Here is a 57,671-nt window from a genome sequence, read left to right as displayed (position 1 = left end):
TTCATCACACATCCCGTCATGAAGACTGACAAAGACTCCTCCCGGATTTAGAGCATCATAGATTTTTTTCACCATCTTATCCATGCAGTCCCTGGCAAAATTGAGCGTACAACTTGCCAGGACCAGGTCATACCCACCGCCAATAGGACCGTTCAGGTAATCCCCGCCAATTGTTGTCATCCTGTCAGAAAGGCCGTATTCTGCGATGAATTCCTCAGTGACATTGACCACGGCCGGCTGGTCAAACACGACAGCTTCCATAGAGGGGTGCCGGGCCAAAACCGCAATTCCCATCAGGCCCGGACCCCGCCGAGGTCAAGCATTTTCCGCATCGAAGAAAATTCCGGCAATGACGCGATAGTATCCGCAAGCATCTGGGCGGTTCCGGCACGCTCCCAGTTTGCCATGGATCGCGCATATTGTATCCAGAACTCCTCAGAACTCATGTTCCCGTCATCTTTCTGGAAAACAGGGCCGTTTTTGACCCTTTCGGCGATCGTTTTCGGACTCATGGCCAAACGTTCATACTCAAGCAAAATGAGATCCCCGTAGTAGGTTGGGCGACCGGTGACCAGGTACTGCTCAGCCTCCGGACTGTTCCGGTAGCACCCGTCCTTTTTTATCACAAGTCCGCAGGCAGTCAGTACATTGAGATATTCTGCCGTTGTTCCGGCATCAAACCCGCATGTCTCAGCAAGTTCTTCTGCCCGGACAGGTTTGCCGAGCCGGTCGAAGACAGCAAGCTCAACTCCCGCAACCATCGCATTTGTCTGAACGGATGCAAGGGACATTTCATAGATTCGGGTTAATGGAACCTGAATTTCTGGTAGATTTTTCATAGTAATCACTCTCATGTCTGTCAAAAATGCACTTAAGCAGGATAAGCAAAGAGCCCTGCATCGGAAAGGTTATAATCGGTATTCATAAACCGGCTCAGGTATTCCTGATGTAGTGCTTCAGGATCGAGATCGGGAAACATGTCGGGATAGAACCATTTGGCCATGTAAGCTATGGCAATGACATGCCTGGGGGTGGAAAGCAATTCGTTATGAAGCAGGTACACCTTTTCGTTTTTAACGGCGTCAGTATGTGCAAAGACATCCTGTTCCATGATTTCTTCCCGGATCTCCTGAGCTCCCTCTAAAGCCAGTTCCGGGTCCTGGACGGTATATCCGAATGTTTCAGGATAACGTTTATCCCAGCACATGACTACAATGGCATCAATGTCCTGTTCAAGGACCCATTCATTATCTACTTCTGCATAAGCGAAAGGAAGATTTCCCGCGATGTTTCTTCCACCGGCAGCTTCAAATAACTCGTTACCGCCGGGCATTTCTTTCCCATAGGTTTTTATTTGTTCAGGATTGTCCGAAAAAGCCTTATAAAATACATTCAAACGCTCTTCCGGAGCAAGTTGTGAAGTTTTAGTTACAATAGGGTCATAAATTCCACTGTAAAAATCAATAAATTCCTGAGCTTCATCCTCATTCCCAACAATTTTTCCGATAATCTGAACAGTGTCACAAAAAGAATCGGGATTTAGTGTATCTACGAAAACGACCGGGATATCAGGTTCAAAGGTGTTGATTATTTCATCAGTGGTGTCATACCATTCAAATTTCGGCAGGATGAGAACATCCGGCCGGACTTCTACAGTTTTTTCATAATTGATGTCCATAGGGTTTTTGGGCGGGCATATAGCCGGGATCTCATCCAAACCCGGATAAAAATTTTCATCTGATATGTACCCGTCCCGTGCAACTACCCTATTCCAGGCTCCAACGGCTTTGAGGATCTCATCGACTGAGTAATGGGTGCATGCGATTCTTTCAGCAGGTTTATCGAGGGTTACTTCCCTGCCGAGGGAGTCAATGATTGTGATACGGGAATCTTCATCTGCGGTTTTTGTGTCAGGAGTGTTTGAGTTTGAAAGGACTACAAAAAGTGACAGTACCAGTAAAATTCCTAATCCGATCCCCAATTCCTTCTTGTACTTCATAGTTATTTCCTCTCCATTTTTCGTATTAGCTCACGACAATAAATATTGATAAAACAAAATTGCTTTAGTTAAAAATTACTTGAGAATAATTCAAATTTATTTGTACCAGTAAAACTATCAAGCGTGTATTAAAAGGTTTGTATTCTAACAATTAGAATTTGTACCAATTTTAAGAAAAACAAATTTGCTTTACTTACAGTCACTAACTGTGAACATAGAAGGTTAGATTTCTGATAGTTAGAAATCGAAACGTTTTAATGCTTATTCGAATAATAGTAACAAGTGGTGAGATAGTCATGTAAATTTTCAACTGAAAAAGAAAGAAATCCGGATATGCAACCGCATCATCCGAAATAACACTGAAAAAGTGGCATAAAATGGAGGAAAAACAAGTTCCCAGGGAAATTGAAGAAATGTGTGTCAAAAAATCACATTTTGGAAGGAATCAGAAGTTAAAAGGCATCCGATTTACTGATTTTTCAAAAATTTCAAGCTAACTTAAAAATAAAAAATGAGGAAATAACTTATGAAACTCGTTATATGTGGAAAAGGTGGGAGCGGTAAGAGTACCATTGCGGCTCTCCTTGCAAAGTCCCTTGTAAAAAATGGAAGTTCTGTTCTTGTCATCGATACCGACGAATCGAATTTTGGGCTCCACCGGCAACTGGGAATCGACCTTCCCCCCGATTTCACGGATTATTTCGGGGGCAAGAAGACAGTCCTTGAGAAAATCATGCAGGCCGAACCCGACTGGTAATCGGTTTCCTTTTTTGAGGATGAATGGAGCTTTTCCGATATTCCCCCGGCATATTGCCCGGAAAAGGACGGAGTGAAACTTATTTCCATCGGGAAAATTCACGAAGTGGGAGAAGGATGTGCCTGTCCCATGGGGATGCTTGTAAAACAATTCATAGGCAACCTGAGGCTGAATCCCGATGAAGTAGTAATCACCGATACGGAGGCTGGCATAGAGCACTTCGGGAGAGGGATTGAGGAGAATGCAGATGCAATCCTCATGGTGATAGATCCGTCCTACGAATCCATGAGATTATCCGAAAAAGTTGCGGAATTAAGTGGAAGCATCGGAAAACCGGTATATTTTGTCCTGAACAAAGTGGACGGGGCAAACGAACAATTCATGCGGGAAACTCTCGAGGACCGGAATACAGTCATTGCGGCGATCCCGGCGGATAGCTCCCTCTCACTGGCAGGGCTCAGGGGAGAGGAGATCATGACGGATAAGGCCGAAATTAAGCACCTGTGGCAGACCCTGATGGAGAATTGAAAGGTTTGGTCCCACGATTGTCCCCAGATGGGAGATGTAAACTAAATTAAGTATGTTTCGGATTAAACGGTGCAGACATGCATACAGAAATGAGGCACTAAAAATGACAGAAAAAATCGGAATCCTGGCCATCGGGCACGGAAGCAAACTACCTTACAACAAGGAAGTCGTTACACAGATCGCTGCTTACATTGCAGAGAAGCACATTGACGTGGTTATAAGAGCCGGTTTCATGGAGAACAGTGAGCCTGCCCTGGGCGAGGCTATTGCAGCATTCTCCGGGACAGGAGTGACGAAAGTCGCAGCCGTGCCGGTCTTCTTAACCTCGGGGTTGCACATCGAAGAAGACATCCCGGCTATCCTCAACCTGGACGAGAATGGTTGCGGGTGCCTTAGCATCGACGGGAAAGAAGTTCCCCTCTGCTATGCAAAGCCTCTGGGCGCCGACGAGCTCATTGCCGACCTGGTATACAGGAGAGTAGAAGAAGCACTCTAAAAGCTGAATTATTTCCGCAAATTTTTTACTTCCCATCCCTGCAAACTGTGTTCGACAATTTTATTTCAAATTTTTTTCCGGAAACTTTTCCAATACTGCAGAGAATTGGCTTTTTATTCCTTCTCAGCAAGCATTTATGGAATTTATCATCAAACAGCGGTCTCCATGGTTTGCCCAGAAAGCCACAGGGAAAAACAATAATCCATTTCAAATCAGAAGCTCTAAACAGGGAACAAATTAGTTAGAAATCAAATTATCTGAAACTGAATAATTTTGTTTGATATAATATTGATTCTAACGATAAGAATATAAACAATACGAATTCAAAAAAAACCAGAGTTGCACTGAAGCACCCCGCTGCAAGCAACGAAGGTATGTTCGCACCCCTACCCAATTTTCATACCCGTGGCAAGCTAGCGGGGTATCCAGCTGAAATCAAAAATTCCTGGCGAACAACCTATAAAAAAAGACCATTGGTCGTATCTTCTGAGTTATTACAATAACAAAGCATCTGTGTGAGACCTTATGAAACAAAAGAAAATAAAAGAAGTAGCCGAACTCCAGTTCGACCTCCTGAACCTCTTCCACAAGAATTTCTCAAAAGCTTTCCATGAAGTGGGAGACGGCCCCTATAACCTGAACAAGAACCAGAAAAGAGCTATCATGGTCATCGGAATGAAGGGAGAAATTATCCCCTCTGTCCTGGGAGAATACCTGGACCTCCAGAAAGGAAGCCTGACAAGCATGATCGACGCCCTGGAAGAAGAAGGTGTGATCCGTAGAAGAGGTGACCCTGAAGACCGCAGGAAAACCCTGATATCCCTCACTGAAAACGGCAGAGAATACAGAAACTGGCTCACTGGGGAAATACAGGCGATTGTAGCCGAAGTCCTTGGAAAGCTGGATGAGGACGAAATAATCAGTTACCAGGAAAGCCTTGAAAATATGATAAAATTTTTTAAGAAACTGGATGAAAGGAACTGAGAACCCGATTAGTTGACCGGACAGATTTTAAGTAGGCACGTTTGCGAAACCATTGATTGAAAAAATATCTGGGGGAAGGAAGGAAAACGGAGAAATCAAGACGAAAAAAGAACCATAGGAAGACTTGAATATGCACAATAATCCGGTCGAAAAAGCAGGCCTGTTCAGCTCTGCTGCAGAATCGAAAACAAAAGGTGTTGATACACTTCTCGGTGATCCCAAAAAAGCCATCTTAAAACTGGCAATTCCCATGATTGTTGCCATGTCCGTACAGAACATTTACCAGCTGGTCGATACCTACTGGGTCTCGGGGCTCGGAGCCGACGCCCTGGCAGCAATGGGCTTTGTTTTTCCTTTTTTCTTCATCAGCATGTCCCTTTCGAACGGGCTAGGGATAGGAGGGGGAGCCGCAATTTCCCGCAGAATCGGAGCCAGGGACAAAGAAGGAGCTGACGAGGTTGCGGTGCACACTATAATATTGATACTTATCCTCGTGCTCGTATTTTCCATACCTTTCTACACTTTTGCCCCGCAAATCTTTACCCCGGTCGGGGCGGGAAAAACTACGGGACTTGCCGTGGCCTATGCAAGAGTTATCTTTCTGGGGAGCATCGTGGTCTTTTTCACCAACGTGGCCAACTCCATCATCCGAAGCGAAGGAGACTCAAAAAGGGCGATGCAGGCTATGGTACTCGGAGCGGGCCTGAATATCATCCTGGACCCGATTTTCATTTATACCCTGAAACTGGGGATTGCCGGGGCAGCCTGGGCCACATTGGTTTCACTGGCGATTCTTCACTCCTGATGTTTAACTGGTTCTTTTTCAAGAAAAACACCTACATATCCTTCAACTTTCGGGGCTTCGGCTTCAAAAGAGACATCGTAAAAGACATTCTCAGTATCGGAATTCCGTCTTCGATCCAGCACATTACACTGTCCATTACCCTGCTTGCAATGAACCTAATCATCATTGCGGTCAGCGACACCGACAGTGTTGCGGTATTTTCCACGGGCTGGAAGGTTATAACAGTCGCCTGCGCGCCCCTTATGGGGGTAGCAACAGCCGTTGTCTCCGTAAGCGGGGCTTCCTTCGGGGCCCGAGCTTTTGAAAAAGCGGAAACTGCCCTTACATACTCGATAAAGCTGGGACTCCTTATAGAAGCAGGGATTGCCCTCCTGATTTTTGCATTGGCCCCTCAAATAGCAGCCGTTTTTACCCGGGCCGAAACCGCAACTCATATTGCAGGAGACCTTGAAGTATTTTTAAGAATTGTCTCCATTTACCTGCCAACGGTCGGGTTTGGAATGCTGTCCTCATGTATTTTCCAGGGAGCCGGAAAAGGGATGGACGCCCTTACTGCAACGATCCTGAGGACCATAATAACTCCCCTCTTTGCAACTATATTTGCTTTTACCCTCAACATGGGAATAAAAGGAATCTGGTGGGGACTTGTTGCAGGCAACGGCATTTCATGCGTGATCATCTTTTCATGGGTGAAGATATTCCTGAGAGATATAGTAATAACAGAAAAAACGGCAATTATAACGGTAGAGAGCATAGCTTGAAAAAACGCCATCTTGTAATCATTTTTTTCAATTTTTCTGCCGGAACCGGTATTTTCTGTTATCCCCTGATTTGTTACCTATCGTATTCATAAATGATTCCAGAAATGATTTCACAGGTCAGAATAATAAACTATAAATAGAACCCGGGGACAGTTAGTCAGATTTCTGACTATTCAAAATCTAATTATATTGTGGCATATACCAGACCTTTCGAATTCTTACAAAATAAAGAAAGGGCGTGAAACCCCGTGATACAGAAAAAAACAAAAAAAGCCAGTGAACCTGTATTACATGCTTTCATTCTAAATGACGGCACTGTTAATCCCGGCTGCAAAAATCAAAATTTTAAAAGATTTCGGCCTCATTCCTGCATCCGAAACTCTGGGAGATCAACAAATAAATCTTCAGGGAAGGAATAAATCAGGGAACGTACATATCAATGAAATCAATCTCCTGAAACAACCCGAATCCCATCTTACCAAAAATGAACAGAAAAAACAGTCTACCCAAAAACGGAACAAAAAACAGCAAGAAATTTAAAAAATTAAAGAGTTCTATTCTTTTACCTTTTTATCTCTGCAATTCACCTTATTTTGAAGTTTTCCTTCCCTGAAGCTTATTGAAGGCAAGTTCGGAAAGTCATAAATTCAACTTCAGCAGGCTCTAAGGAAGAGTTTTGAAGCTAAAGATAAGGCAGGAGGTATATCAGATAAACGGATACCTCGGCGAGGTGAGGTAAGGATAAATAAAACTTATTAGAGAGGGAACTTAAGGCAGAAAGAAGAATTTGAAGATCACGGGAAGATTTGAAAATGTACAGTGCACCAGCCGAAAAAACGGATTCCGGAAATTTTCCGGAGGAAATGAATGCGGAAGGAGTTGAAATCCTTTCCGGAGACCCGAAAAAAGCCATTATCAAACTCTCAGTCCCGATGATTGTTGCAATGTCCGTCCAGACTGTTTACCAGCTTGTAGACACCTACTGGGTTTCCGGGCTTGGGGCAGATGCGCTTGCTGCGATGGGCTTTGTATTTCCTTTCTTTTTCATAAGCATGGCTCTTTCCAATGGGCTTGGAATAGGAGGAGGGTCTGCAATTTCCAGGCGGATAGGTGCCCGGGACAAAGCAGGGGCAGACAATGTAGCCGTACATACGATTGTAATGATGATGCTGCTTGTGCTGATATTTACCATCCCCTTCTATGTTTTTGCCCCTCAGATCTTCTCTCTGGTAGGAGCAGGACAGACAACATACCTTGCAGTAGCTTACGCGAGGGTGATATTCCTCGGGAGCTTAGTAGTTTTCTTTACGAACGTAGCTAACGCCATCCTCAGGGCCGAAGGGGATTCAAAGCGGGCAATGCAGGCAATGGTCCTCGGTGCAGCCCTGAATATTGTCCTTGACCCTATTTTCATATACACTTTTAACATGGGAATTGCGGGCGCAGCCTGGGCAACCCTGCTTTCATTAGCCGTTTCTTCACTGATGATGCTGAACTGGCTCTTTTTAAGAAAGGATACTTTTGTCTCCTTCAATTTTAAAGACTTCAGCTTTGAAAAGGACATTGTAAATGACATCTTCAGGGTAACAATCCCTGCCTCGACTCAGCAGCTTTCCATGTCATTGTCCATGCTTATCCTCAACCTCATTATCGTGAATGTAAGCAATACCGACGGGGTTGCTGTCTATTCCACCGGCTGGCGGGTTGCAACCATTGCAATTGCTCCTCTGATAGGAATTGCAACAGCTATGGTTTCGGTTTCCGGAGCTGCCTTCGGAGCAAAGGAATTTGAAAAAGCCAAAACAGCCCATACCTATGCAATAAAACTGGGACTCCTCATCGAAAGCGGGGTTGCCGTATTTACTTTTATTTTTGCACCTCAGATTGCAGCCGTTTTCACGCAGACAGAAGACGCCGCCCATATCGCACCGGACCTCGTCCACTTCCTGCGTGTGATCTGTATCTTCTACCCTTCAGTCTCCTTAGGAATGCTCTCAACATCTTTCTTCCAGGGCGCGGGAAAAGGCATGAATGCCCTTACTGCAAATCTCCTGAGAACCATAGTATTTACCCCGCTCTTTGCGGCTCTTTTCGCCTTCACTCTGAACATGGGCCAGGTAGGGGCCTGGTGGGGAATTGTTATAGGAAACGGAATGGGGGCCGGAGTAACCTTTGTCTGGGCAAGGCTCTACCTCAGCACAATCCTGAAAACAGAGCCCCTGAACAAGCCTGTTGAACAGGGGTTTTGAAAATATTTTTTGATGACGGCTCGGAAAAACAGTTTGTTTCTCTAATACAAACATTTATATATGAATAATAGGTAATAAGTTACCGTCTGCCGGCAAACATAAAGAATAAATTCAAATCTAAAAGGTGAGCCAGAATGAAGGAAACAGTTCCACAGAAGCCACTGGAACCAGTTTTACACGGGTTCCTGCTCCGTGACCGTACATTTATCCCAGCCTCAAAGATAAAAATCCTGAAGCTCTTCGGGTTGCTTTCAACAAATAAAACATAAACCCGAAAACTTCCCTGAAATGCAGGAAGAGCTTACCTCCTAAGCCGGAAAAAAGTAAAAAACAATTCGGAAAGCGGATAAGTTTACAGATAAAGCTAAAATTTCCTCCACCGAAAAACGGCGAACTTACCCAACCAATTGACAGAAAAAGCCCATAAAGCCAAAAATTGCTCGAACTCAACCCTTGAAAATAAAAAATTGACTGAAAACTTCCAATAAAATGATAAAAAACGACCTGGTAATATCTCTAAAAACGAATTGAACCTAAAAACAGAGTCTAAAAACGGGTAGAATCTAAAAAACGAATGGAATCTAATAAAACGAGTAGGATCTAAAAAACAGAGTCTAAAAACGGGTAGAATCTAAAAAACGGATGGAATCTAAAAAAACGAGCGGGATCTAAAAAACGGATTCTAAAAAAACGGATTCTAAAAAAACGGATTCTAAAAAAACGGATTCTAAAAAAACGGATTCTAAAAAAACGGATTCTAAAAAAGAGAATATCAGGAACACTCAGATACAAGTCTTCCCAAAAGATCTTCAAATCTGCCTTCAAGAATATATTTCAACGCGACACCCAACACAAATGAAGCCAGAATAATTTGAAGAAAAATGCGAGACACCAACAGCTCCATCCCTGGAGTAATAACCAACATCTAAAAACGGTATGCGTAAAATAAAACCCTTCCCAAAAAACGTTCAATAATCGGGAAAGGAAAAGGAGATAACTGGAAATAAAACTCCAGTTCTTTTCCTAAAAACAGAATTTTCCTAAAAACGGAACCACCAAATTATTTTCTTTTACTTTTTTAGCGAGCTCTTGGATTCACTATTAAACTGGAGTTTGTTTCTTTATTTCGCAATATCCAGAAAGCATTCCGGATTCAATAATTTGCACAAAGCCAAAAATGATGAATAAATAAAAATAAGAGGTAAATTGGAACCTCTTTGTTCTTTTAAAAATGGAAATAATTTTATAATCTGGTCTGGATTGAGCCTTTACCGAATCCCAGGTTCCATCATTACTTGCACACTTGTAGTCATGCCATCGTTGGGATAGCCTCCTTACTTAATCCAGCGGACAAAAACCTTCTGGTAGCTGCCGTATCCAGCTGGGGTATCTGTGTGAATGACCCCTCCTCGAGATCTTCCCTCACCTTCTCAAGTAGTTCCTCACGGAACAACTTATTCTGACTCTTATTTATGTTCTGGCAAAAATAATAAGTGAAAGCACCATGCCAGTCCCCGGTTATTTTGGCATCCGCACTGGTCTGGTCAGACCGACATGCAGACCACAGGGTGTGCTCAACACCTATTCCCTTCACTTTCAGAGATTCGGCCATCCCTCTGGGCATGTAATCTTTTACCTGCTTGAAAGCCTCCAGAGAAGGCGGCGGCATGAATCTGGGCTTTCGATCCAGCAATAAATCAATAGCTCTCAAGCCGTCTCCACTGTGGCAAGTATCAAAAACGCACTCAAGCTCCACTGGCGAGGGCAATGAACTGAAAAGCTCATTTAGCTCATCATCAGTTATAATGTGAGCAGGGTCCCATACATTCCCTTTCTGAGCAAGGTCGGTGGGGCAGAAGGCTTCATCTGCGTAATCTCGCTCATCTTTGTTCTGGTCCGGAACCTGAGTACCATGGCTGGAAATGCTGAAAAACAGGTAGTTATATTTTCCGTTCTTTGCACCATCAACCATCTCTTTCAGGTTTGCCATGATATTGGCCTTGGTGGCCTGGGCGTCTGTGAGACTGACGATATCTCCATGTGTGAAGCCCATATGCTGTTTCAGGACGGAAACCATGTCATCAGCATCATTTACGCATCCGTTTAAAGCTGCTTGAGGATAGTTCTGAAATTTATTAATTCCAACACACAAAGCTCTCTGACCTGCCATAGGCTACCTCCTTTTAAAGCCAATCAAATAAATCGACAACAAATTTTGTATAAAAAATTTAAAAAGAACGTCTGATTTATTATAACTCACTCATTGTAGTGAGTAGCAAATTTATAATTATAATAACGATTGTATAAAATAGTAGTAAGAATAGTTCAGGAATAATAATCAGTCAATTTTAGTATCTTAGCATAACTCAGCCAAAAATATAGTAGTTTACTAGGTTACATCAGGTTAGGAGGGCAGACCTTGAAACTCAAGATTGAAACTTCAAAGCGCATAGAGCTGATAGACATTACCCCGGAAGTCCAGGAAGAAGCCAGGATAAGCGGAGTAGAGGAAGGCATATGCATCATCAGCACCAGGCACACAACTGCAGGTATTATAATTAATGAGAATGAGAGCGGGTTGAAGGAAGACATTCTGAACCTGCTGGGAAGACTCGTTCCTTCGGGAGCCGGATACAGGCACGACCGCATAGATAACAACGCCGATGCCCATCTCAAATCCGTACTGCTTGGGACAAGCGAAACCCTGCCAGTTGTACAGGGAAAGCTGGAGCTCGGCACCTGGCAGAGTATCTTTTTTGCCGAGATGGACGGCCCGAGGCACAGGACAGTAAATCTGACGATTCTTAAGATCGAATAAAGGCCTAGAAACAAAAAACAAATTGGAACAGCAAAATAAGAAAAGTAAAGGCAAATAAGAAAAGTAAAGGCAAATAAGAAAAGTAAAGGCAAATAAGAAAAGTAAAGGCAAATAAGAAAGTAAAGAAAAAAAGTCCCTTAAGAGTTGCCTGAAGAGACTTATTTAGAGGGATTTTTGGCCTTACTGAAATCATCAAGGCGGGACTGCTTTTTTCTGCATTTCTCACCTGGGATTTCCACAGGGTATTCACCTGTAAGGCAGCCAATGCACATGTCGTTCTTATCGCACTCAAGAGCTCTCATGAGCCCGTCAATGCTGAGATAACCTAGAGAGTCGGCGTTTATTAGCCCTTCAACCTCTTTTATAGTCTTGTATGAGGCGATAAGTTCCTGCCGGGTTGCCATATCGATCCCTAGATAGCAGGGGGCAATAATTGCCGGACTTCCGACCCTTGCATGGACTTCCGAAGCTCCTGCCTTCCTGACCATATCTATGATACGCCTGGAGGTCGTGCCGCGGACAATGCTATCATCTACAAGGACTACACGCTTACCTTTGACGTTCTCCTGAATTGCGTTCATCTTGAGCCTAACAGCAGTTTCGCGCAGGTCCTGTCCCGGAAGAATAAATGTGCGTCCTATGTAGCGGTTTTTCATAAGACCTTCCAGGTACATGATTTCGGACTCTCTTGCATAGCCGATTGCGGACGTAATTCCCGAGTCAGGAACAGGAGAAACGATATCTGCTTCAACATCATGCTCGCGGGCAAGTTCCCTTCCGATTCTTTCCCGAACCTTGTAGACGAGTTTGCCGTCTATGACGGAATCGGGTCTTGCAAAGTAAATAAACTCAAAAACGCAGTGTGCCGGATGGGGCTCGTTTGTGAGCTGGTGGCTTTCAAAGCCTGAACCCGTGAAAACCATAACTTCGCCTGGCCTGACATCCCGGATAAGGGTGCCGTTCAGGGTGTCGATGGCAACACTTTCTGAAAATACTCCGTATCCGCCGTCAACTTCCCCAAAACAGAGGGGTTTCAAGCCGAAAGGATCTCTGACAGCGTATACAACACCGTTAATGAAAATAACAAGAGAATAAGAGCCAACAAGCTTGCGCATTACATTCCTGATAGACTCGATAGGGTCATGCCGTATCAGTTCTTTCACAAGCAGGTGACCGATAACCTCGGTATCGGAATTACTTATAAAAATTCGGCCTTCGTTTTCCAGCTCGTCTTTAAGTACTCTGGCATTTACCAGATTCCCGTTATGGGAAATGGCAACTGTTCCACCCTTGAAGTTCAGGATAAAAGGCTGACAGTTTTCAATCTTTGACTCGCCAGTTGTGGAGTAACGGACGTGTCCGACTCCTGCGCTCCCTATAAGGCGCCCCAGAGAATCCTTGGTGTACACGTCCGGCACAAGTCCCATGCCCTTGATGGAGAGCGGAGATGTCCCATCATGCACCATTATACCCGTAGATTCCTGTCCCCTGTGCTGGAGAGCGTACAGGGCGTAGTAAAGCTTAAATGCGACAGCATTTGATTGAGGCCTGTCGTCAGGGAGGATTATGCCTGCAACCCCGCATTCTTCTTTCAATCTTGACCTCCGGTGCAGGTGAAAAATAGAGAAAATTGAGCAGGCAATTTTAATACTTGCACTTTGCCTGCCACTTGTAAGTTCTCATGCGGGATGTCTTTCCAAAGCCACATGAAGTACATTGTTTTGTATGCACGTTGAACGAAACGCTGCCGCATCTTCTGCATTTGGCGTGAGTGCGTTTCTGCCTTTTTCCCATTGATGAAGTACCTTTACTCATTACTAAATCTCCTGATAAAAATCAACTTGTTAGCATGTGATATTCGATAATTCGAAGCGATTTCGTTTCTGAATAGATTCTCAGCCATGCAGGTCCTGCATCTAACCGAGGTTTAACGTAATAGACGAAGTGCTTGATATAGATTACGGAGATACGTATACCACGTTGTCACCGCGGATAACGACACTGGTGAATTTACTTATGACTTCTCCTTCTCTTAATTCTTCAGCATTGTCAAGCACGAGGTTCATGTGAATATCGTATCCTTTCAGCTCGCCCCTGAACTCACGTGCTCCTTTCAATCTAACGATTACAGGTGTGTCCAGTGCGTTGTTCAAAATATCCAGAGGTCGGTTTGCCATCCTTACAATCCCCTTAAAACATTATAAATCAAATCATTATCTATATCAATATAAATAATTAATCCAGACTTAAACTAATCGCCGCACTTAAGTAGTAGATTATTTGCATCAAAGTCGCAAATACAATATATAAATGTATCGAATCAATTTACTCTTTTCAGTTTTTAACATATAAACGAACTCGAAAATGAGAAAAAGGATCTTTTCAAGAGAAATGGAGGGGAAAAGTACAATATTACTAAAGCCCTTCAATCAACGTTCTCATAAATGATTTTATAAATTTTCAGAAATTTAAACCTGCAAAAGCCAGTTTTTCATCAAAGCTACGGAAACTTTATGTGAACCAGTTTTTCAAAAGCCAGCATCCAGGAAAGCTCTGCAACATTTGCGGACCACCCATAGACTAAAATAGGAATTCCATTTCCAGAAGGCAGAAGAGCAAGCTCCGGAAAAATTAGCATATGCCAGTATTTTGAACATATTAAAAAATGAGGAAAAAAGAGGAGTACAGAGGAATACAATGACAGAAAACCCCTTAACAAAAATCCCTATTGTGATGACCATTGCAGGCTCAGATTCAGGAGGAGGAGCTGGAATTGCTGCCGACCTGAAAACCTTTGCCTCCTTCGGAGTGCACGGAACCTGTGCCATAACTTCCGTAACTGCCCAGAATACAACAGGGGTGCTTGAGACATTTGACCTTGCCCCCGGAGCTATTGCAAGCCAGATCGAGGCGGTCTGTTCGGATATGAAGATTAAATGGGCGAAGACCGGGATGCTTGCTTCGGCCGAAATTGTAAAGCAAGTTGCAAAGCAGGTAAAAAAGCACGGGCTTTCCCTTGTGCTCGACCCTGTCATGGCTGCCGAAGCCGGAGGAGACCTCCTGCAAAAAGAAGCCTTTTCGGTCCTTATCGAAGAGCTGCTGCCCCTCTGCAAGGTTACGACTCCAAACGCTTTTGAGGCAGGGGCTCTTGCAGGAATTCCCGTCAAAAACCCTGAAGATGCAAAACTTGCGGCAAGAAAAATCGCAGACCTCGGAGTTGAAGCCGTAATTGTAACGGGAGGGCACCTTGATGCAACCGACCTTATCTACGAATCCGTATCCGATACCTTTACCCGTATTCCCGGAACCTTTGTTAGCGGAGGAACCCACGGCTCAGGCTGCACCTACTCGGCAGCGATGACCGCCTGCCTTGCCTGCGATGACCGCCTGGAAATCTCTGCCATGAAAGCAAAGAACTTTGTGGTGCAGGCAATCCAGAGGAGTATGCCTGTAGGCAGGGGAGTCGGGCCTGTGAATCCTCTCGGAAAGGCCCTTGAGGACAAAGAGCGCTATCTTGCCCTGGAAGATGTAAAAGAAGCGGTTTTAATCCTTGCCGACAGCCATGAGTTTGCAAAACTCATCCCTGAGGTTGGCTGCAACATAGGAATGGCAATTCCGGGAGCCAGAAATTATGAGGACGTTGCGGCTGTGGAAGGCAGGATAGTGAGGTGCAGGGGGAGGGCAAACCCTGTGGGATGTATCGACTTTGGGGCCAGCAAGCATGTGGCAGGGGTCATCCTGGCAGCCCTTCGCGAGCAGCCCGGGATCAGAGCTGCCATGAATGTAAAATATTCGGAAGAAATCCTTGCAACCTGCAGGAGTCTGGGACTTGGAATCTCCTTATTTGACAGGGAAAAAGAGACTGAAGGGGTCAGCACCATAGACCGGGGCAGTTCCGAGGCAATAAAAGAATACGGAGGAGTGCCTGGAGTAATCTATGATGAAGGCGGAGTGGGAAAAGAACCCATGATCAGACTCCTCGGTACAGGGGCTTCAGAGCTTGCAAAACTTGCAGTAGAACTTGCCAGAAAAATTGAGTAATAGTTATTGAATAACATCAGGAGAAAAGCCGGCACAGATTTCCTTTTTTCACTTTTCTGGCACATTCTCCTTTTTTGATTATTTCAACCTCCGACTGCATTCCTTATTTGACATTTCGTAAAGTATAATAATGTCCTCTGTAAACCATAATTGCAAAGCAGACAATACTTAAATACATCAAAGTTTGATTTTGTACAGAAATGATGTGAAAGGAGATTTCCATGGAACAGACAAAGATTATCCTTGACGAAAACGAGATGCCAAAGAAATGGTACAATGTCCTTGCCGACCTCCCGTCTCCGATTGACCCGCCTCTGGATCCAAGAACCTGGCAGCCCATAAGCCCGGATGCCCTTGAGCCCATTTTCCCAAAGGCTCTGATAATGCAGGAAATGAGCAGCAACCGGTATATCGATATTCCCGGGGAAGTGCTTGATGTTTACAGGCTCTGGAGGCCAAGCCCACTGTTCAGAGCCCACCAGCTTGAAAAAGTCCTCAAGACCCCTGCAAAGATCTACTACAAATACGAAGGAGTTAGCCCTGCAGGCAGCCACAAAACAAATACTTCGATTGCCCAGGCTTACTATAACATGAAAGACGGGACCGAAAGGCTCACAACCGAGACCGGCGCCGGACAATGGGGAAGTGCACTTTCTCTTGCCTGCAATTATTTCGACCTCGAATGCAAAGTTTATATGGTCCGTTCCAGTTTTTACCAGAAACCTTATCGAAAATCCCTTATGACTCTCTGGGGAGGAAATGTCGTGCCTTCCCCAAGCCCTGACACGGAATTCGGACGAAAGATCCTGCAGGAGCAGCCCGAAACCCCCGGAAGCCTCGGGATTGCTATCAGCGAGGCTGTAGAAGATGCAGTAGCCCATGAGAACACAAAATATTCCCTTGGAAGTGTGCTTAACCATGTTGTGCTGCACCAGACCGTAATAGGTGCAGAGTGCAAACAGCAGCTTGCGCAGGTAGAAGAGTACCCTGATGTGGTTATCGGGTGCTGCGGTGGCGGAAGTAACCTGGGAGGAATCGCGCTTGAGTTCATAAAAGACAGGCTTGAAGGAACAAACAACGCAAGAGTGGTTGCAGTCGAACCTTCAGCCTGCCCGTCCCTGACAAAAGGAGAGTACAGGTACGACTTCGGAGACACTGCCGAGATGACCCCCCTCCTGAAGATGTACACCCTAGGCCACAAGCATGTACCGCCTGCCATCCATGCCGGAGGACTCCGCTACCACGGGGACTCTCCGATCATAAGCAAACTCTGCGCAGAAGGACTTATGGAAGCTGTTTCATACGACCAGCAGGAAGTTTTTGATGCAGCCGTACAGTTTGCCAGGACCGAAGGAATCGTGCCTGCACCTGAATCTGCCCATGCCATCCGCTGTGCGATTGATGAAGCGCTTGCCGCCAAACAAACCGGAGAAAAAAAGACCATCCTCTTCAACCTGAGCGGGCACGGGCACTTTGACATGTCCTCCTATGACAAATATTTCAGCGGGGGACTTGTCTGAAGGAACCTGCCTGGAATAACCGATAATGAAAAACTTAATATGGAAAAAAACAAAAAAATAAATTTTGAAATATATGTATTTTAAAATACATATTCCATAATGAAAGAAAGATGTCCGGGCTAAATCTTAAGGTGTATAAATCTTAAAATGGATAAATTTCAAAGTGTATGAAACAGGATCATGATGCCTTTCGGGCATCCTCTGTTTCTTAGAAAACCATTTCCCAGAAAATTTGTTTTTAATAATGTTTTTGTATGGATGTTTCCCTGTGCCGTAAAAAGATATTAGGGCACCTATTTATGCAGGTACTATTTATGCAGGTACTGTTTATGCAGGTAATTTATCGATGCAGGAACTATTCCTATTAATATTTGATGTTGTTAATGTTCTGACTCAGCTACCGTTATTCATACACCCCGGATACAAAATATATATCCTGAATGTATTTTTTAAAGGAACCTGTTATTCTACTGGTTTTCTGTTAAGGACATAAAGGATCATCTTCGGGCTGAGTTTGCTTTCTTTAGCCATTTTTTCGGCAACATATTCACTTGGAATCCCTTCCGCTTTCATGTTCCTTATTTTTGCAATTACTGAGGGAGAGACGGTGTAATATTCATTTAGGTCCTTTCTGTGCCCCCATACATCTCCCTCAAGCAGCTGGATTTTTTGCATTTCCAGAAACATCTCCATTGACTTTGAAATAGTCTTTTGATATGATTTAGGAAGCTGGACTATTTCGAGCTTAGGACATGTTTCAACAAGCAGGAAAATGTCTTTATTTGACGGCCTGAACGCAAGGTGGATTACCTTTTCGTTCGGGTTTAAGGAGAGAATTTCATCTCTTGAACTGACAACTCGTATTTTCATACCATTCCCCAGACCCTAATTTAGTTAAATAATCAATAAAACCCATTACACGACAATATTTAAATAATTTTCTATGTTATGATTAAAAAATCTATCATTGTAAAAAATACATATTTGAAAAAAAGGCATATAGAAAAGCAAAAATAAAAGTTAATACACAAAAATACAGGACTTTACAATCGAAAACAAAATTAATTTCTTTCTATTGTATGGTGAATATAAAAAAGTGTTTAGAAATAGTTAACCATTTTTCGACAAGGTAAATCAAGGCTAAAATTCTCTTACCCTCGCGTTCGTCGTTTAAATTGATTCAAAAATGAAGATAATAGTTAGCAGAAAATGATTTCAAAGAGAAAGTGAGGAAATGATTTTCAAGGGGAAAAACTAGAAAACTGGAGAAACTATAGAATAATTCGAAAAAAAGTTTATTAGAGAAAAGTTTATTAAAGGTCAGAGTTCGTTCCCAGGAACTCTTTATGAAAAATAAATCCGGAAATATATGGAAAACTTTTTAAGACAGAGTCTTAAAAAGTTACCTTCCACCTCCAGTTAAGTTGTCCTTCACGGGTGCAGAATTAATACCTATTTACCCCGAAAATTATAGCTGAAAAGACAGACGAATCCACGCTTCAGGACAGTTCCAGACTCTTCTTGCTGAGGATGTAGAGAATCATGTCCGAATTCAATTTGCTTTCCCTTGAAAGTTTATCGGCAATCATCTCATTGGAGAACCTGTCGGCTTTTAATTCCTGAATTTTCTCCAGAACATTCTGAGAAACGTTGTAATATTCGTTTATGTCCTTCCGGTGTCCCCATACATCTCCTTCAAGGAGATTAATCTTCTGCATTTCCAGAAACATCTCTATTGACTTGGAAACAGTCCTTCTGTAAGATTTAGGAAGCTGTATGGCTTCAATTTTAGGACATGTTTCGGCAAGCATGAATACATCCCTGTTAGACGGCCTGAAAGCGAGATGGATAACCCTCTCATTCGGATTTAGGGTAGGAATTTCCTCCCGTGAACTAACTACTCTGATTTTCATATTATCCCCACTCTTATCTAAGAATCAAACTCTTATTTATTTATAAATCAAAATTTGGTTACGCACTTACATTTTATATACATATCGAATAGCAGAAATATTATTTAGAGGGTCTGTACCCAAAACGAGTCCTTATAGCGTCAGCATGTGCCTGCAGACCTTCTTCCTCAGCTAATGCGATTATAGTTTCTTTTAGACTTTCAAGCCCACTCTTGCTGATTTTCTGGATACTGGAGTATTTAAGGAAGTGGTTGATATTCAGCCCTGAATAAATCCTGGCATATCCTGCCGTGGGCAGCACGTGATTGGTACCGGAAGCGTAGTCTCCAACCGGGACAGGAGCATAGTTCCCTACAAAAATCGATCCGGCATTTTTAATCTTGTTAAGTACGAAATCGGAGTCTTCCACCATAATTTCCAGGTGCTCTGGAGCAAATTTATTGCTGAAGTCAATGCTCTGTTCAAGAGTGTCGGAAATCAGGACTGCAGCATTCTCAAGCGAAGTTTTTACAATTTCACTTCTTGCAGTGTTTTCAGTCTGAAGAAGCACTTCCCGCCTTACAGCTTCTCCAAGAGTTTCTGAAGTTGTCACAAGCACCGACACCGCGTTCGGGTCGTGTTCGGCCTGGGCTATGATATCCGAGGCAGCCATTACAGCATCGGCAGAATCATCCGCTATGATCAGAACCTCACTCGGACCTGCAGGGAAATCAATCTCGGCAACATCTCTCACCTGCATCTTGGCAGATGTCACAAAAACGTTCCCAGGACCCACTATTTTGTCCACCTTAGGAACGGTTTCGGTTCCGTAAGCCATTGCCCCGACTGCCTGCACGCCTCCGAGCTTGAAGACCTTATCTGCCCCTGCAACCTTTGCTGCAGCAAGCGTAAGAGGGTGTACGGACCCGTCAGCCCTCGGAGGAGTGCATACGATAACCTGTCCAACCCCTGCAACCCTTGCAGGAATTACAGTCATCAGCACCGTTGAAGGATAGGATGCCCGGCCCCCCGGAGCATAGGCCCCCACACTTTCAAGAGCTGTTGCCTTCTGCCCCAGAACAACCCCGGGCTGAACTTCCATAAACCAGGTAGCTTCAGGCAGCTGGGCTGCATGGAAGGCTCTTATATTTGCAGCTGCGACCTTGAGGTGTTCAAGCAGTTCCGGACCGATCCCTGCCAGAGCTTCTTCAAACTCTGCCTCACTCACCTCAAAATCGGCAAGCTCAACTTTATCAAACTTCTTTGTATACTCCCTGACTGCTGCGTCTCCCCTCACTTGCACATCCGAAAGTACGGAAGAAACGATTTCTCCGACATCTGCAAGCCCGGACCCCCGGGAAATTAATTTCTGCATTTCAGCTTCCGAAACATCAGACAACTTTTTGAATAACATTGTGACCATCTCTGAGATTACCTGATAAAACCTGATCCGATTGATCCGATAAGTTTGGTATAAGCCCTGTATAAACGATATAATCTGATATAATCTGCTCTCATTAAATCCCTGATCTCATTTAAGATTTTACCCCGTCCTGGGCCTGAAAGAACTGAAAAGTAAGAATAATCAAGAGGATTGGAGAACGAACTACAATTTTTTGGAAAGGACCGCCAGACAAGCTGGTGGAGGCTCTTATACTTATCTGTGAATTGGAACCGATTTTTTGGCAAAGGATTAGTATCTCTCAGCCCAAGGAATATTTCTCATGTGTGTGCTTTCTCATAACTACGGCACAGTTTTGTAGATCGTCTTTTCCTGACGGGCAGACCGGTCCAGTCTTTTGAAGTACAGGGAGAGAAAACTGAAAGCTTACCTCTCCGAATTCCGGAAGAGACAAAACGATTAATTAAGGACGTAAAGAATTGAAAATAAAAGAGGAAATATCAATGATCATAAGGAAAATAAGGAAAAGTCAATGATCAGAAAGAAAATCGGGAAAATATCAAAAATCGCTGATCGTTTTCTGCCTGTCCTGGGAACTTTTTTCAAAGGTCTCAGAATCAGAGATCTCAGGAACTGCTTCTCTTCTCCCAATCTGCCTGAAGATCCTCTCAGCAATCTTCGGGCCAACAAGGGCAGCTACTTTTTCAGGAGAGGCCCCTGCGAGGTCTGCTGTGGATTTGAAACCTGCCCCATAAAGTTTCCTTGCCCTTACACGGCCGATGCCCCTGATATCGAGCAGGTCCATCAGTTCCGGGCCTGCTCCGTAATGAATGCGCTTTTCAAGTTCTGCAGCTTCTTTTGCTCCTTTGAGGTCAAGGAGGCGGGCAAGCTGGGCGGTCACGTGCATGATCCACTCGGCAATGTCTGCAGTTGTACGGATGTCTCCTTCCCCTGTACCGAATTTTAAACATATCTCGTTTTCAGGTTTCTCACGGATCCAGTCCATCAGCAAAAGAGCCGTCTTTACCTCGCTCAGGAACCACTCATATTCAACAATATTGAAGGGGTTCGGAACCTTTGAGAACTCTTCTGTGTGTGCCATTACGAAATCATTGATATCCTGATAGTCATGGCTCCGCATATACATCAGGCGCATATCGGGTGTACTGCAGACCAGGTGAAGAAGAGTTAACCCGGTCAGGGTCCCGGCTTCTCTTAAGCCCTTTGCAATGAGGGCTGCTGAAAGAGGGTCAATGTAGAGCCTGGAAACAAGTTTTCCGAACATTGTGGGAATTAATGCATCGGAATCCTGCTCAAGCATCTCTTCCTGCCGTAAAAAGTTCAGGCACTCGTCCACAACCATGGAGAGCCCGAAGTTTGAGTACTGGTACGCAAAAAAAGTAGCTTCCAGAAAATCCATAAGCTCTTCCTTTGTCCGGGCAAACCCGTTCGAAATCGTGGAGAGCACGTGTGTCCTCAGGGCATTTTCCGTTCCGAGTTTGGACCAGATATCTTCGGCTCCGGCTTCGATATATTTCTCAAAAAGGAATACAAGTTCCTCATAGGACTTTGCCAGCAGTACAGCTTCTCCGTAGGGGTCAAGCCTCGGCCTTCCGGCTCTTCCTGCCATCTGCTTGTATTCGAGCACCGGGATGGGCTGCATACCTGAATCCGAAGAATAGCGCCGGTAACTCCGTATAATTACACGCCTGGCAGGTAGGTTCAGCCCTGCTGCAAGGGTCGGGGTACTTGAGATCAGTTTTATGTACCCTTCCCGGAAGCCGGTTTCTACGAGTTCTCTCAAAGGAGAAGTAAGGCCCGCATGGTGAAAAGCTGTCCCTGCACGGACACAGGATGCAAGAACCGAGGCAGTATCGGTTTCACTGTTTTCCAGGATCCCGTCAGCAATCCCCGAAAGCTTTTCTTTGTCTTCTGCAGAAAGAGTCTTTTTAACTGCAGAAGTCGCCTTCTTTGCAAAACCCATGCAGTTTTTCCGACTGCTTTCGAAAACAAGACACTGACCGCCTTCCCCCAGGGTATCGAGTACAAGGTTTATGGCTTCGTCTTTTGTTGGCTGTTCAACAGGCTTTTCTTTATCCTTGCAGAAAAATGTCCCGTTAAAAAATACCCCTTCCATAAGGTCAGTGGGCCTCCATTCGCTTAGCACAAGTTCGGCGTCAAGCCAGGCTGCAAGTTCATCGGCATTCCCCACAGTTGCCGAAAGAGCAAGGATCTGGCAGGAAGGGTTCATTTTTCGGAGCTTTGCCAGGGTGACCTCAAGGGTGGGGCCCCGGTCCGCAGAATCGATAAGATGGACTTCATCGGCCACAACAACCGAGATCTCCGGCATCCAGGCAGTATCGTTCCTGAGCAGGGAATCGGTTTTTTCCGACGTGGCTACGATTATGTCGTTTATGCCGAGCCCTTCGTCCCGCCTGTCATAGTCTCCTGTCGAGATCCCGACCTTTACCCCCAGTTCGGAAAACTCCTGAAAACGCCTGTACTTTTCGGAAGCCAGGGCTCGTAGGGGCACGATATAAAGGGCTTTTCCCCCCGCAAGCACGGATTTCAGCATTGCAAGCTCTGCAAGCAAAGTCTTCCCTGAAGCCGTTGGGACTGCAGCAAGCAGGTTTTTCCCCTCAAGCAGCCCCTTTTCAACAGCTTCCGCCTGAGGAGGATAAAGTTCAGGAATCCCGGAGTTTTCATAAAAGCGCTTTACTTCATCGGGCAGGTCGAGACTTTCTATCTTCATTAAAAACCAGAAACTCCCACATATGATAAAAAACTATTTTGAAACCGCAATTCAGTTGCCAGAAAACTGCTTTCCTGTAAAAATTCGGGGTCCCCGTTTTAGGGAAACCCCTGAGTTATTCAGAAACTAGAATTTTTCAGAAATTGGAACAACTGTCTTTCGCAGAGTCAGTCTTTAGCGGAATAATAGTAGTTTCCGTTTTCCTTCTGCTCCCGGTCAAGCCTTGAGCCGAGGTTGTTTACACGGGGACGCCTCGTTTCTTCATCCCTGCGGAAAGTGATGCCGAGGTTTTTCAGGAACCTATTCATGCCTTTTTCCATGCTGAAAGGCCCGTTGGCTTCACCGTAGACAGAAGACTCGCCTTCAAAAACAAGGAGGCGTTGGCTGAGCATATCGATCATATAGATATCGTGGTCAACAACCATAGCTGTCTTCTGGTTGTTTTCGGCAAAGCGGTTGATGACTTTGGTGACCATAGAACGCTGCTCCACATCAAGGTGAGCACTCGGCTCGTCCAGGATATAGAGGTCGGCTTCCTGGGACAGGCAGGCGGCAATTGCCACCCTCTGCAGTTCTCCACCACTCAGATCGGTAAGCAGGCTTTCATAGATTCTTTCAAGCTGGAGGGGAGCTGCAATCTCAACCTCATAGTAGCTGGTCCCGAAACGCTTTGTAATTCCCCTCAGAAAGTCCTGGACACTTACAGGAGTATCGGCTTTAATATACTGGGGCTTGTAGGAAATTTTAACATCAATTCCCGGATCCCCTTCATCTGGCTTGATTTCCCCTGCCAGGACTTTTACAAATGTTGATTTTCCTATCCCGTTAGGCCCGACTATCCCGAGCACTTCCCCTTCCCGCAGGCTTCCGCCGGTTGCCTTGAGAGAGAAGCCGTCCCCATACTGCTTTGAGAAGCTGTTAAAGGAGATCATAGACTGGAACTGGGCGTCCTCTCTCGGGGGATGGACCTCGAACCTGATGGATTCGGGCCGGATCCGGATATTTTCTTCAGGGAGGTAGCCTTTAAGGTACTGATTGATTCCGACTCGCACACTTTTCGGGAGAGTGACCACACCGAATCCTGCGGGTTCACCGTAAGCTATGTGAACGACGTCCGTAAGCATGTCCAGGATCGCAAGGTCGTGCTCGACTACAAGAACTGCCCTGTCCTTTGAGATTTCCTGAATCAGACGGGCAACGTTAATCCTCTGGTATATGTCGAGGTAAGGGCTTATTTCGTCAAAGAAATAAAACTGGGCATCTCTTGCCGCACAGGCTGCAATTGCAACTCTCTGAAGTTCCCCACCACTCAATTCCGAAATTTTTCGCTCGATTACGCCTTTCAGGTCAAGACGGTCGATGAGTTCGTCCAGAACCCCCTTTTCATCGGTTTTTTCAAGCAGCTCGGAGGTCTTGCCTTTGAAAGCTTTGGGGATAAGGTCAACGTACTGGGGTTTTTGGGAAACCTTTACCTTTCCGTCCACTACATCTTTGAAATAGTCATGAAGCGCAGTCCCCGCATAGTGTTCTAATACCGTATCCCAGTCTCCTTTTCCCTGCCCGAAGTTAGGGATCAGAGTTCCGGAAAGAATCTGGACAGAGGTACTCTTCCCTATCCCGTTCGGGCCCAAAATACCGGATACCTTCCCTATCCTCGGCACTGGAAGCCCGAAAAGAGCAAAACCGTTTGGCCCGTACCTGTGCGTGGGCTCTTGCAGAGCTTCAGGAAGCCCTATGATCATGATGGCATCGAAAGGACATTTGTTAATGCATATCCCGCAACCAACACATAGTTCTTCGGAGATGACCGGCTTGCCATCTTCCTCAAAAATAATGGTTTCGTCTCCTGTCCTGACTCTAGGACAATATTTTTCGCACTCCTTACTGCATCTTCTGGGCTGGCACCTGTCTTTGTTAAGTATAGCTATTCTCATAATAGTCCCCGAAAATTACGTTTTTTGATTGATTAAAACATAAAATGAATTCAGTGAGATGGGTTCATTTGTATAATTTAGATTCATTATGAATTTATAATGTTGTATAGTTATCTGATCCCTGTCATGGGAGTTTCTTTTCATTCAACAAAAATAATTATGGTCGAATTCATGCCGCATATACACCATTCAGACATATAAGGCATTTATCGGTTATGAAATGCCTGCTCTGGTATATGAACCGTTGGAATGTTGCAGGCAGGAAGTATCTCAGTGGGAAAGGGCATTATAAAAAATGAAGATAAAAACCGATAGCAAAAGAACCAGGGTAAAAAGGCCTTCTTTTTGGAAAAAGCCTTTTTTGAAGCCCAGGAAAAGAATTATTTTAATTCAGAAGCAGAGTCCAGGTTACAAGGAAAAAGTCTATAACTATGAACTCTACAAAAAACCAGTCTTTAGGCTTAAATTCTTTGGTATCAATTTTTAGAGGAATATAGATCAGCTTCTGGACATAATAAGTAATTCCGATAACGATCATAAGTATGGCATACCAGATCCGGTCTTCACCTGCCCCATACTGGCTGAACATTATAAATCCGAAAATTACTCCAAGTACTGCAGCAACAATTGTTTTTATAATTCCATCCCTGTGAGCTTTCTGCTTTTCTTCGGGGGTTTTTTGATTGGGGAGACTCTTGTTTTCGGGAGCCTCAACACTTGCTGTGGCAACTTTGACGGGGGCCTCTTTAGCAGTTGCGGGTTCCTTTCTGGACTTTGACTTTGGGGATTGTTTACTCAACCTGTATTCTCTCCTGAGCGGCAATTCTCTTTCCTGGGAATGTGGTGTTGATTAAAAAATTAAAAAAATTGAAAATGGGATTATGGATTTCAAGGGTCATAATGAATTTCAAGGATCATATTTGACTCGGCGATACCGATTAAGCAGATATGGTGGTCGAAGTATAGGTAAATTTGACTCGGTAAATTTGACTCGATGATGCTGGTTAAATCTTATCATATTTAAATATTTAGAGTTAAATTATTAGGACTGAATCTCAGAGATTTAAATAAATTCATTGCTTAAAACATTACCGATCTGATCTATGGATATCGAATCGATCCCTATTGAATTTAAATGTTTTGAAAATTTGGAAGGTCTGTGCCCCCCGGGATGGTAAACAAGCGTGACTTCAGGGTTGAGTTTTCGGACCATATCTTCAAGCCCGCAGGCATCAAGGTGATCGCTTATCTTGATCACAGGATACGGGTAATCCGCACGGCAGCTCAGTACATACTTTTTTACATTCCACGGGAGCTTGCCAAGGTCCCAGGGAGCCACCACGAAAACCTCATCTTCCCCTCCGGAATCAAGCTCTGCAAGTTCTCCAGCATCCTCAAGCATGCTCCGCGTAAGTGCCCTGGTCCGGGCTTCCATACGGATGGCGCCTTCGTATCCGAAATCCCTCATTAATTCAACGGCACGCTGGGCTTTTCCGAACTCGTATGCTCCGAAGGCAACAGGGCCACCCTCAAAAAGGGCGCATTTCATGCTTTCGAGGTCATCCGCAAAATGGCAGGAAGGGTCTTCAGGATCCCCATAGTTAGCTTCAGTGATAAGGACATCGCAGGGAGGGAGCTTGCTGGCATCCTTGACATCCCCTGTAACCAGAATCCTGGTCCCCACGTCGTTTTCCCAGTAAAAGGCAGCAGCTCCGGCAGTATGTTCCGTGGGGAAAGTCCTTACTCTGACCCCCTCGATTTCAATCTCATCCCCGAGCCTGCACATGCTGCCCGCGTAATTTTTATCATGTCTTATTTCAAGAGCAACTGCAGTTTTGTCCGTACAGACCGCTCTCGGAGATAGCATCGCCGATTTCCCGTGATGATCGGAATGGGCATGAGTGATCAGGTATGCATCTGGCTGTGGTTGCTTTCCCAGACTCCGAGTAGTGTCAATCGAAAAGGAGCGTAACTCTCCCGCATTGTTCCGAAAACGGATCGAAAGATGGGGTTTGAAATTTCCTCGTGAGTTGCGCTGCCTGAGCGCCAGCACACCAAGATCAATTAGTTTTTTAGAAATCACGCCAATCTCTGAGGAGATTAAACTTAACATATTTAAGTTTAGGGAAACCTAGTAAAATTCACAGCACTATCTCCGGAAAGAAGGCATGGTTTCAACCTTCCTGAAGGGGGAGCAGAAAGAAATTTACTGTAGAGACTGCATTAATGCAGAGACTGCCCGGATGGTGCAATCGGGATGTTTGGCCGTGAGCAGCTCTAATATTGTTTTGATTACGCTCTGAAAGAATCCGATTACGGTTTTGTTCCTGTCCCGGCAGAGTTGCGTCTCTGCAGTTCGCGGTCTGTTTCGGCAGAGTTGCGTCTCTGCAGTTCGCGGTCTGTTTCGGCAGAGTTGCGTCTCTGCAGTTCGCGGTCTGTTTCGGCAGAGTTGCGTCTCTGCAGTTCGCGGTCTGTTTCGCTGCGCTCAAGCAGACTACTTTATAGATTAGAGACAGGCGCTTCATTCAGCTGAATTAAATTAAGATTTCTTCCCCATACAATGTTACTCTCTATATTGAGTCGTTCTTGTCCCGCTCGACGCAGGAGAGCGGTCTTTCCCAAAAAGACAAAAACGAAGAAATAAGAGATAGAAGAATGAAAACAACAGGTTAGTAAGTAATAGCTGCTGAAGGCGTTTACAAGTTTGAAAGAAGCACAAAAGGCTAATAACGGTATAAATTTCAGTATCATTTCTCATTCATTTCTCATTCATTTCTGCTTTTTCCTTTTGTACAGGGCCTCCAGAAAGGCTGGCGGAGGTCTCCTATGAAAAATCGAATTAAAAGAGTTTTCCGGGGAAGCGGCTTCAGTCCTCATCAGATACACGACACATTTCACTATTATACCCGAACACGACACATTTCACTATTATACCCGATAAACACCCTTAATGACATTCTGTGCGTAGATATAAGTCAGTTTGTATATAACCCGGATGTGATCTTGACATCCGGATGTGATCTTGACATGAGCGCAATAACACCTGATCAGCAAAACGTTTTACTGGACAAAATCCTTGTAGAGCGGAGGTCGCACAGGCAGTTTAAGCCGGAGTTCCCGCCGGAAGAAGATATAAAGGGAATCATCCACGCCGGGCTCCATGCACCTTTTGCTGCTGCAGCCATGGGTGAAACAGAGAATTATTTCCGGGAATCTTTTGTTTTGAAAAAGGGTTCTAAAAGCCTGAGAGCAGCAGCTTCCCTTATCTTTGAAGAAGTCATGGCAACAGCTTCAAATCTCGAACGTGCTATGGAGAGGGACCCGGAGCTCCGCACATATGCAAGAGGGTTTGCAAACCGGCTGGCAATGATCAAAAAAATGGGACAGGTCCCCGGAGTCGGTACGGCTCCTTACTTCATAGTGGTTGCCGAGAGGAAAGGCTTCCCTCCGATATAACAACAGGCACTTGCTCACTGTCTGGAGAACATGTGGCTGAAAGCAACTTCGCTTGGTCTCGGATTCCAGTTAGTCTCCATTACGGTTCAAATGGCAGATAACCCGGCATTCTGCGCACTCCTTGGGTTTTCTCCGGGGTAATGGGCTCTTATGGGATGTGCAATAGGCTATCCAGCCAAATTACTTCCTCCTTCTCCCCGTCCACCGGTCGAGAAGGTCATAAGCTGGCTGGGATGAAAAAAGTGGAAATTCTGAATAAACGACAAAAACAAAAACTTCAGAACCGTAATCCTGCCAGGTAAGGAATGATTCATTCCTGGTGTTAAAAATTCCAAAAACATCTACTCTCTTCCCTCAAGTGGAGGATTTTGAGCTGAAGACCAGATAATAAATGTGGAATCGGTAAACTATACGATCTAATCTCCAGCAAACTCTTAAGGACATCCTCTGAAAAGAATCAGGCAGAAGCTTCCTTATTCATGATATAAGCAACCATTTCAGGGTTCAGCTTGCTCTCCCTTGCAATCTTTCTCTCAATCTCCTCAGTTGTTTTGCCTTCTATCTTCATGGCCTTAATCTTTTCAATTACGGAGGATGGAATACTGTAATATTCGTTGATGTCTTTCCTGTGACCCCAGACGTCTCCTTCGAGAAGCTGTACTCTCTGCATTTGCAGGAACATTTCTATGGACTTTGAAACTGTGCGCATGTAAGATTTTGGCAACTGAATTACCTCAATCTTCGGGCAGGTTTCAACCAGTCCAAAGATGTCCTTGTTCGAAGGCCTGAAAGCCAGGTGTACGATACGCTCATTCGGATTAAGTGTAAAGATTTCTTCTCTTGAACTTACCACTCTTATTCTCATGTTTTTCCCCCACTATCTGTTTATGTTTAATTTGTTTTAGGTTTTGAGTTGTTTTATTTTTACTATATTAGAGAGTACATACACTTATTATAAATAGTTATCTCACTGAGATAATATTATTTCAATAGTATAGCGGTTAGTATATTTCTATTGGGCATTAGAAAAAAGTATTAAAACGCCTTAAAATAGATTGAAGACGTTATTTACAGGCAGAATTATTATTTTCAAATCGTTTTTAGCCTCTTTTCATACTAAAAATATTTTTGTGTACTACTTGAATAATTCTGATCTTTAATTCCTGAATATTATATATACAGCCTGAAATCCAGCTGAGATTTCGCTCAAAGAAAGAAAAAGAAAGCTGCAATAACAATTACAAAATATCTAGAGATCTGGGAGTATCAAAGAATAATCTGTTAGAAATTTCATATTGAGGTTAAAAGAGAAATAGGAGGAGAAAAACAGAAGAGTATTCAAAAATATTTCAGAATGAAAATAACCCCGGCTGCCAGTTAAGAACTGTGCCGTAAGGCTTCTAAAAAGAAATAGGTAAAAAGTTGTGCGCCTTCGGGTTCACTGAACCCGGGCGACTATTTCCAGAATATACAGGGATCAGAGAAGTTTATCAAGTTCAGCTACCAGTACACTGCCCTGGGTAACACCCATAAAGCGCTTTACTTCAGTCCCATCCTTCTGAATGATCAGGGTCGGGACAGCGTGTATGCCGTACTTTGAGGCAAGCTCCTGGTTTTCGTCCACATCGACAACCTTGAACTCAACCTTATCCCCATACTTTTTTTCGAGCTCTTCAAGAATAGGTTTTTGCATCCTGCAAGGTCCACACCATGTTGCTGAAAAGTCCAATAACATCGGTTTCATAAAATCACCTGCAATACTTGAAACGTCTGAGACTTTTGCTGTTTTAGTTTATAACTACTCCGGTCAGCGTGCAGAGGAATCGTGTATGTATGTCCGTACGGCACGGCTGCTGGCACCCCAATCCTGAATGATAGATGACCTGAAGATGGAATTACCGGTACAGGGTCGGGACTCAATTTATTGCATATATTCTTCGATGATAAGAAACAATTTACTTACTATCCGATTATTCTTCCTGCTTCATACATTTCCTGCTGAGAATAAGTCCACAGGCTTTATCCTGTCATAGTGAGGTGAATTATTCCCATATCGAAGTGCAATACTCTTTATATTGATCGCAGCATTTATATCTCTATCGTGTCTGTTCTCACAGGAGCAAATCCGATCTCTTTTCGTTATAACGAAAAAAAGTTGAGATGACCTTAAGCATTGCACATCTTAAGAGGCAGCTCAAAAATACCGATCCATAAGAGTATCTTACTACAAGAGAGTTTTATATTTCAATTTCCAGATGATCATATTTGATTCTGATTAACATTCTCCCATATTGGATCTTCCCTACGAGGGAAAAAACTGAATAAAAAGTAAGAATCCTGATTTTTTCTGATCCTTGTTGAGTATTTTTAATTCTATAATATAAATATAATATTTATATGCATTATATAATTGGTGGAACACCAGCAACTCAATTTATTTTAAATTGAATAAGTGGAATAAACTGCCTGAATCAAACATTATTTGTCTTTATTGGAATCAGGAATTATTTGTAACAGATGCAACAGAAAATCAAAATTAGTGAGGTAATGAAATGATTGGAATAGTAGCTGCCTTCGAAAAGGTGAAAATTCCGGAAATGGGAAGAAGTTTTGGAACCGGCTGGCTCCCTCCGTTACCATCCTTAAAAGATTACACAGAAGAAAGCGCTCAGATTCCCGAGATGGCAGAAAAACTCGGAATTCCGACTTCCAGAAAGGAAACAAAAACTCTGGAATTGCCTGTTTCCATAGACCTCAGGAACTGGTGTTCGCCGATCGAAGATCAAATGGATCTGGGTTCCTGTACCGCCCACGCAGGTGTAGGAGTGATTGAGTATTTTGAGCGACGAGCCTTTGGGAAATATATTGACGGGTCAAGACTTTTTGTCTACAAGACGACCAGAAACCTGATGGGGGTCAAGGGAGACACCGGAGCCTGGCTCCGGAATACTATGGGAGCACTGGCTCTTTGCGGTGTCCCGCCTGAAAAGTATTTTCCTTACACCAACAGGAAAACTCCGGGACCGGACGGAGAACCCACATTTGACGACGAACCTTCAAGCTTTGTATATTCGCTTGCCGACAACTTCGAAGCCCTTAACTACTTCTGCCATGACCCGCAAGGCATGAATTTACCACCTGAAGATGTCATCCTCAGTGTGAAGAAGTACCTTGCGGCAGGAATCCCTTCAATGTTCGGCTTTTACGGGTTTCCCTCTTTTAAGGATACAGATGTAAAAGGCGGAATTCCTTTCCCTGGTCCCGATGAGAGGTCAATATGGGGCCACGCGGTCGTTGCAGTCGGCTATGATGAAAACATGAAAATCAGAAATACCCTCAGCAACAAAGAAACCACAGGTGCCTTTTTAATCCGAAATTCCTGGGGTACAGCCTGGGGTGATGAGGGGTATGGATGGCTCCCCTATGAATATGCCCTGAACAAATTTGCACTGGACTTCTGGTCTCTGATCTCAATGAAATGGGTTGAAACAGGGAATTTCGGACTTGAACTCGAGAGTTCCAGGAGTAGAGTTCGCGAAACTCTCAGCCGAGACATGCCTCTGCCCCATGCATAAAACAGGGATGATAAAAAAACGAAATTATCCGGAACAGAGATATCTGTCCAATATATCCTTTTATTCAGGGACCTCCTCTTTTTATCCGGGAGATCTCCGGCGGTCTCCTGATAAAACAATATAATATGCTGCTAAAACAGACTTTCCTGCAACTATTTTTCTAGAAATAGAGGCATGAAGCCTTTATTGGAGGAGTTTGCGGTGATATTGAGTGACCAGGATAAGGGCCGTACCTTGGAGGTAGAGGCTCAAAGCTTCATAACTGTACGCTTAAATGAGAATCCCACCACCGGCTACCGATGGGAAGTTGAAACTGCCGGAGGACTGGAAATGGTAGGTGACAGCTTCGAGAAAAAAGGAGATGCGATCGGTGCAGCAGGCGTGAGAGTGTTCCAGTTTCGCGCACCTGGCACGGGATCTTACAAGCTTGGCATTAGAAACTGGCGTGATTGGGAAGGAGAGAGTTCGATCATAGACCGTTTTTACGCTACTATTTTAGTGAGGTAGATTATACGCCCGGAAATTTGAAGAATTCAAAAGAAAGAGAATCATGAAAAAGAAGTTAAGACAGGCTTTTTACTGACCCTTTTCTTCCGTATCCTCTTTCCGACTTTTAATAATATTGCCGAAATACATGCACCCTTCCATTGAGATCGTTGGCATCTCCGGAGACTCGTCAACAATCTGTACCGGAGCACCCCGAATAAGCACACATGGAACTCTTTCTCCTGCTTCTCCCATAAGGAGTTCAGCCGCAGAAACCAGGTTATCGGCTGCCGCTTTATAAGTCAGGCGGAGGGGCTTTCCGTAAATATCAAAAGTGCCTCTTGCATCCTCGACAGGTACAAAACCCGAAATCCCGAGCGCAAGCCCTGTGCAGCCCAGGCGCAGGGGCTGAGTCCTGCTGTCCCCTATAATCACACCCAGCCTGCAGGAGTAACGCTGCTCCAACCTTTTCCGGATGGTTTCGGAACTTTTTCTCGGGTCTTCCGGAAGCAGGACTACGTGACCTTCAGGCGCGTTTGAAGCATCAATTCCAGCATTGGGGGAGAGAATGCCCTTTGTAATCGTAAGGGCGGCTCCTGGGACACCCCCGAAAAGTTCGTCACATTCCTGAAGCACAAGCTCCATTTCCCTCGGGTCTATCCCGTATTTTTCCCCGAGAGATAAAGCCTTTTCACCGGGCTTAATGCTAGCAAGATCGACTATTCGGTTTTCCGCCGTAGCAACAGCGGATTCGGCCAGCACAAAAACATCCCCATCAACCGGCGTAATGCCTGCTTCTTGCAGCGAAGTTTCAAGGGTCTGCACGATGTCGTCTCCTGCTCTGATGATAGGAGTCTCAATCCCGAACATCTGGATGGAAGTGATTTTTGGATTCATTTTGATGCCTTTAAAATACTGTAATTAACTCGATTTTCGGAAATATAAAATCAATATTGACAGAATCAGACCGTAAAATACCGGAAGGTATTGATAAATGTATCCAAAGGCTCCGGAAAACTCCCATAAATAGAAAAAAGCTTAAGGATGAGAAAGAATACACCAGGGAAAATTAACCCGAAAAACTGAAAATAAGGTGCTGAAAGATCAAAGTCAAATCTGAGAACAACTTTGTCCTGAAGGATGACACTCAGACAGAAGCAATAAGCGAATGCTTCAGTTCACGGTAGCACTTCTCAAAAAGAGCCTGGTCAATTTCGAGTTCTGTAATTTCTAAATCATAAAAGGCTGCAAATTCCCTTACCCGGGACTCGAAATTCTGCTGGTAGTTTAAACCGGTATTAATCTTTGCTACTCGGGAATATCTGGCAGCCCGAAATACCAGCTTTGACTCATCAAGATTTTCCATATCCCGGGCAAAACCGTTAGCTACGACCATTTTTTCCCAGTTGGCAGCCCACATGGGAGTAAGCATAAAAACCCTTTCACCCCTGAACTCCTTTATTAGTTCCATGAAAGCTCGTTTGCCCCCCAGGGCAGCACATATGCAGTCGTCGACAATTTTCCCTTCAGGGTCTCTTAGCAATGTGAGAGGACATTTAAGGTACCTGAAGTCCTCCTCGAGGTCTTTGAACAAATTTCCGCAAAGCCCATAAAATAAAAGAATCCCGTCTGAAAGAAACGACATCTGAAGAATCGCATCATATACTTTCATTTTCAGCTGCTTGCGCATTTTGCCCATGCCAGCAATATCTAGAATATTGAGCACAAGTATGAGACCTTCTCCGTCGACATATTTCTCGTCCTTTAAGAATCTGAAGGCTTCAACGTTTTTTAGGGACAATTCCCTGCAGGGACAGCAAATTTCACCAAACTTCCGTATGATCTCCCCTGAACTCTCATTTTTCAGAATTAGAACGTCACTCAGCTCTTCGTCATGCTCCACGAGATGAATAATTTCATCCTCAAAGATCTTACATGAGATAATACTCATTATCTTCATTATGGCCTCCTCTTCAGTTTCCCTGGATCTGGGAAAAAACTCAAAATCCGTCAACAAACCCGGACTCCTTCACCAGCAGATCCGGGTCCTGGGAAGATATAGAAATGACTCTACCTCCAGCTTTCACAAAAATCCGGAATGGATACGGTAAATTACAGTCAGTGTCGATTATAATGTATTTCCTGTGAATACTTAAAAGTAGATCATAAGAAAGAAAAGAGAAAAATATTTATAAAAAATGAAGGTAACGGCACAAAATACGCAGAACAGAACTCTTCAGGACAGAATCCTTTAACAGTGGAAGAAAAAGAGAAGAAAACCCTGATTAAAGGGATTATTCAGTATTTTTTTATATTTCAGAGATTCCTGCCATTGAAAGTAATTTCGGAGTGTTTTTGTGAGATCCGATTGGCATAATATGAACCCCGCGTGAGAGTTTTGTCAGCTCCTTTACAGTTTCGGATGCTATCAAAAGCCCTTCTTCAAGGGGCGAAGATGCCTCTTTCATCCGAAGCATGATTTCGTCAGGCACATGAATTCCTGAGATATTTTTATTCATATACTCAGCCATTCCCAGGGATTTGAGAGGAATCAAACCTGCAATTATAGGCACTTCAAGATGGTTTACTGCTTCCGTAAATTCCTCGAACACACCCACATCATATACAGCCTGCGTCTGAATAAAATCGGCTCCGCCTCTAACCTTCTTTTCAAGCTTTATTAGCTGAAGTATCTTTTCAGGGTCTATGCTCGAGACTGCACCTGCACAAAAAGAAGTGCCTCCATCCAGCTGATTTCCTGCCAGATCAACGCCGGAGTCGAGCTTTCGGACAAGTTCGATGAGCTGTACGGAGTCAAGGTCATAAACAGGTTTTGAGCCTGGATGGTCTCCGCAGGAAGGAAAATCTCCGGTCATCAAGCAGATATTCCTGATTCCGAGAGCATATGCTCCCAGCAGGTCGGACTGGAGCCCTATTCGGTTTCGATCCCGGCATGTAAGCTGCATAATAGGTTCGTGCCCCTCATCAAGCAGAAGTTTGCTAAAAGCCAGTGAACTCATGTGCATAATTGAGCACTGGTTATCGGTGACGTTCAGGGCATCTGCAAGGCCTTTGAGATGGCGGGCGTCTTCCAGGGGAACTGAATACCTAGTCCCCTTGGGAGGAGAGACTTCAGCAGTAACCAGAAATTTCCTGGAGTTCAGTTTTTCACGAAAATTAAAAAGCATTATACAAGAATATTAGAAATGAAATTATTTAAAACCATGCTCCTGAGGGGCATGGGTAACGTAAAGGAGGTCAAGCCTGTTGATCTTTTTCAGGCGTTCATAGATAAGGGTCCAGACACAATTTTTTTCACTGTTAACCTCGCACATCCCGTCCACCGCTCCTCCGCAGGGCCCGTTGAGAAGGCCTTTTGGGCACTGGGCTTTCGGGCAGAGCCCACCGTATTCGCTTATAGTACAGTCCCCGCACATAACGCACTGGTCTAAAAGGAGCTGACCTCCACTGGAACCCCCAAGTGAGAGGGTGTTGTTCGAACCGTAGACAGGCAAATCCACAACAGTGGCAACAGCAGAAACTCCACTGCCACACCCCATGACCAGAACGCAACGAGCTTCTTTTATTTTCTCGTTTTTCTCAACTAGGGATTCATAAGACCGGATACTGCAGGCTGCAGTTGGAAGAGCCCAGCCTATCACGTGCTTTCCGCTCTCTTCAAGCCGTCTGCACATCTCGAGGACCTCGGGTTCTCCTCCAGTTTTCAGTTTTGCAGCGCACACGTTGCATCCGATGACAAATATATCGTCTTCGTCTTTTAACATTTTCAGGATTTCTTCAAAGGGTTTTGCTGAAGTTATGATCATAATTACCTCAAATATCGGTATTCCAGATTAGTCCGATTTGCAATACATTCACGGATCATTTCTGCAATCAGTGGGAGGGAACGAGCCTGACCGTCCAGTTTCCGGGCAAGACGTTCAAATTGCAGCAGGGTGCCTATCACAAGCACATCGGTTGATTCCGTTTCATGGGAAACCGCGTCTCTTGCAAGGGCCGCGTCGCCTCCCCTTGCAAGCATCTCCTGTTTTATTATCAGAGCTTCCGTGGTTGTAAGGTTCCTGATCTTTAGCGTAAGATGGATGCTTTTTCCCTGCATTACCTGCGAACCGACCCTTGTAGCTCCAAGCTTCCTCATTGCAAGGCCTGCGTCCTGAGGAGTTTTCACCTCAAGTACCGAAACCTCATACCTGCCCTCCTTTACAACGCTTGTCCGGCTCCTCAGAGCTCCTGCAAGCTTAACAACATCGGAAGTTTCGGGGACATCATGGGTACGGATAATATGAGCACCTTTGTGAACTGCAATTGCTGCTGCAGCCAGGCTGCCATAGAGCCTTTCGTTTGCAGTTTTTCCAAGAACTTCGCCTATGAAGGACTTCCTTGAAAGGGCTGCAAGCAGAGGTTTTTCAAAAATCTTCAGACGCTCGAAATCATCCAGGGTTTCAAAATCATACATGGGCAGCTTTTCATCAGTCCACCTGCCAATTGCAGGGTCGAGGATGAGGCGGCCAGGTTCTATACCGCCAGTTCCGGCAGCCTCTATAATGGAGCCAAGAGCTTCAATAATGGCATCCATGCCCAGAGGATCTCCGGGAATTTTGTCAGAAGCCATAACCACTGCCGGACAGCCGTGGTCTGCCACCACTTCTATCATCCCGGGGTCCGCCGTAAAGCCGGAAACATCGTTTATGATATCTGCCCCTCTCTTGAGGGCCTCTTCTGCAATTTCGGAAAACATAGTATCAACGGAAATTATCGCATCCACATTGCCTTCCAGCGCATCAAGCACGGGCAGTAATCGATCGAGTTCTTCTTCTTTGCTTATGGGTTTGGAAAAACGCCATGTTGACCGGGCCCCCAGATCCAGGAAAGTTGCTCCGCCTTCCACCATTTTCCGGGAAACATCAAGTGCGGATTCCGGGTTTGTAACCGAACCTTCGTAAAAAGATTCAGGGCTCAGGTTAATAATGCCCATTACATGTGCAGGATATTGATCTCCCACTTTCAGACCACAGATATCAGTATCAACTACCATTTTTGACAACCAGGTATATATAGCTTTTAACTCAGTTGGCGCAATTGCGCTTGATAAATATGAGTGAATAAACAATTCACTGAAGCAACACAGTGTACGGAAGCAATAACATACGTAAACAAACAATACTTGTGTAAACAGTTGTGGTGTTATAATAAACAACAATTAAATTTGAAGCGGGACATTTGGATACCTTTTTTTCGTTATGAAATGCCCACAAGACATTTCGTTGAACTACCACAGCAGGCAAGGAAAAACAATTTTTCCGGCTGCAAAGTTGAATACCTGAGGACTGAAAGGGACTGGGATAAATTTTCGGTTCAAACGTCATTCAGGATTCCGATAGTGTAAAATCGGATATTATGCCTGGTAATACAGGACCAAAGACCTATTTTAAATCAGGTTAATTAATCAGGTAGGTCTGATTAGAGTTTGCAAAAAACTCATTTGAGCATCCGAATATTTAATGAGAGCCCGGATATTTATCTAAGATTTTATAAACTATTTTTATTCTATCTTGAAGATGGACAAGCTCATACTGAAATAGGCTTCAATAATACATAAAAATATTGATGTGTAAAGCGATTTTATCACAATCCGGAAAACTATGCTGAAGATCATACCGAGTATATATAAAAACTCATATAAAATCACTTTAATTGACATCTTCTGAAAAACAGAGTAAAACCATCAGGCATAATTATCTCAGAAAACAAATTTACTTGTCTTGGTACGAAAAGCTTGAAAAAAATATTTATTTAACTGGGAAGGCGACCTAAACCCGGAGCGACACAGGCAGAAATAACTGAAGAATTCACTCCTGTGTCCCTGAATAGCTCAAACATGGACCATTTAATAAGTGACCATAAAAGGCTTAAAAAGTGACCATAAAAGGCTTAAAAATATTAACAAAAAAATGAAAAAAAGCCTTAAAATAGAGATTAAAGGCTTTTCTCCGCACACAGAAGCACATGCTTCATGAGCATGGCAATTGTCATGGGACCTACACCACCAGGGACGGGGGTCACAAGGGAAGCTTTTTTGATTACGTTTTCAAAATCAACGTCCCCGTATACGCCGTCTTCTTCCTTGGTGATTCCCGCATCAAAGATTACAGCCCCTTCTTTAACCATATCGGCTTTAATAAGATGCTTAACCCCTGTTGCAACAACTATGATATCGGCACCGAGGGTGTACTTCTTCAGGTCATCGGTGAAGATATGACAGACTGAAACGGTTGCGTTTCTGTTCAGGAGCATTGCAGCCATGGGCTTTCCCACAACATTGCTGTGCCCGACAATTACCGCATTTTTCCCCTGGACGGAAACACCGTACTCTTCAAGTGCCCTGATTACCCCGTGAGGAGTGCAGGGGACAAGGTCTTCGTCCCCGATCATGAGTTTTCCCATGTTATAGGGGTGAAAGCCGTCTGCATCCTTTGCAGGAGATATGGCTTCCATAGCTTCCTGCGTTTCCTGAGGAGAGAAGTGTTTCGGAAGCGGGAGCTGGAGCAGGATTGCGTGCACATCTTTGTTTTTGTTAAGAGAATCAATCAGGGTAAGTAGTTCTTCCTTGGTAGCGTCTCCCGGAAGGAGGTAGTCTTCTGCTTTGATGCCCACACGTTCGCAGGCCCTGTGCTTCAGGCGAACGTACATCTTTGAGGCAGGGTCGTCCCCTACAAGGATAGTAGCAAGTCCGGGGATGATTCCCCGGTTGCTTTCAAGGTCCTCTGCCCCTGACCTCACTTCTTCTTCAACCTGTTGAGCAAGTACTTTTCCGTCTATGACTCGTGACTCATAGCTTTCATCTGACAATGATAAACCTCCCCGATTAGCTGTAAACAGGGAACCTTGAACAGAGGTCCCTTACCTTAGCGTTGACTTCCGACAGCAGGGCATCGTTCCCTGCATTCTTGATTGCAGTCTCGATGTAATCGGCAACCAGTTCCATTTCTTTTTCTTTCATGCCCCTTGTGGTACAGGCAGGAGTCCCGAGCCTTACTCCACTGGTTATGAAGGGACTGCGGGTCTCGAAAGGAACCGTGTTTTTGTTGGCGATAATCCCGGCTTTGCTCATTGCGGCTTCCGCATCCTTGCCTGTAATGTTCATATTATTGAGGTTCACAAGCATAAGGTGGTTGTCGGTGCCGCCGGAAACAATATCAAAACCCTTCTCCCTCAGACAGGCGCAGAGAACTTTTGCATTCTTTATGGTCTGAGTCTGGTCCTGCCTGAACTTTTCACTCATGGCTTCCTTGAAGGCTACAGCCTTTGCAGCTATAACATGCATGAGGGGACCGCCCTGAATGCCCGGGAAAACTGCCTTGTTTACTCCAATTGCAAGCTCTTCGGTCTTTGAGATAATCATTCCGCCCCTGGGACCCCTGAGGGTCTTGTGGGTCGTGGTGGTTACAAAATCCGCATAAGGCACAGGGCTTGGGTGTACACCTGCAACCACAAGGCCTGCAATGTGGGCAATGTCTGCAAGGAGGTAAGCTCCTACTTCATCGGCAATTTCCCTGAACTTCTTGAAATCGATCTCACGGGGATAAGCTGAAGCTCCGCAGACGATCATTTTCGGTTTGCATTCCTTTGCCAGTTTCAGAAGCTCGTCATAGTCCAGGGCCTCGGTTTCTTTGCTGACCCCATAGGGCACGATATTATAGAGTTTTCCGGAAAAACTTACAGGGCTGCCGTGAGAAAGGTGTCCGCCGTGAGAGAGGTCCATGGACATGATTGTGTCCCCGGGCTGCAGTACGGAGAAGTAGACAGCCATGTTGGCGCCTGAACCTGAGTGGGGCTGGACATTTACGTATTTTGCCCCGAAGATTTCCTTTGCCCTGGCAATCGCGAGGTTTTCGGCAACATCAACGAAATCACAGCCGCCGTAATAGCGTTTGCCGGAATATCCTTCGGCATACTTATTGGTCATAATCGAGCCCTGAGCTTCCATTACAGCCCTGCTCGCATAGTTTTCGGACGCTATCAGGTTAAGTTTGTGTTCCTGACGATCGGCTTCCTTTTCGATAGCCTCGAACAATTCCGGATCGATTTTTTCAATGTAAGACACTGCTGTCACCTAATCCAACATTTAAAATTTATATGAAATCAAGGGTTTCTGTTAACATGAATTGACTAATTGATTGACTAATTGATTGATGAATTGATTAAATGTAAGTATGCTTGCGATTCTGGTATTTACTTATATTAATGTGTTGTACCTCGTAAGAACTTCCTTAAAGCCGGAAAGCAGGAAGGGCGAAAGTTTTCAACACCTTGAAGCTTCTCATGAACGAGAGTCATCAAAGACGCAGAAAATTCCCGAATATGGAAATCTTTTGCTGCCCAGAACACTGGTGAGTAATATGATTCATGTACTTATAACCGTCAGGGTATTGATGAGGCGACTAATGAATGAAAGCTATTCCGGTTTTGGACCATTCCCCACTTTTTGAACAGGTTCTTGAAACCTATTCCGCCGGGAATTACCTGATTTTAATATACCTCTTCTGATCTGGATTCCTGTCTTACTGATTCAAGACTTTATTGATCAAAACGTTATCAACTCGGCTCTGCATGATAAAATTAATGCAAATCCGGAGTTTCTACAGAGGTCCTGCTCATTTAAAGACTATTTTAAGATTTATTTCAAGGGTAATTTTGGGGGATATTTAAAGGTAATTTCAGGGGCTATTTAGGAGTGATTTCAAGGACCATTACTTAAGGGCTATTACGTTTCTGCCTTCAACTTTAAGCTTGCCCTCGACAAAGAGCCTGACAGCTTCGGGATAGATAATATGTTCCTGTTCGAGAATCCTGGCAGTGAGAGTTTCTTCGGTATCTCCCGGGAGCACAGGCACGCACTTCTGGATGATAATAGGCCCGGAATCGAGTCCTTCATCTACAAAATGTACTGTGCAGCCCGCAACCTTTACGCCGTACTCAAAAGCCTGTTTCTGGGCATGAAGTCCTTTGAAAGCCGGAAGAAGAGAAGGGTGTATATTCAGGATCCTGTGCCTGTATGCCTCAATGAGCTCGCTTCCCAGAAGCCTGAAATAGCCCGCAAGCAGGAGGAGGTCCGTATCATGCTGTTTAAGTATCTTCAGAATTTCCCTGTCGTATCCGGCTCTATCACGCCCTTCAGGGTCAAGAAAAACAGCACTTATTCCATGTTTCTCCGCACGTTCGAGCGCATAAGCATCGGCTTTGTTGGAGATAACCACATTGACTGCCGCATTTTTTATGTAGCCCTTTTCAATGCTGTCTATAATCGCCTGGAGATTTGAGCCCCGTCCTGAGACCAGAACTGCAATCTTTACCGTCATCGAGCTTTTAGATTGAAACAGTGATATATTAGGGTTTTGGAACTACATTACATTTGGAAAAACTAAAAAAATATGGAAAAGAAAATTAAAAAAAATCACGACCCTGAACCTTATAGAAAACCGAGTTTACAGAGCTATTTGTGGCAAGAAAGGAAATCAAAAGCGAACTTAACTTATGCACCACTATGTGTTTCCTTGCGCTCATCTATGAACTCGATGAGTTCCTGCGAATCACCGATCTTGTCAAGTTCTTTCTTTTCGATCAGCACCGTATTTTCAACGGACTTCAGCTTGGAACGTCCGTTAATGATGAACACGGACTGAGTTTCCGTAATGCAGGAAATGCTGCTCATCAGATGAGCCCTTTTGATTACGGTTGTGTTGAACTCGCTGACACCTGTAAGGATGACTGAAGACTCGTCCCGGGAGATAGCTTTGAATGGGGCCTGGGCTGTTGGAAGTACGTCGTATCCTAGCATTGAAATCATATTGAGAATAAGGTCTTCAGGCAAAAGCACGTTATGTTTTACCTGGGGCTCTTCCTTTTCAGGCTCTGCTTTCTTCCTGGATTTTCTGCTTCCGCAGGACTTCAGAATATCTATGGGCCTCGCCAGTTCGACTCCGAAAATATCCTCGAGCTGGAGCACGACATCTATGGATGCGTCCATGCCTTCTTCTTCATATTTGCTGATAGTCCTCCTCGAAACCCCTACCATGGAAGCCAGGGTCCCGAGGGACATGGCCTGTCCTGTCCTCGCCTTCTTCAGGAGATCTCCTTCTATTGAGACATAAAGCCCGCCGGGAGCTGCTGAAACCAGAGGCTTGACATTTTCAACAAAGTAGTCATAGAGAGTCTGGACGTTCAGAGCAAGGATATCATAGCGCATGTAGATGACACTATCTTCAAGCATCTGATCCCTTGTCTTGGCTCCAACAACGATAGCGGAACCTCCGAGATACTCAGCAAGATATTTCATCTCCCTGGCGGTTTCTTCGTTCAGACCGTCAATATTAAATAAAACCTTGCAAAGTAGTAGTGTTTCATCTTTGCGCGCGGCAACGTCAAAGCTCCTGGGACGTATATTACATCGGTCAGAAAGTGCAAAACCCGCACGCGACAATACATCAATAATTTGATGTATGAGAACTTCTTTTGTCATTCCGATATCAATCTCTGTTTGAACATCTATATATATATTTCTCCGACATCGGCAATGTTTGCAGGAGGAAAACATGTTGGAGAACCCCGAAAATCACGGCATCCCCTCACTGGAATTTCAGAAATATCAAGGGAAAAACTGGATACGGAAAAATGATCATCGGAATTGACGATACGGACTCAAACGAAGGCATGTGTACCACATATCTGGGAGCCCTGCTGCTCGAAGAACTGCAGGAGTACGGGACTATAGAAACCCTGCCCCTCCTTGTGCGCCTGAACCCTACCATCCCCTACAAGACAAGAGGAAACGCAGCCGTAGCCCTGAAACTTAAAACGGACTGCCCTGAAAAGGTAATTGCCCATGTGGTATCCAGAATAGAGGAACTTGCACGCATGGAGTGCAAAAAAACCAATCCCGGAGCCGCATTTATCCTGGAAAAAGATTACGAGAGCCTCAAGCCTGCCCTCCTGAGTTTTCTGGAAAAAGCTGTAAAGGACGTAATAGAAATAGAAACGGCAAAACACCTCATCTCGGAACTCGGGATCAGCTCAAAAAGCTTCAAAAACGGAAGGGGACTGATAGGCGCACTTGCAGCCTGCGGGGCTATGCTGAACCTTGAGAAATGGGAATGCACTTTTGAACACCTGGTATACAGGCAGAAGGAAAAATGGGGAAGTCCCAGAGACGTTAATAAGGATAGTTTTTTTGAAGCTGACAGGCAGACCTACCCCGGAACATGGGATACGGTAGACCTTGCAAACAGGCTCGTAGTCTGCGTGCCCCACTCAGCAGACCCGGTATTATTCGGGATAAGGGGAGAAAGCCCCGAACTAGTTAACAGAGCTGCATCCCTTATCAGGTCCGAACCTGTTGAGCGCTTTGCCGTGTACCGAACAAACCAGGGAACGGACATGCATCTCCTGCCGGCAGCAAGCGTCTCTGAAATTCGGGATATGCATTCCTACAGGCTTGAAGTAACGGTCTCGACAGCCCCGAAAACCATTGAAGGAGGACACGTTATCTTTGCTGTCCGGGATGGCAAAGGAGACGAAATCGACTGTGCAGCCTTTGAACCGACTAAGAACTTCAGGGCGCTTGTCCGAAAGCTGGTACCCGGTGACCGGGTTATCCTTTCAGGAAGTGTAACTTCCGGAACCCTGAATATTGAAAAAATGCAGGTTAAAGCGCTTGTCCCTCTTTACAGGGAAGAGAACCCTAAGTGTCCGGAATGCGGAAAACACATGAAGTCCGCAGGGAAGGGACAGGGATTCCGCTGCAAAAAATGCGGGACACAGGCACCCTCTAAAATCCGGTACGAAGCCGAAAGGAACCTGGAGCCAGGACTCTACGAAGTCCCACCCTGTGCCAGAAGGCACCTTGCAAAGCCGCTTGTAAGGGAAAAGGGCCAGGACATAAGGGTTCATCCTTCAAGGTGACAGGGAAAAACTATGACTGCTCAGTGTAATTCCGGTGCAGGTGGAGCTTTTCTTTTATGTTCGTTTATCTCAATGCGCCTGGTAACGGAATTTAGCTGCTCAACGGAAATCCCGGTAGCGTTCATAATGTTTTCCGGTTCCGTCCCTTTTTCAATCAGCCTGAGCACCTCGTCAACCTTCAAGTAAGAAATTCCAAGTTCGGCTTCGTCAGTCTGCCCCTCCCACAGACCTGCGGACGGTTTTTTGGTAATGAGGGGGTCCGGTATTCCGAGCCTGCGGGAAAGTTCCCAGACCTCGGTCTTGTAAAGCCCTCCTATTGGCTCAAGGTCAACGCCTCCGTCCCCATACTTCGTGTAATAGCCAAGGAGGATCTCGGTTTTGTTTCCAGTCCCTATGACCATGCGGTTAAGCATGTTTGCGTGAAAATACAGGAAGGACATCCTGGCTCTTGCCTTCAGGTTGCCCCGGGTAAGCCTGTCCGCAGATTCGCTCTCCGGAACGGCGGCCATGAAAGCCGAGACAACGCCTGCGATGTCAATTGTCCGGTACTTGATCCCTAGCCAGTCGGCAAGATTTTTCGCATCTTCGCTGTCCGCAGCAGGGGTCAGGCTGCTTTCGGGCATGTGGAGGCCAAGAACCCTTTCCTTCCCCAGAGCTTTCACGGTAAGAGTTGCGGTAAGGGCTGAGTCAATTCCCCCGCTGATGCCAACAACTGCCCCTCCCACTCCTGCTTTCCCAGTCTCGTTCCGAATAAATTCAATAATCCTGTTCTGTGCTATTTCAAGGTCCATGCTTTCAAATTCCTGGAGTTTTGTGAATAATATGAAATCCGGTAATCTCGAAGTTCAAAACCTAATTTAAACTTTAGCTTATCGGAAAAACTGAATAATCCGGTCATATAAATATCCGATCGTGTAAAGACAAATCATATGATAAAATCGGTCATACGAATAATCCAATCCTATGAAGACCAGATCATATGAAGACCAGATCATATGCGTCCTAAAGGCCAATTCAGGTAGTATTAAACAGTTTTATACGCAGGAGCTGTAAATATATTAACCTACAGGGGAGAATGGGACTAAGGGTAAACTTATTTAATAAATAGGAAATATAGGAGACTTATCTTCCGGACATAACAATATAAATACCTGAGTATTAAAAGTACTCAGCAACGGTCCATTAACCAAGTATCTCATTGCCAGAGTATCCCGGCTCCTGGATGCAAAAGATGCCTTAAGCTGGCGAAAATACATACTCCGGGTGTGCAAAAAATATGTGGATATCGCCATGCTGAGGACTTTCTGATACAGATTCAATACCCTGAATGGCCAAAAGAGAAGCGCATGCGGGACAAATTTTCCCGGATGAAAGGCATTAAAATAAAAAGAGCATATAATAGGAACTATATTCCAGAATTACACTATCCGGAAAATTCGGAAAAAATCCGGTATCCTTTCATTTTACTTCGTTACCAGATAAAATTACAATCAAAAAGACAACTATTTTCGGGATGATCCATGGAAGAAATACAGTTAAAGGTTGAAAAGGCATACCCTATCGACCTTGGAAGAGGAATTATCCGGCTTGACCCTACAGCGCTACTGAAACTTCAACTCTCTCCCGGCGACATTGTAGAAATCAGGGGGAAGAAAAAGACCACGGCAAAGGTATGGAGAGCAGACCGGCAGGATTGGGAACAGGGAATAGTGCGCATTGATAATTTCATCCGGCAGAACGCCGGAGTTTCCATCGGGGAGAAGGTGACCATTAAAAAGGTCGAAGCCCCGGAAGCAAAAAAGCTCATTCTGGCGCTTCCGGAAAGCATGACTCAGGGAGGGCCCGAACTGCAGTTTGGGGAACATGCGAATGAGATCATAAAGCGGCATATCCTGAAAAGGCCTGTGTTCAAGGGAGACATAATTCCGATTATTAATTCGATGTCTCAGCCCATGACCGAGTCCCTGACAACAAGCCAGGTAATTCCCCTGGTTGCTGTTGAGACAGACCCGGCAAATACCATTGTCCTGATAACGGAAGCCACAATTATTGAGCTCCGGAAAAAGCCGGTACAGGGCTACGAAAAAGCAACCAGAGGCGTCACCACTTATGAAGACATAGGAGGGCTTGGCCAGGAGATCATGCGTGTCCGGGAAATGATAGAGATGCCGATGAAACACCCGGAGCTCTTTGCCCACCTCAATATAGAGCCTCCGAAGGGAGTTATCCTCTATGGCCCACCCGGAACCGGAAAGACTTTGATCGCAAAAGCCGTGGCAAATGAATCGGGAGCAAGTTTCCATTACATTGCAGGACCCGAAATCGTTGGGAAGTTCTACGGGGAAAGCGAGGAAAGGCTGAGGAAGATCTTCGAAGAAGCAACTCAGGACGCCCCTTCGGTTATTTTCATTGATGAGATCGACTCCATTGCCCCAAAAAGGGAAAACGTGACAGGAGAAGTGGAAAGGCGTGTTGTTGCCCAGCTCCTTACCCTCCTTGACGGGATGGAAGAAAGAGGACAGGTTGTGGTTATAGGTGCTACCAACCGTGTGGATGCAATCGACCCCGCACTCAGGAGACCGGGGCGTTTTGACAGGGAAATCCATATAGGAGTGCCGGATACCAAGGACAGGTACGAGATCCTGCAGATCCACACCCGGGGCATGCCAATCGAGAAAGACGATGAAATCACGCAAGCGGAGCCCGAGATTGAAGGTGAGATAGCAACCGAGACAGGGGCGGAAACCGAAGTTGAAATTGACGAAGCTGCCATAGAAAGGGAAAAGAAAGAAAAGACAAACCTCTACCTCATGTATCTGGCTGAGAGGACGCAGGGTTTTGTGGGGGCAGACCTTCTGGCTCTCGTGCAGGAAGCGGCAATGCGCTGCCTCAGGGAAAACCTGCCTGACCTTGACCTCGAAAGAGAAACAATTCCTTCCGACCGGCTGGAAAAAATTGTTGTCACCAAGAAGAACTTCGAAGATGCCCTGATGGAAGCCGAACCTTCGGCCCTGAGAGAGATCTTTGTTGAGATGCCTTCGGTTGGCTGGGACGGCGTGGGAGGCCTGGATGAAGCAAAGTATGCGATCATCGAAGCTGTCGAATGGCCTATTAAAAATCCGGAAAAATTTGTCAAGATGGGTATAAAAGCTCCGAAGGGAATACTGCTTTACGGCCCGCCCGGGACGGGAAAGACCCTGATAGCCCAGGCTGTTGCCAGAGAGTCAAATGCCAACTTCATAAGCGTCAAAGGACCGGAGATGTTTTCGAAGTGGCTCGGAGAGTCGGAAAAAGCAATAAGGGAAATCTTCAAGAAAGCAAGGCAGGTCTCTCCCTGTGTTGTCTTCTTTGATGAGATCGACTCCATTGCCGCCATGCAGGGCATGGAATCCACGGACAGCCGGACTTCCGAAAGGGTGCTAAACCAGCTGCTGACCGAAATGGACGGGCTTGAAACCCTCAAAGACGTGGTAATTATTGCCGCAACTAACCGTCCTAACCTGCTTGACCCTGCAATCATGCGCCCCGGACGCTTTGACAGGCTGGTTTACGTTGGGGCGCCCGACCGTAAAGGCAGGATTAAGATCTTTAAGATTCACACAAAGAATACCCCGCTTGCGGAGGACGTGGACCTTGAAAACCTTGCCAATATAACGGAAGGATACGTGGGTGCTGACATAGAAGCAGTATGCAGAGAGGCTGTAATGTTTGCCCTCAGAGAGAACTTCGATGTTGAAGCAATTGAGATGAGGCACTTCAGAGAAGCCCTCAAGAAAGTAAAACCCACAATCAACGAAAACATTGCACAGTTCTATGAGAAGATAGAGGAACAGTTTAAGGGAGGCCAGAGGCCCGCAGAGACAGCCGGATATGTGGGATACAGGTAAATGGTGCAGGTTAAGAGCTTAAATGAGTATGGCTCAATGAGTATGACTCAAATGGGTAACTTTTAAAAGGAAAGAGTTTATAAAGATATAACTTTAAATTGAATAAAATATCAGAAGTAAAAGTATTTAACCTCAAACGCCAGCATTACCCAAATTCCGCATAACACCGAGCACGGAGACCAGATAAGTATGTCTAAAATATTTGCAAGAAACCTCCTCTTCAACAAACAGGTGATGGCTACTGACGGGACGGAGATCGGAACTCTGAGCAATATTGTAGTTGAAATCAAAGGAGGCCGCATTATTGACCTTATGGTCAGCCCCAATCCCACCTTTGATGTTTCAAGATACAAAAAAGAAGATAACTATATCCTGATTCCTTTTGACTCCGTAAGCGCCGTCAAAGATTATATTATAATAGACAAAATGAAAGCAAGGGCATAAATTGAAAAACAGGGAAGGGAAAGAATGAGTTTACTTTCCTTTCATCTTATTTTCATTTTCGTTTCGTATTTCTTTCAGCCCAGAGGGACTCTTCTGTTAATTCCCTAGTTTCGACAGGAAAGTCTTTATTTAACAGACTCTGGGGATCGGGTCCCCGGCGGGGATGTCTACATAACGCATGCCGCCGAAACGGTTTCTCAGGATTACTTCTCCTTTGTTTTCTAGGGTGACTTCTCCGATGAGGGCTGCGTCTTTGCCGTAAGGGTGCTGTCTGAGGAGGGAGAGGACTTTTTCTTCAAAGCCGGCTTTGACTCCTATGATGGCTTTTCCTTCGTTTGCGACTTCGAGGGGGTCAAGGCCAAGCATTTCACAGGCTGCAGTGACAGCGGGCTTGAAGGGGATCAGGTCTTCTTCGAGGAGGATTCCTGCTCCGGCTTTTGCTGCCATTTCGTTGAGGGCGTTTGCAAGTCCGCCGCGGGTCGGGTCTTTCATAGCCGTTATGAGAGGGGTTCCTTCCGGGGTCCGGAGTTTCAGGACAGGTTCTATGAGTTTCCAGAGGGGGGCAGAGTCCGAGGCAAGGTCGGTATCGAAGTCAAAGCCTTCCCTGTGGGCCATAAGAGAGATCCCGTGGTCTCCGATCGTGCCTGTAACAAGTAATTTGTCTCCCGGTTTCAGGCCTGAGTCTCTGATAGGGCTGTCAGTTATGCCGAGGCCTGCCGTGTTCAGGATTATTGAGTCTAGAGCGGTTTTTTCCACGGTCTTGGTGTCGCCTGTAATTATGGGGACCCCTACTTCGGTAGCGGTTTCGTCCATTGTTTTGATTATCTCTTCAAAGTCAAGGATCGGAAAGCCTTCGGGAACTATGACTGCACAGGTAAGGGCAAGGGGTTTTGCTCCCATTACGGTGAGGTCGTTGATGGTGCCTGAAACTGCCAGGCGACCTATATTGGTGTCCGGAAAGAAAGCAGGGGTTATCACATGGCTGTCCGTTGTCAGCACAAGTTCGGAGACAGGGTTAAAGTTTTCAAGCCTGATCGTGGACCCGTCATCAAGGCTTTCAAGCCCTATTGAGCCTGCGCTTTTGTTTCTGAAGTTTTTAAGAATGATTTCTCCTATAAGCGCCTGCATTACCTCTCCGCCTGCGCCGTGTTCCAGAGAAATAGTGTTGGCTTTCATATCCGTTCTCCCTTTCTTTGTGTCCCCGTTTTAATCGCTTTTATTTACCTTACTTTTCCCGGGCTTCCTGTGTTCTTCCTATCCCGAGTTCGATAAAGCCAATCCAGGTTTCAATGCTCTCCCAGTCATGTCTTGAAGTAAGGATGACCGGTATGTCCGGGTTTAAGGAATGGATGTCGTCTCTCATTTTCTCGGCGTCAACGTCAACCGCATGGGCAATGTCAACCTTGTTTATGATGGCAAGTTCCGAAGTTTTGAAAATCATAGGGTGCTTGAGGATGATGTCGTCTCCTTCGGTGACGCTTACCACAACAACCCTGAGGTGCTCTCCAAGTTTGAAGTCCACAGGGCAGATCAGGTTGCCCACGTTTTCAATAATAAGGAGATCGGTATTGTCAAGGTCGACTTCCTCGAGGGCTTTTTCAACCAGCTTTGCGTCAAGGTGGCATTCCTTCCCCGTGTTTACGGGGATTGTCGGAACCCCGAGTTTCCTGAAACGGGAGGCGTCCATATCTGCTATAACGTCACCTGCGATTACTGCTGTTCTGTACTTCTCTTTGAAGTACTTGACCACCTCTTCGATCAGAGTGGTCTTTCCTGACCCTATGGCTCCCATGACATTGACTGAGAATACTCCGTGTTTGTCAAGGTTCTTCCTGTTTTTTTCGGCAACTTTGTCATTTGCCTTGAAGACATCGTGTCCCATGTGGATTACATGCATTAACATAAACATCACTCGGGGTTGTTTGGTTATCTTGATGGAAATCTTGATGGAAATCTTGATGGAAATCTTGATGGAAATCTTGATGGAAAATCCGCTATTGTACTCAATCCGATCCTGCAGAGCAAAGTATAAGCAGATTTACAGATAGACCTTATTTGATAGAGACCTGCTACAGATATACCTTATAATTTATAGGTCTGCTACCTTTTACCACATTTATATATTTGCCTCCCCAAAAGTTCACTTTTCTACTTCTGTCTCAATCTCAATGCTTTTTACGATCAGTTCTCTGCCGCCTATGATACGTGCATTTTTTCCGCATACCGGGCATTCGAACGCTGCAATGTATTCCAGAAGTTCACTTAGTAGTTCGTCGTTCTTTCCGATCTGTGTTTCATCGACAGTGCCTGTATATCCACATTCACACTCCAGGGAGGGTGGGATTTTCTCTACGATGAACTCCGCATTTTCGGCAATGCTCCCTTCGGCAATGGCTTTGAAACAGAAACTAATCTGCTCCGGATTCGTATGGGCAAGCCGCCCCATTTCCAGGATTATATGCCTTACTTCCAGGGCTCCGTGAGCTTTTGCAGTTTCCATTACCTGCTCAAATATCTCACAGGCGATGGAATACTCATGCAAGCTTGCTTCCTCCTTCCCGCGAGTACCTGAACCAGTTGTAGCACATACCTTCCTGGCTGACCATGCAGGGGCCAGCCGGGTTTCTTGGAGTACAGTCTTTCCCGAAGTTGGGACACTGGGAGGGTTTTGCTTTCCCTGTAAGGATCGCTGCACAGATACAGCGCTTCTTATCCTTTTTCTCCGCTTTTGCCCTTATCTCGGCAAGAGAAGCCGAATAAAGATCTTCATGCTTCTTTGAGGCATCTTTTTCTTCATACTCTTGCCTTAGCACGAGCCCTGAATTTTTGATGTTTCCAATGCCCCTCCAATCCGATTCCGATGTCTTGAACACTTCATTCATCATTTTTAGGGCTATCGGGTTTCCTTCGGGTTTTACGACCCTCAGATATCCGTTATCGACCCTTGAAACTCCCTGCTCTATCTGGGTCAGGAGCAGGTTTATCCCGAGGAGTATATCCCTTGCCTCAAACCCGCTTACTGCAACAGGAAAGCCTGTTTTTGCAAGCGGTTCGAAGGGTTTTGTCCCTATGATTGTTGCTACATGTCCCGGGGCGATGAAAGCATCAACAACAGTATCACTTGCAAGAAGCTCAACTGCGGGGGGAGTCTGCTTCTGGGAGACAAGGAGGCTGAAGTTTTCGGGGGGACTTCTCAGAAGGGCTGCTGCATTGGCAGGGACTGTGGTCTCAAAACCGATCCCGAAAAAGACTACTTCGAGCTCAGGTTTTTTGTTTGCGAGGGCTACGGAATCATCAATGCTGTAGACCATCCTTACGTCTGCTCCCTCTGCCTTTGCGTCCAGCAGGCTCTCTGACGATCCTGGAACCCTCATCATATCCCCGAAAGTAACTACAGTTGCTCCGCTTTTCGCAAGAGCAATCGCAATGTCAACGTCTCTTTCGGAGGTGACGCAGACAGGGCATCCGGGACCGCTTATTACTTCGATGTTCTCCGGAAGTGCGCTTCTGAGCCCGTATTTTGCCATAGTCCTTTCATGCGTACCGCATACATGCATTATACGGAGCGAGATTCCTGAGGCCTGAATTCTTTCAAGGAGCTTTTTTTCAATTTCGGGTATTGAAGGCTTTAAAGAAGAGTCCTCGTTTTTCATTTCACTCAGCGTCCGTTTCGTCGGAGACCCCCGGTTCAAAGACATTCGTATCTTCAAGGCCCGATAGCTGCCTGAGGAGGTGCATGGTTTCTTCACTCTCCTCTTTTGAGATTTCAGATATTGCATATCCAACATGTACAAGGACATATTTCCCAAGAAGATCCTCACTGGCACCTCCGAGCAGGTCCATATTTACATCTCTACAGATCCCGCCCATATCAACAGTGGCAGTGTTTTCGTTGACAATGACCTTGATTTTACCAGGAATAGCTATACACATATTACCTCTAAGTTTTTCCCTGTTTTTCTTTTCAAAATCTGATGTTCATGAAATTTAATTTCCAGTGAGCTAAACCCTTTAAAAGGACTGGGCTTTAATGCAGTTACTTACAATTTAAACTGGCTTCAGTCGATTATTCTTATGTGATATATTCAAATACTCAAATTATCTAATGGTACTCGAATTATATTTGGATTTTATTTAAATTAATATCCGTATTCTGTTTGGATAACTCTTATCTGGATTAAATTTGATCTCTGGATTAAATTTGATCTCTGGATTAAATTTGATCTCTGGATTAAATTTGATCTCTGGATTAAATTTGATTGTTCTTTTGAGAATAAATTATTACAATGTTTGTTTTGGGGGTTAGCGAATGGGAAATTGCTCATTACAAAATAGCCCGTTTCCCATATACTCCTTTTTCATTTTGCTCAGACTTCTCGGGGATACAAGTGGGCAATAATAGGCAAGAGTTAGTAAAACAACAGAATACGCCTGGAACTGAAACTCCAGGCTTAAAAATACTTATGATGGCAAATATTATTTCGTACCATTGTATAGTTATCATTTATATTTTTTTGTTTTCCCGGGGATTTATTGATTTTGTATTTATTTTATTTATTGTATCTAAAAAATATCTCCTTTTCAGCCTTATTTTTTCACATTTTAGCTTTAACTTTTCGGGTAGAAAATCCCTTTGAAATGGAAGCGATTCCATCATTTTTTAAGGCTAACCGATAATGTTAATTCGTTTTTCACTTCTTTATTGGGTATATCAATGTTTATTTTTAATTTCATTTAATTATTATATTTTTTATTATATTAAATAAATTCCATTGACAGTATTAATATATTAATTTTTTTGTGTAAAAAACCTTAAATACTATTCCCTCATTGAAAACATTGTTGGTATATTTATATTCACATATATATAATTAATACGCATTTATTCAGATTTTCATTCGTATTAAGATTTGGGCAAAAAACAAGATGTGGTAGAGATGAGTACTGGAATGAAAAACCTTACCCGTACACTGGATAGTTTCGATTTTTTAAAGCTGGACCGGCGTACTTTCATGAAGGCTGTAGGTGCTCTTGGAGCAACTGCTTTTCTTGGCACCTATAAAACAGAGATTGTAAGTGCACTTGAGTTTGCAGAAACCAAGATTATCTGGCTTCACGGTGCTGAATGCACTGGCTGTTCTGAATCCATTTTAAACGGAGGCAATCCTGATATTATTCAGGCAATCAACAAGCTCAATGTCAACATTGCTTATCATGAAACTCTTCTTGCCCAACAGGGGCTTTTTGTGGACGGCGAGCCTGTAAATACCTCTGAACTTAACTCCGAACTTCTCGTTGACGAACTCATCGAAGAAGGCAACTATATCCTTGTCGTCGAAGGCGGAATTGCAAACGGGCCTAATGGTTCGGGGCGTTACTGCGTTATCGGGAACAGGACCTTCAAAGAACTCTTTGAAAAAGCTGCAAAAAATGCCAATGCTATACTTGCAGTCGGAACCTGTGCTACCTATGGAGGAATCACCTGTGCTGACAGCGCCATCGCCGATGTTACGGATTACAGGGGAGTGGCTTTCACAAAGGAAGACAGCTCTAAAGGCATGCTCACAGAGCTCGGGATCCATAAACCCGTAATTAATATCCCAGGCTGTCCTGCACACCCTGACTGGATTCTCCTTACCGTAGGTGCTGTAATCCTTGGCAAGATCAAGGTTCCCGATGACCTTGATACAGTCCTTGACCAGTACGGAAGACCCATTGTCTTTTTCCCAACAGACCACACAGTGCATGAAAACTGCCCGCGCCGTGGCTACTATGACCGCGGAGAGTTCGATGAGCAGATCGGCGGTGAAAAGTGCCTCTGGAAATTAGGCTGCAAAGCTCCTTATTCTCATGCAGATTGTGCCATCCGCCGCTGGAATGGTTCCGTAAGTATGTGTACTCAGGCAGGTTCCCCCTGTATTGCCTGCGTTGAACCCGGCTTCCCTGACTCATCCAGACCTTTCTATGTTGAAGCTGAAGACAAGGGTGTGCTGCTTGGTGCAAACATTGACACATTATCCAAAGCCGCAGTCGGAGCTGCTACCGTCCTTGCCGGCGTACACGCTGTTCGGAGAATGAAAGGGGAGTGAGTAAAAAATGGTAAACGTTACAGTCGACCCCTTAACAAGGATTGAAGGTCATCTTCGCCTTTCCACTGAAGTTGATGCCGATGGTGTCATCAGTGATGCCCAGAGTTCCTGCCTCATGTTCAGAGGCTTTGAACGCATCCTGCAGAACCAGGACCCAAGGGACGCTGCCCTTCTTGTCCAGAGGATCTGCGGGGTCTGTCCTACTTCTCATTCCCTTACCGCTGCCAACGCCCTTGATGACCTCTTCGGGGTGGCTGACACTATTCCAAAAGATGCCCTTGTAGCAAGAAACATTAACCAGGCTCTCAACTTCCTTGCAAGCCACGCAACCCATATCTACATTCTCTGGGGCCCTGACCTTGCAAATCCTGCATATCGGGATGTCCTCACTCCCCTCGGAGAGACCGGAACTGCAGTCTGGAAAGAAATGGTCGGCAGGTTTGCCCCTATCAGCTACAAGATCGATGGGGAATCCGTGCCTGTAGGGTCTTCTTACCTTGCAGCAATTCCTGAAAAGAAACGCCTTCAGGAAGCCATTGCAGTAATTGGCGGCAAAATGCCCCACCAGGTCACATCCTATCCGGGCGGATATACTTACAAGCCAAATATTGCAGATATTGGCAAGCTTTCCTCTTATTATCTCCAGGTAATGGACTTCGTTTCCAGTTACACCCTGAGGGTTCCTTTTGATACCTGGATTGAAAACACCTACAAGGCAAGCTCTCCTCAGAAAGCCGTGAATTTCGTGGTAGAACACCTCACAGGCCTTGTTGACAAATCCGTAACCTCAAATGACTTTTCCAGGGAAGCCGGCTGGGGAGATACGGAGTTCTATGCGGCTTTTGGTTCCGAACTTGTCGGAGAAACCCTGCTTGGGCTTCCTGCAAGCCTTAAACACGATAATATAGGCGGATACAGCGACCCCTCAAAAATCGATTTCCTTGCATATGGTGGCTTCTTCAACCCCGAGAACGGAGACGGGTACGATCCGAGCAGCCCTGCAGGTGACCGCTTCCTGACTTCAGGTATTGTAACCGGAAACCTCGAGTACCAGAACCTCGACGCGAGCAAGATTACAGAGAGTGTTGCTCACGCTTTCTATGAAGATACCGATGACCTCCATCCCTCAAATGGTGAGACAAACCCGTTAACCGATCCTGACGCAATCCGCTTTGACCAGGGTTCCGACAGCAGGTACTCCTGGAGCAAGGCTCCGAGATATGAAGGCATCCCCTGTGAGGTAGGGCCTCTTGCACGTATGCTTGCAGCTAAAGAGCCCCTTGTGACCGGCCTTGCTCTGGCTTTTAATGAGAACGGCTACTCTGCAGCCAACGTCTATACCAGAATGGTGGCTCGCATTCAGGAAACCGCAATTATCGCAAACGAGCTCCTTAAATGGGTAACTGAAGATTACGACCCGAACGGCAGGATCGCTGTTGATACTGATCTTTCGATGGCCAAGGACTCTACGGGAATGGGCCTCTGGGAAGCTCCGCGCGGGGCTCTCGGGCACTGGGTCTCCACTGACAGCAACTCAAAGGTCATTAACTATCAGCCGGTTGTTCCGAGTACCTGGAACCTCTCTCCAAGAGACAGTGCAGGTGTCCCCGGACCTCTTGAGCAGTCCCTTATAGGGGCAAAGATCAATGCCGTAGAAAATTCTCTTGGTGTCAATTACACCAATCCTGTTAACATCCTTCATATCGGTAGGTCCTATGACCCCTGCGTTTCATGCGCGGTTCACACCATTGACCTTACCGGGAAAAATACTCCACGTACTTTAAGAATAGTATAAGGAGGCGATCCAGAATGAAACCCAAAGACAACCCGATGGTTGTTGAGCGTTATACCGTCCTTGACCGGACGGCTCATACCATACACGCTGCGGCGATGCTGTTGCTCATCATTACCGGGTTTAAAATCTACGCAGGCTGGGACTTCATGAGTTTCCATAATGCCCGCGCCCTTCACATGATCGCGGTTCCTGCCCTGCTTGCAGTGAACTGGATCCTTATTCCGTACAACATCTTCTCTGCAACCGAAGGTGGGGTTCAGGAAAAAATCGCACATTTCATGGACCATTATGTCTTTGGCCCTGAAGATGCCAAGCGCCTGAAGGCAATAATTCTCAATTTCTTCGGAAAGGGTGAGTACCCCGCATTCACCATTTATGATGAGGTGTCGGGACACTATAAGACCAAACTCCACCCCTTAATGAAGATCCTTATCGTGCTTGAAGGCACCGCCATCTTTGTGATCGCCGTTTCAGGCATTGTCATTTACAGGCTTGACTGGGCGCTCTTAGGACTCCCGATAGGGTCATGGATCCTTTCGGCAGGAGACCTGGTTGCACCTGCTTTCAATATGTCTTCCCTGCAGTTTTACAGGGCTCTCCACCTGTTAATGACTTATTTTTTTGTCTTTGAACTGGTTGTTCACGTGGGTATCCTTGAGTTTAACCCGCATGTCTGGAAGCACCACAAGACAATCTTCTGGTCCGGAAAAGAGGACCTTTCAGATTCCCGCTACGCAGAAATCGTTAAACCCAAACCAAAACACCTTCCTGACAGCGAGCTCTGGCACGACTCGTCAGAAAAGGCTCCTGAAGCCTTAAAGGAGTAATTTCCGGAATAAATCGGTAAACCGTAATATGGGCATGTTCGAAAAAAACGGAAAAATCTGTAAGGCAGATGTATGATTTAAAACCAATAGCACCTTAAAAGTGAGAATATGCCTATATTACATGCTCCTGTGAGGGTTCTGGGCTGTGGAAGCCCGCTGATGGGGGACGACGGAATTGGCCTGAAAGTTATCGAA

The 57,671-nt window shown here is 45.1% G+C and carries 54 protein-coding genes (2 of these 54 running past the window's edge); 21 read left to right on the top strand and 33 right to left on the bottom strand.

Annotation, left to right across the window (positions count from 1 at the left end; all coding sequences use genetic code 11):
* The 3 genes in view from MSSIT_RS24600 to MSSIT_RS05950 are tightly spaced (at most 32 nt apart) and all read right to left on the bottom strand, a layout consistent with a single transcriptional unit that may run on beyond the window.
* On the bottom strand, nt 1–294 hold the 5' portion of the coding sequence (locus MSSIT_RS24600; protein ID WP_231590439.1) for an SAM-dependent methyltransferase. It extends 198 nt beyond the left edge of the window; the window shows 294 of its 492 coding nt (coding positions 1–294); it begins with the start codon at nt 292–294; its stop codon lies off the left edge, out of view.
* A complete protein-coding gene (locus MSSIT_RS24595; RefSeq protein ID WP_231590438.1) occupies nt 294–839 on the bottom strand; it encodes a methyltransferase family protein in 546 nt (181 codons plus the stop codon). The genes MSSIT_RS24600 and MSSIT_RS24595 overlap by 1 nt, the downstream gene beginning before the upstream one ends.
* A gap of 32 nt (nt 840–871) precedes the next feature.
* Nucleotides 872–1,999, bottom strand: a complete 1,128-nt coding sequence (locus MSSIT_RS05950) for an ABC transporter substrate-binding protein (RefSeq protein WP_048170808.1) — start codon at nt 1,997–1,999, stop codon at nt 872–874.
* Nucleotides 2,000–2,525: 526 nt separating this feature from the next.
* On the opposite strand from MSSIT_RS05950, the gene MSSIT_RS25495 reads away from it, so the two are divergent.
* The 8 genes from MSSIT_RS25495 to MSSIT_RS25225 all read left to right on the top strand — a co-directional run bounded on the left by MSSIT_RS25495 (nt 2,526) and on the right by MSSIT_RS25225 (nt 8,848).
* The gene (locus tag MSSIT_RS25495; RefSeq protein WP_331456183.1) at nt 2,526–2,756 is read left to right on the top strand and encodes a nucleotide-binding protein; all 231 of its coding nucleotides are present in this window, start codon (nt 2,526–2,528) and stop codon (nt 2,754–2,756) included.
* A 72-nt stretch (nt 2,757–2,828) separates the two neighbouring features.
* Nucleotides 2,829–3,284 (top strand): ATP-binding protein, encoded by a 456-nt coding sequence (locus tag MSSIT_RS25490; protein WP_331456182.1) that lies wholly within the window; start codon nt 2,829–2,831, stop codon nt 3,282–3,284.
* A 52-nt stretch (nt 3,285–3,336) separates the two neighbouring features.
* The gene (cfbA, locus tag MSSIT_RS05940) at nt 3,337–3,780 is read left to right on the top strand and encodes a sirohydrochlorin nickelochelatase (protein ID WP_269430811.1); all 444 of its coding nucleotides are present in this window, start codon (nt 3,337–3,339) and stop codon (nt 3,778–3,780) included.
* Between the two features lie 525 nt (nt 3,781–4,305).
* On the top strand, nt 4,306–4,764 hold the full coding sequence (locus MSSIT_RS05935; RefSeq protein WP_048170805.1) for a MarR family winged helix-turn-helix transcriptional regulator: 459 nt from the start codon (nt 4,306–4,308) through the stop codon (nt 4,762–4,764).
* 130 nt (nt 4,765–4,894) lie between these two features.
* Entirely contained in the window at nt 4,895–5,569 is a 675-nt protein-coding gene (locus MSSIT_RS25485) for an MATE family efflux transporter (protein WP_331456181.1), read from the top strand.
* Nucleotides 5,569–6,330 carry an MATE family efflux transporter gene (locus tag MSSIT_RS25480; protein ID WP_331456180.1) on the top strand — a complete coding sequence of 254 codons (762 nt, stop codon included), beginning with the start codon at nt 5,569–5,571 and terminating at the stop codon, nt 6,328–6,330. Before MSSIT_RS25485 ends, MSSIT_RS25480 begins: the two co-directional genes overlap by 1 nt.
* Nucleotides 6,331–7,142: 812 nt before the next feature.
* On the top strand, nt 7,143–8,579 hold the full coding sequence (locus tag MSSIT_RS05920; RefSeq protein ID WP_048170801.1) for an MATE family efflux transporter: 1,437 nt from the start codon (nt 7,143–7,145) through the stop codon (nt 8,577–8,579).
* A gap of 134 nt (nt 8,580–8,713) precedes the next feature.
* Nucleotides 8,714–8,848, top strand: coding sequence for a hypothetical protein (locus MSSIT_RS25225; RefSeq protein ID WP_261789048.1), 135 nt, complete (start codon nt 8,714–8,716; stop codon nt 8,846–8,848).
* Nucleotides 8,849–9,888: 1,040 nt separating this feature from the next.
* Here MSSIT_RS25225 and MSSIT_RS05915 read toward each other — a convergent pair.
* A complete protein-coding gene (locus MSSIT_RS05915; RefSeq protein ID WP_048170799.1) occupies nt 9,889–10,749 on the bottom strand; it encodes a caspase family protein in 861 nt (286 codons plus the stop codon).
* Nucleotides 10,750–10,998: 249 nt separating this feature from the next.
* On the opposite strand from MSSIT_RS05915, the gene MSSIT_RS05910 reads away from it, so the two are divergent.
* Nucleotides 10,999–11,397, top strand: a complete 399-nt coding sequence (locus MSSIT_RS05910; protein WP_048170797.1) for a secondary thiamine-phosphate synthase enzyme YjbQ — start codon at nt 10,999–11,001, stop codon at nt 11,395–11,397.
* Between the two features lie 158 nt (nt 11,398–11,555).
* Here the strand turns inward: MSSIT_RS05910 and purF are convergent, their stop codons facing one another.
* The 3 genes from purF to MSSIT_RS05900 all read right to left on the bottom strand — a co-directional run bounded on the left by purF (nt 11,556) and on the right by MSSIT_RS05900 (nt 13,574).
* Nucleotides 11,556–12,992, bottom strand: a complete 1,437-nt coding sequence (gene purF / locus MSSIT_RS05905) for an amidophosphoribosyltransferase (protein ID WP_048170795.1) — start codon at nt 12,990–12,992, stop codon at nt 11,556–11,558.
* A gap of 49 nt (nt 12,993–13,041) precedes the next feature.
* A complete protein-coding gene (locus MSSIT_RS21730; RefSeq protein ID WP_011023129.1) occupies nt 13,042–13,212 on the bottom strand; it encodes a 50S ribosomal protein L37e in 171 nt (56 codons plus the stop codon).
* A gap of 143 nt (nt 13,213–13,355) precedes the next feature.
* On the bottom strand, nt 13,356–13,574 hold the full coding sequence (locus MSSIT_RS05900) for an LSm family protein (protein ID WP_048170792.1): 219 nt from the start codon (nt 13,572–13,574) through the stop codon (nt 13,356–13,358).
* Between the two features lie 520 nt (nt 13,575–14,094).
* Between MSSIT_RS05900 and thiD the strand changes: the two genes are divergently transcribed.
* Both thiD and MSSIT_RS05885 read left to right on the top strand, forming a co-directional pair.
* Nucleotides 14,095–15,438 (top strand): bifunctional hydroxymethylpyrimidine kinase/phosphomethylpyrimidine kinase, encoded by a 1,344-nt coding sequence (thiD, locus tag MSSIT_RS05890; protein WP_048170789.1) that lies wholly within the window; start codon nt 14,095–14,097, stop codon nt 15,436–15,438.
* 221 nt (nt 15,439–15,659) lie between these two features.
* Entirely contained in the window at nt 15,660–16,958 is a 1,299-nt protein-coding gene (locus tag MSSIT_RS05885; protein ID WP_048170787.1) for a TrpB-like pyridoxal phosphate-dependent enzyme, read from the top strand.
* A gap of 462 nt (nt 16,959–17,420) precedes the next feature.
* On the opposite strand, the gene MSSIT_RS05880 is transcribed toward MSSIT_RS05885, so the two are convergent.
* From MSSIT_RS05880 to MSSIT_RS05845, 8 genes are all read right to left on the bottom strand, one after another.
* Nucleotides 17,421–17,828, bottom strand: coding sequence for a DUF1699 family protein (locus MSSIT_RS05880; RefSeq protein ID WP_048170786.1), 408 nt, complete (start codon nt 17,826–17,828; stop codon nt 17,421–17,423).
* A gap of 629 nt (nt 17,829–18,457) precedes the next feature.
* Nucleotides 18,458–18,871 carry a DUF1699 family protein gene (locus MSSIT_RS05875; RefSeq protein WP_011023135.1) on the bottom strand — a complete coding sequence of 138 codons (414 nt, stop codon included), beginning with the start codon at nt 18,869–18,871 and terminating at the stop codon, nt 18,458–18,460.
* Nucleotides 18,872–18,971: 100 nt separating this feature from the next.
* Nucleotides 18,972–20,273, bottom strand: coding sequence for a histidinol dehydrogenase (hisD, locus tag MSSIT_RS05870; RefSeq protein WP_048170783.1), 1,302 nt, complete (start codon nt 20,271–20,273; stop codon nt 18,972–18,974).
* A gap of 538 nt (nt 20,274–20,811) precedes the next feature.
* Complete coding sequence (locus MSSIT_RS05865) at nt 20,812–23,004, bottom strand: ATP-dependent DNA helicase (protein ID WP_048170781.1); 2,193 nt, start codon at nt 23,002–23,004, stop codon at nt 20,812–20,814.
* A gap of 167 nt (nt 23,005–23,171) precedes the next feature.
* Entirely contained in the window at nt 23,172–24,938 is a 1,767-nt protein-coding gene (locus MSSIT_RS05860; RefSeq protein WP_048170779.1) for a ribosome biogenesis/translation initiation ATPase RLI, read from the bottom strand.
* Nucleotides 24,939–25,323: 385 nt separating this feature from the next.
* Nucleotides 25,324–25,737, bottom strand: coding sequence for an EMC6-like membrane protein (locus MSSIT_RS05855; protein ID WP_048170777.1), 414 nt, complete (start codon nt 25,735–25,737; stop codon nt 25,324–25,326).
* A 264-nt stretch (nt 25,738–26,001) separates the two neighbouring features.
* The gene (locus tag MSSIT_RS05850; protein WP_048170775.1) at nt 26,002–27,021 is read right to left on the bottom strand and encodes an MBL fold metallo-hydrolase; all 1,020 of its coding nucleotides are present in this window, start codon (nt 27,019–27,021) and stop codon (nt 26,002–26,004) included.
* 91 nt (nt 27,022–27,112) lie between these two features.
* Entirely contained in the window at nt 27,113–27,463 is a 351-nt protein-coding gene (locus MSSIT_RS05845) for a hypothetical protein (protein ID WP_048170774.1), read from the bottom strand.
* A 301-nt stretch (nt 27,464–27,764) separates the two neighbouring features.
* Here MSSIT_RS05845 and MSSIT_RS23980 point away from each other — a divergent pair, with 301 nt between their 5' ends.
* Entirely contained in the window at nt 27,765–28,394 is a 630-nt protein-coding gene (locus MSSIT_RS23980) for a nitroreductase family protein (RefSeq protein ID WP_197080340.1), read from the top strand.
* A 457-nt stretch (nt 28,395–28,851) separates the two neighbouring features.
* Here the strand turns inward: MSSIT_RS23980 and MSSIT_RS05835 are convergent, their stop codons facing one another.
* Together MSSIT_RS05835 and trxA are read right to left on the bottom strand one after the other, a co-directional pair.
* A complete protein-coding gene (locus MSSIT_RS05835; protein ID WP_048170773.1) occupies nt 28,852–29,259 on the bottom strand; it encodes a DUF1699 family protein in 408 nt (135 codons plus the stop codon).
* 612 nt (nt 29,260–29,871) lie between these two features.
* Nucleotides 29,872–30,138, bottom strand: a complete 267-nt coding sequence (trxA, locus tag MSSIT_RS05830; protein WP_048170772.1) for a thioredoxin — start codon at nt 30,136–30,138, stop codon at nt 29,872–29,874.
* Between the two features lie 808 nt (nt 30,139–30,946).
* Here trxA and MSSIT_RS05825 point away from each other — a divergent pair.
* Both MSSIT_RS05825 and MSSIT_RS05820 read left to right on the top strand, forming a co-directional pair.
* Nucleotides 30,947–31,969, top strand: a complete 1,023-nt coding sequence (locus MSSIT_RS05825) for a C1 family peptidase (protein ID WP_048170771.1) — start codon at nt 30,947–30,949, stop codon at nt 31,967–31,969.
* Nucleotides 31,970–32,143: 174 nt separating this feature from the next.
* Complete coding sequence (locus tag MSSIT_RS05820; protein WP_197080338.1) at nt 32,144–32,476, top strand: protease inhibitor I42 family protein; 333 nt, start codon at nt 32,144–32,146, stop codon at nt 32,474–32,476.
* Between the two features lie 69 nt (nt 32,477–32,545).
* Here MSSIT_RS05820 and cofE read toward each other — a convergent pair whose 3' ends face one another.
* From cofE to MSSIT_RS05775, 9 genes are all read right to left on the bottom strand, one after another.
* On the bottom strand, nt 32,546–33,352 hold the full coding sequence (gene cofE, locus MSSIT_RS05815; RefSeq protein WP_187151870.1) for a coenzyme F420-0:L-glutamate ligase: 807 nt from the start codon (nt 33,350–33,352) through the stop codon (nt 32,546–32,548).
* 250 nt (nt 33,353–33,602) lie between these two features.
* The gene (locus MSSIT_RS05810; RefSeq protein ID WP_048170769.1) at nt 33,603–34,415 is read right to left on the bottom strand and encodes a DUF1638 domain-containing protein; all 813 of its coding nucleotides are present in this window, start codon (nt 34,413–34,415) and stop codon (nt 33,603–33,605) included.
* Nucleotides 34,416–34,764: 349 nt separating this feature from the next.
* The gene (locus MSSIT_RS05805; RefSeq protein WP_048170768.1) at nt 34,765–35,643 is read right to left on the bottom strand and encodes a methylenetetrahydrofolate reductase; all 879 of its coding nucleotides are present in this window, start codon (nt 35,641–35,643) and stop codon (nt 34,765–34,767) included.
* 24 nt (nt 35,644–35,667) lie between these two features.
* Entirely contained in the window at nt 35,668–36,282 is a 615-nt protein-coding gene (locus MSSIT_RS05800) for a methylenetetrahydrofolate reductase C-terminal domain-containing protein (protein WP_048170767.1), read from the bottom strand.
* Nucleotides 36,283–36,284: 2 nt separating this feature from the next.
* Nucleotides 36,285–37,511, bottom strand: a complete 1,227-nt coding sequence (folP, locus tag MSSIT_RS05795) for a dihydropteroate synthase (protein WP_048170766.1) — start codon at nt 37,509–37,511, stop codon at nt 36,285–36,287.
* 941 nt (nt 37,512–38,452) lie between these two features.
* Nucleotides 38,453–39,325: a bifunctional methylenetetrahydrofolate dehydrogenase/methenyltetrahydrofolate cyclohydrolase gene (locus tag MSSIT_RS05790; RefSeq protein ID WP_048170764.1), complete on the bottom strand. Its 873-nt coding sequence runs from the start codon at nt 39,323–39,325 to the stop codon at nt 38,453–38,455.
* A 16-nt stretch (nt 39,326–39,341) separates the two neighbouring features.
* Nucleotides 39,342–40,580 (bottom strand): bifunctional serine hydroxymethyltransferase/L-allo-threonine aldolase, encoded by a 1,239-nt coding sequence (gene glyA / locus MSSIT_RS05785; RefSeq protein WP_048170761.1) that lies wholly within the window; start codon nt 40,578–40,580, stop codon nt 39,342–39,344.
* 646 nt (nt 40,581–41,226) lie between these two features.
* Nucleotides 41,227–41,835 (bottom strand): phosphoribosylglycinamide formyltransferase, encoded by a 609-nt coding sequence (gene purN / locus MSSIT_RS05780; protein WP_048170760.1) that lies wholly within the window; start codon nt 41,833–41,835, stop codon nt 41,227–41,229.
* 173 nt (nt 41,836–42,008) lie between these two features.
* A complete protein-coding gene (locus MSSIT_RS05775; RefSeq protein ID WP_048170759.1) occupies nt 42,009–42,995 on the bottom strand; it encodes a transcriptional regulator in 987 nt (328 codons plus the stop codon).
* Between the two features lie 152 nt (nt 42,996–43,147).
* On the opposite strand from MSSIT_RS05775, the gene MSSIT_RS05770 reads away from it, so the two are divergent.
* Nucleotides 43,148–44,434, top strand: a complete 1,287-nt coding sequence (locus MSSIT_RS05770) for a tRNA(Ile)(2)-agmatinylcytidine synthase (RefSeq protein WP_048170758.1) — start codon at nt 43,148–43,150, stop codon at nt 44,432–44,434.
* Between the two features lie 20 nt (nt 44,435–44,454).
* Here MSSIT_RS05770 and MSSIT_RS05765 read toward each other — a convergent pair whose 3' ends face one another.
* Nucleotides 44,455–45,225, bottom strand: a complete 771-nt coding sequence (locus tag MSSIT_RS05765; RefSeq protein WP_048170757.1) for an NAD+ synthase — start codon at nt 45,223–45,225, stop codon at nt 44,455–44,457.
* Nucleotides 45,226–45,954: 729 nt separating this feature from the next.
* Between MSSIT_RS05765 and MSSIT_RS05760 the strand changes: the two genes are divergently transcribed.
* On the top strand, nt 45,955–48,321 hold the full coding sequence (locus MSSIT_RS05760; protein WP_048170756.1) for a CDC48 family AAA ATPase: 2,367 nt from the start codon (nt 45,955–45,957) through the stop codon (nt 48,319–48,321).
* Between the two features lie 189 nt (nt 48,322–48,510).
* A complete protein-coding gene (locus MSSIT_RS05755; protein ID WP_048170754.1) occupies nt 48,511–48,765 on the top strand; it encodes a PRC-barrel domain-containing protein in 255 nt (84 codons plus the stop codon).
* A gap of 129 nt (nt 48,766–48,894) precedes the next feature.
* Here the strand turns inward: MSSIT_RS05755 and hypE are convergent, their stop codons facing one another.
* The 6 genes from hypE to MSSIT_RS22935 form a co-directional block, all read right to left on the bottom strand.
* Nucleotides 48,895–49,941 (bottom strand): hydrogenase expression/formation protein HypE, encoded by a 1,047-nt coding sequence (gene hypE / locus MSSIT_RS05750; protein WP_048170752.1) that lies wholly within the window; start codon nt 49,939–49,941, stop codon nt 48,895–48,897.
* A gap of 49 nt (nt 49,942–49,990) precedes the next feature.
* On the bottom strand, nt 49,991–50,662 hold the full coding sequence (gene hypB / locus MSSIT_RS05745; RefSeq protein ID WP_048174546.1) for a hydrogenase nickel incorporation protein HypB: 672 nt from the start codon (nt 50,660–50,662) through the stop codon (nt 49,991–49,993).
* Nucleotides 50,663–50,905: 243 nt separating this feature from the next.
* The gene (gene hypA, locus MSSIT_RS05740; RefSeq protein ID WP_048170750.1) at nt 50,906–51,307 is read right to left on the bottom strand and encodes a hydrogenase maturation nickel metallochaperone HypA; all 402 of its coding nucleotides are present in this window, start codon (nt 51,305–51,307) and stop codon (nt 50,906–50,908) included.
* Complete coding sequence (gene hypD, locus MSSIT_RS05735; protein ID WP_231590437.1) at nt 51,300–52,463, bottom strand: hydrogenase formation protein HypD; 1,164 nt, start codon at nt 52,461–52,463, stop codon at nt 51,300–51,302. Before hypD ends, hypA begins: the two co-directional genes overlap by 8 nt.
* Nucleotides 52,420–52,698 carry a HypC/HybG/HupF family hydrogenase formation chaperone gene (locus MSSIT_RS05730; protein WP_048170747.1) on the bottom strand — a complete coding sequence of 93 codons (279 nt, stop codon included), beginning with the start codon at nt 52,696–52,698 and terminating at the stop codon, nt 52,420–52,422. The genes hypD and MSSIT_RS05730 overlap by 44 nt, the downstream gene beginning before the upstream one ends.
* Before the next feature lie 571 nt (nt 52,699–53,269).
* A complete protein-coding gene (locus MSSIT_RS22935; protein ID WP_156158798.1) occupies nt 53,270–53,422 on the bottom strand; it encodes a hypothetical protein in 153 nt (50 codons plus the stop codon).
* A gap of 280 nt (nt 53,423–53,702) precedes the next feature.
* On the opposite strand from MSSIT_RS22935, the gene MSSIT_RS05725 reads away from it, so the two are divergent.
* From MSSIT_RS05725 to MSSIT_RS05710, 4 genes are all read left to right on the top strand, one after another.
* Entirely contained in the window at nt 53,703–54,854 is a 1,152-nt protein-coding gene (locus tag MSSIT_RS05725) for a hydrogenase small subunit (protein ID WP_197080370.1), read from the top strand.
* A gap of 7 nt (nt 54,855–54,861) precedes the next feature.
* Nucleotides 54,862–56,649: a nickel-dependent hydrogenase large subunit gene (locus MSSIT_RS05720; protein WP_048170745.1), complete on the top strand. Its 1,788-nt coding sequence runs from the start codon at nt 54,862–54,864 to the stop codon at nt 56,647–56,649.
* 14 nt (nt 56,650–56,663) lie between these two features.
* Nucleotides 56,664–57,476 (top strand): formate dehydrogenase subunit gamma, encoded by an 813-nt coding sequence (locus tag MSSIT_RS05715; RefSeq protein WP_048170743.1) that lies wholly within the window; start codon nt 56,664–56,666, stop codon nt 57,474–57,476.
* Nucleotides 57,477–57,584: 108 nt separating this feature from the next.
* Nucleotides 57,585–57,671, top strand: the beginning of a protein-coding gene (locus tag MSSIT_RS05710; protein WP_048170739.1) for a hydrogenase maturation protease. The gene runs 399 nt beyond the window's last position; the window shows 87 of its 486 coding nt (coding positions 1–87); it begins with the start codon at nt 57,585–57,587; its stop codon lies beyond the right edge, outside the window.

Source organism: Methanosarcina siciliae T4/M (assembly GCF_000970085.1).
Taxonomy (GTDB): Archaea; Halobacteriota; Methanosarcinia; order Methanosarcinales; family Methanosarcinaceae; genus Methanosarcina; species Methanosarcina siciliae.
Note: the sequence above shows the minus strand (reverse complement) of the source record. Positions and strands in the feature narration are given on the sequence as shown.

Coding starts and splice junctions, on each gene's coding strand:
- MSSIT_RS24595 (WP_231590438.1), bottom strand. CDS start 839: ATGAAAAATCTACCAGAAATTCAGGTTCCATTAACCCGAATCTATGAA.
- MSSIT_RS05950 (WP_048170808.1), bottom strand. CDS start 1,999: ATGAAGTACAAGAAGGAATTGGGGATCGGATTAGGAATTTTACTGGTA.
- MSSIT_RS25495 (WP_331456183.1), top strand. CDS start 2,526: ATGAAACTCGTTATATGTGGAAAAGGTGGGAGCGGTAAGAGTACCATT.
- cfbA (WP_269430811.1), top strand. CDS start 3,337: ATGTTTCGGATTAAACGGTGCAGACATGCATACAGAAATGAGGCACTA.
- MSSIT_RS05935 (WP_048170805.1), top strand. CDS start 4,306: ATGAAACAAAAGAAAATAAAAGAAGTAGCCGAACTCCAGTTCGACCTC.
- MSSIT_RS25485 (WP_331456181.1), top strand. CDS start 4,895: ATGCACAATAATCCGGTCGAAAAAGCAGGCCTGTTCAGCTCTGCTGCA.
- MSSIT_RS25480 (WP_331456180.1), top strand. CDS start 5,569: ATGTTTAACTGGTTCTTTTTCAAGAAAAACACCTACATATCCTTCAAC.
- MSSIT_RS05920 (WP_048170801.1), top strand. CDS start 7,143: ATGTACAGTGCACCAGCCGAAAAAACGGATTCCGGAAATTTTCCGGAG.
- MSSIT_RS25225 (WP_261789048.1), top strand. CDS start 8,714: ATGAAGGAAACAGTTCCACAGAAGCCACTGGAACCAGTTTTACACGGG.
- MSSIT_RS05915 (WP_048170799.1), bottom strand. CDS start 10,749: ATGGCAGGTCAGAGAGCTTTGTGTGTTGGAATTAATAAATTTCAGAAC.
- MSSIT_RS21730 (WP_011023129.1), bottom strand. CDS start 13,212: ATGAGTAAAGGTACTTCATCAATGGGAAAAAGGCAGAAACGCACTCAC.
- MSSIT_RS05900 (WP_048170792.1), bottom strand. CDS start 13,574: ATGGCAAACCGACCTCTGGATATTTTGAACAACGCACTGGACACACCT.
- thiD (WP_048170789.1), top strand. CDS start 14,095: ATGACAGAAAACCCCTTAACAAAAATCCCTATTGTGATGACCATTGCA.
- MSSIT_RS05885 (WP_048170787.1), top strand. CDS start 15,660: ATGGAACAGACAAAGATTATCCTTGACGAAAACGAGATGCCAAAGAAA.
- MSSIT_RS05880 (WP_048170786.1), bottom strand. CDS start 17,828: ATGAAAATACGAGTTGTCAGTTCAAGAGATGAAATTCTCTCCTTAAAC.
- MSSIT_RS05875 (WP_011023135.1), bottom strand. CDS start 18,871: ATGAAAATCAGAGTAGTTAGTTCACGGGAGGAAATTCCTACCCTAAAT.
- hisD (WP_048170783.1), bottom strand. CDS start 20,273: ATGGTCACAATGTTATTCAAAAAGTTGTCTGATGTTTCGGAAGCTGAA.
- MSSIT_RS05865 (WP_048170781.1), bottom strand. CDS start 23,004: ATGAAGATAGAAAGTCTCGACCTGCCCGATGAAGTAAAGCGCTTTTAT.
- MSSIT_RS05860 (WP_048170779.1), bottom strand. CDS start 24,938: ATGAGAATAGCTATACTTAACAAAGACAGGTGCCAGCCCAGAAGATGC.
- MSSIT_RS05845 (WP_048170774.1), bottom strand. CDS start 27,463: ATGAAGCGCCTGTCTCTAATCTATAAAGTAGTCTGCTTGAGCGCAGCG.
- MSSIT_RS23980 (WP_197080340.1), top strand. CDS start 27,765: ATGAAAAATCGAATTAAAAGAGTTTTCCGGGGAAGCGGCTTCAGTCCT.
- MSSIT_RS05835 (WP_048170773.1), bottom strand. CDS start 29,259: ATGAGAATAAGAGTGGTAAGTTCAAGAGAAGAAATCTTTACACTTAAT.
- trxA (WP_048170772.1), bottom strand. CDS start 30,138: ATGAAACCGATGTTATTGGACTTTTCAGCAACATGGTGTGGACCTTGC.
- MSSIT_RS05825 (WP_048170771.1), top strand. CDS start 30,947: ATGATTGGAATAGTAGCTGCCTTCGAAAAGGTGAAAATTCCGGAAATG.
- MSSIT_RS05820 (WP_197080338.1), top strand. CDS start 32,144: ATGAAGCCTTTATTGGAGGAGTTTGCGGTGATATTGAGTGACCAGGAT.
- cofE (WP_187151870.1), bottom strand. CDS start 33,352: ATGAATCCAAAAATCACTTCCATCCAGATGTTCGGGATTGAGACTCCT.
- MSSIT_RS05810 (WP_048170769.1), bottom strand. CDS start 34,415: ATGAAGATAATGAGTATTATCTCATGTAAGATCTTTGAGGATGAAATT.
- MSSIT_RS05805 (WP_048170768.1), bottom strand. CDS start 35,643: ATGCTTTTTAATTTTCGTGAAAAACTGAACTCCAGGAAATTTCTGGTT.
- MSSIT_RS05800 (WP_048170767.1), bottom strand. CDS start 36,282: ATGATCATAACTTCAGCAAAACCCTTTGAAGAAATCCTGAAAATGTTA.
- folP (WP_048170766.1), bottom strand. CDS start 37,511: ATGGTAGTTGATACTGATATCTGTGGTCTGAAAGTGGGAGATCAATAT.
- purN (WP_048170760.1), bottom strand. CDS start 41,835: ATGACGGTAAAGATTGCAGTTCTGGTCTCAGGACGGGGCTCAAATCTC.
- MSSIT_RS05775 (WP_048170759.1), bottom strand. CDS start 42,995: ATGACAAAAGAAGTTCTCATACATCAAATTATTGATGTATTGTCGCGT.
- MSSIT_RS05770 (WP_048170758.1), top strand. CDS start 43,148: ATGATCATCGGAATTGACGATACGGACTCAAACGAAGGCATGTGTACC.
- MSSIT_RS05765 (WP_048170757.1), bottom strand. CDS start 45,225: ATGGACCTTGAAATAGCACAGAACAGGATTATTGAATTTATTCGGAAC.
- MSSIT_RS05760 (WP_048170756.1), top strand. CDS start 45,955: ATGGAAGAAATACAGTTAAAGGTTGAAAAGGCATACCCTATCGACCTT.
- MSSIT_RS05755 (WP_048170754.1), top strand. CDS start 48,511: ATGTCTAAAATATTTGCAAGAAACCTCCTCTTCAACAAACAGGTGATG.
- hypE (WP_048170752.1), bottom strand. CDS start 49,941: ATGAAAGCCAACACTATTTCTCTGGAACACGGCGCAGGCGGAGAGGTA.
- hypB (WP_048174546.1), bottom strand. CDS start 50,662: ATGCATGTAATCCACATGGGACACGATGTCTTCAAGGCAAATGACAAA.
- hypD (WP_231590437.1), bottom strand. CDS start 52,463: ATGTCTTTGAACCGGGGGTCTCCGACGAAACGGACGCTGAGTGAAATG.
- MSSIT_RS05730 (WP_048170747.1), bottom strand. CDS start 52,698: ATGTGTATAGCTATTCCTGGTAAAATCAAGGTCATTGTCAACGAAAAC.
- MSSIT_RS22935 (WP_156158798.1), bottom strand. CDS start 53,422: ATGATGGAATCGCTTCCATTTCAAAGGGATTTTCTACCCGAAAAGTTA.
- MSSIT_RS05725 (WP_197080370.1), top strand. CDS start 53,703: ATGAGTACTGGAATGAAAAACCTTACCCGTACACTGGATAGTTTCGAT.
- MSSIT_RS05720 (WP_048170745.1), top strand. CDS start 54,862: ATGGTAAACGTTACAGTCGACCCCTTAACAAGGATTGAAGGTCATCTT.
- MSSIT_RS05715 (WP_048170743.1), top strand. CDS start 56,664: ATGAAACCCAAAGACAACCCGATGGTTGTTGAGCGTTATACCGTCCTT.